Below are 57671 nucleotides of genomic sequence, written 5' to 3'. Positions count from 1 at the left end.
TGGCACGTGTACTTGCGCAGCAACCGGAATTTCTGATTCTGGACGAGCCGACCAATCATCTGGATATCAAGTACCAGCTTCAAATATTGAATATCGTTCGCGGACTGGACATCGGTATTCTGGCAGCGCTGCATGATCTTGAACTTGCGGCAGCCTACTGTGATTATCTCTATGTGGTGAAACGTGGACAAGTTGTTGTTCACGGAACTCCTGCCGATATTTTGACTCGTGAAATCATAGGCGAGGTATTTGAGGTGGAATGTGAGATTTATCGAAATCCGGTCACCGGAGGCTTGGGAATTGCCTATTTGAGCACACGATAATCTGGAGCTAAAGCGTCTATTTCATTTTGAATAGCCCATCGTTTACAATAGGATATTGATGCAGTAAACAAAGGAGCGGTTACGCATGGCAAAACAGAAATATTATGTAGTATGGGAAGGTAAGCAACCAGGCGTATATAACACTTGGGCGGCGTGCAAAGCTCAGACCGATCAATATGCCGGCGCCAAATATAAATCATATGAATCCAAAGAAGCTGCTGAAGAGGCATACCGTGCTGGATGGAAAGGAAACTGGGGAACAGGCGCAGGCAGTACTAGCGGTGCTTCCAAGTTCAAATCCAAGTCGGGCACCAGCGGTAGAAGTGCCGGGATGGAAACGTCGGAGGAAATTGACTATGACAGCATCTCCGTTGATGTTGGAACACGAGGCAATCCAGGGCCCGTCGAGTACAAAGGGGTGGATACCCGTACAGGCGAGGTGCTTTTTTCGGTCGGCCCGATCTCGAAAGGCACGAATAATCTAGGTGAATTTCTGGCTATTGTGCATGCACTGGCTTATCTCAAAAAAGAAGGCAGCAACAAAACGGTATACACGGATTCCGTTAATGCGATGAAATGGTTGAAACAAAAAAAAGTCGCCACAACGTTGCCGCGGGACAACTCGACTGAGGAGATTTGGCGGATGATTGATCGGGCAGAGCAGTGGCTTCGTACGAATACGTATACCAATAAAGTACTGAAATGGCAGACCAAACAGTGGGGTGAGATCAAGGCGGATTATGGGCGGAAGTAATTCTTTATCCTTAAAATAAAAAAGCTCTATGCCTGTCTAGTAGAATCGATATTTACAATATCCGATTTCCATTCTATAATCATCAGCATATGATAAGTTGCACATATGGAGGAGCCTGCTACAGGTCCTCCTTATCTTTTTTGGACCGGAAATATTCAGGTCTGAGTCACTGGAACAGGTGAGATGAGTATAACATTGCAGGAGGCAGACATGAGTTCCATTTATAGAAGTGAAGAAGGCAAGAGCAGTATTCTAGAAGAGTACGAGATATATCTGAATGCGTTGGGTGAAGGAGTTACAAGAGAATATGTCGAGACACGTTTTGGAGAAACACATGTATTGTTAACCGGGCCGCAAGATGGCAAGCCCTTGTTTATTCTTCAAGGCGGTAACTGTGTGAATCCGATGACATTATCCTGGTTCTCTTCGTTATTTCAATCCTATCGGATCATAGCGCCGGACACGATTGGTCATCCTGGGTATAGCGAGGAAACGAGCATTTCATCCCGTTTTGACAGCTTAGCCCTGTGGGTATCTGATCTTCTGGACCATTACAACATTGAGCAAAGTGCATTTATTGGTCCTTCATTTGGGGGCGGTATTATTCTCAGATTGGCTACGTATATTCCGGAGCGTATTGCGTGTTCAGTGCTGGTCGCACCTGCGGGTCTCGCGCTTAGTTCCAGAATGAAGACTGCTCAGGATATTACACTTCCACTCGTCAAGTATCGTATGACTTCTTCGCCAGCTTCTTTGCAAAAGATCACGGATAACCTGTCATGCCATTGTATGAAGGAAGCGGACAAAAATCTGATCGGTAAAATATTCAAGTATGTCAGTCTGGAACAAGATTTACCTAAGCTTGCAGAGCGGGAAGAGCTTAAGAACTATAACGCGCCTACGTTGCTACTGGTGGGTGAGAAGGACGTCTTTTTCCCGGCGGATAAATGTATTGACCGTGCACGTCAGATTATTTCGAATGTACGGGCCATTAAATATGACACGGGACATTTCCCTTCTCAGGATGCATTACATGAGATGAATGAAGAGATCCAACAGTTTTTAAGCGAGCATTATGGGAAGTAGTTTTGGAGGAGAAATGATCCAGACCATTGTGCAATCATAAAAAGGCTTGAAAACATGGGGCAATTCGTATTTTTTCGAATTAAATTAACGAATTTGCCCCTCCTGTCGATACTATTTATAGAAGAGTGCGTATATATCTTTGAAATAGGAAATGGAAGCATGAAATATCATCATGGTGCAAGAAAAATGTTTCAAACTGTGTAATTTGGTTTATATGGATGGTTGGCAATCGACCGGCATCTTAGAAGTACTCAAGAAGGATGCATATAATGAATCAAACACAGTCAAGCGCCAAGTCTTCCGATCGACAAGGTTGAAAAGAGGTTGGATATGAGAAAAGATAACTGGAACATGGCATTACAGCGCAATGTCATTCTAAATGATACATATCAGGTAAGACAGGTTCTGTCCAGCAGTGAACTGGCTATTGTGTATGTTGGACGGAATCGACACACGGGTTCGAAAGTAGCCATCAAGGAATTTTTCCCCCATCGCATTGCTGCGCGTCAGTCCAATAAGCGCAGTGTATACTGTGCTTCCCGGGGATATGGAGGGCAATTTCAGGAATTGTTGTCTGTCTTTCTTCAGGAAGGGGAGTTGTTGTCTTCACTTCATCATCCGCATATTATTTCATATGTGGACCACTTTGAAGCCAATGATACGGGATATCTGGTCACGGAATATTGCCCTGGTATAGTGCTGACAGAGTATTTGAAAGAGCGTAATCATGCGATGCAGGCCGATTTTATTACCGATACGCTGCTACCGCTGGTGGATACGGTGGAATATATACATAAACAAGGCATTCTTCATCGTGACATTAAGCCGTCGAACGTACTCGTGATGGAAGATGGGACACCTAAGTTGCTCGACTTTGGTTCAGCCGTTCGCTGGCCGATCCAGAACGGAGATAAGCAGTCCATTTTCACATCAAAAGGGTACTCGCCTCTTGAATTTTATTCTGAAAAATCGTTGCAGGGGCCAATGTCGGATATCTATAGTTTGTCCGCATTGCTTCATTATTGGACCTGTGGACAGCCACCAATGGATGTCAAACAACGTTTGTTTCAAGATGAACTGCCCTCGGTTCGCAAACATAACGAATATGTGAGTCCATGGCTTGCCCGAGTGATTCATTGGGGGCTGACGGTTCGTTCTGAGAAACGCTGTACTTCTCTGTCTTGGGTCAGAAGATCGCTGCGTGTCCAGGCTTTGGTGTGGAAGGTGCGCAAGCCAGGTACTGTAGAGTGGATGCTTGAAGAGAACGAGCATACCCAGGTCTACGAGCCGGAGCCGAAGAAGCAGCATGAGACGGCGTAACGCTGGACTTTTTTGTAAATGTGCAGAGGAACACAGTGTTCTTACATGTAAACCAAATCAACTCTTGACTGAGAAGATTTGGTTTTTCATTATTTTGGTATTAAATATAGAACGGAGAATGTGGAAATGGATGATTCTATGAATGAGAACATAAATATTAACAATCAAGATGACGTTATTCTGAGTGCGGCAGCAGATGAACTGGAGCACATGGTGGATCAGATCTGTGAACTGATCGACACACCACTTGCAGATACGACTGAATTACAGCGTCAGGTGCTGGCGGCGTTTGGTTTTGGCGCGATATACAGTATTACTCATCGGGACCGCTTGGCAGAACCCCAAGCACATGCACTAAGTATTCGAATGCTTATCAAGCCGTTCAATTATAGCGAACAGCAAGCGGTTGATTTTGCTGACGATCTGATTCGGGTTGCATCTAATGAAGAGGCGCATCCAGTGATGAATGCGATTATTCATCGTGGTATTAACGGACATATTCAGTTTGCGCAAGAGGATCACGAAGCACTGGCACGTAACATTCAAGAGATTCTGGCGGCAGTACAGCAGTAGGGGTAGATAAGGAGAGTGCGTTATGGACTACATGAAGTTAAGTAAAGAGCTTTCATATGCATTGCGGCATGCTCCATGGGAATACGAGCTTGAGCTGGATGAAGAGGGCTGGGTAGAGATTCCGCAATTACTCGTTGCTCTGAATGAAAGCCCAGGGTGGCGTAACGTTACGGAAAAAGATCTGGAGAAGATGATCGCAGGTTCAGAGAAAAAGAGGCACGAGATAAGTGCGGGGCGAATTCGTGCACTTTATGGTCATTCCACTCCGCAAAAAATAACTAAAATAGCTGCTGAGCCTCCCCGGTGGTTGTACCATGGAACACCAGGTCGGGCTGTGGCTTCGATTATGGAACATGGTCTGCAGCCCCGGCAACGGCAGTATGTGCATCTATCGGCTGATATAGACACAGCACGTCAGGTTGGGCAAAGGCGAGATAATCAGCCTGTTATTCTACGTGTTCAGGCTGAGCAGGCTGCACGTGAGGGAGTTCTTTTTTACCATGGCAACGATAATATTTGGCTAGCTGATGTTGTTCCTGCACGTTATATCGAGCAATGATAAGCTGGATGCGGGCTGTATGTTGACCATTTGCCGTATTTTGTTCAGAGTGTACAAATAAGCAAAAAAAGGGTTGTTCCGCATGTCATTCAATGACAGGAACAACCCTTTTTAAGTTGTGTACATTTATCAAAATTAGAGATGGCGGAGTGATTAACTCAAAATGGCCTTCAAGCCTTCACTTAACGGTTGAGCTGGACGTCCAAGCAATGTTTCCAACTCATCGCTCTCCACTGCTAGTGCGCCTTGGCGGATTGCTCCCTGCATTTCAACCAGCATGGACACTACAAAATCAGGCAAACCTGCACCTTTCATGATGTCCGCGTAAGCAGCATCGTCCACATTTTGTACGTTAATTTCCTGTCCAAGCACTTCACCAGCAATCGCAGCAAGCTCAGCTTGTGTGCGCAGTTTACCAGACAATTCGTAGACCTTGTTCTCATGTCCTTTACCTGCAAGTACTATAGCAGCAGCTTCAGCATAATCACGGCGGGTAGCCCAGCCCACTTGGCTGTCATTCGTTGCATGTACCCAAGGCGCGCCCTGAGTAACAGCTTGTACACTTCCAGCCTCATTTTCAAGGTACCAGTTATTCCGTAAGAAGGTATATTGGATACCAGACTCACGAATCGCTTGTTCTGTCTTGCGGTGCACCTCAGCAAGGGAGAGCGGGTTATGCTCGGCGTTGACAACACTTGTATATGCGATGTAACCGACACCTGCTTTTTTGGCAGCCTGAACAGCAGTTTGGTGCTGACGAATACGTGTTTCGTTATCACCGTCTGTGGAGATGAGCAGCAAGCGGTCTACTCCATCAAAAGCTTTTGCCAGTGTCTCGGGTTGATCGAAATCACCGTGACGAACATCTACACCTTGGGAGCGCAATGCTTCTGCTTTTTCCGGTGAACGCACACTAACAGCCAAGTCGGCAGTGGCATTCATTTTCAACAGTGCTTCTACGACCAGTGAACCAAGCTTACCTGTAGCACCTGTAACTAACAATTTCATTTTGTTTCCTCCTAAAATGTAGTCTGCAAACATTTGCATCTTAGCAACTTCTTGTCGAACAATCGTGTATGTACAGCTTGCCTGCGAAGTATAGGATTACACAACTTCCAAGGAGCAGCTGTAGATGTGTGAAGCTATATTTCCATCTATGTAACTATAATAGTTACATTATAAATTGTTGTCAATTTTTATTATCTACAAAGACGACTTAAGTAGTCTGAATAATTGATTGATGAAAATCAACCCAGTGGTTATTCAATTTTTTGAACATGAAATAAATGAGAGGTGGTTCTTTGGGAGTGTTAAAAAAGAAACATTTATTGGTTGAATATATGTAAAAAATAGCATTCGAGTCCCGTGAATTTCAAGTTAAATAGAACTAGTTATAATAGATTCATTGCGTATACGAGAAGAAATATGTAAAAAGCTTCGACAAAATAGAAAAATATGTACGCATTGACAAATGAGAGAGTGATTATATAATGTGGGTATCTATAAATTAATTCATTTAGTTACAAATGATTCCAAGTTGACAGATTGGCAGGAGTAAAACAGCAATGTGATTTTGGTTCTAAAAAAGTCAGCACAACGCTCTAGACATTCCTTACATATGTTTTGAATAGAAAATAAAAAATTAACGGTGGTGAAGATCGATGGCACAGACTTACCTCGAACGACTGCAAAAGGGACAGGGGAACAGGCAGCTGATCTGTTTTCCTTATCTGGGTGGATATGCTCAGAGTTTTAATCCTCTAGTGCCTTACCTTCCGGATACAGAAATATGGGCGTTCACACCTCCCGGTCATGGGATGAATGCTGAACAGCCTCTGGAACATATGCAGCAGCTTGTAGACCTTTACACCCAAGAACTGTTGCCAGTAATCCAACCTGGTGCAACGTTGTTTGGACACAGCTTGGGCGGAATTGCCGCTTATTATGTTGCCGAGCGTATCCAGAAGGAGCTCCCAGATGTAGCTCAAACATTAAGGCTTGTGTTATCAGCCTGCAACACACCTGCCGATTGTGCGGTCAACCGCTACGACCAGATGTCTGATGATCAGCTGATTCATCAACTCTTTTCTTATGACGGTCTGCCGAAAGATCTTATCCATGAAAAAGAACTTTTGCAGTACTTCATGCCTGTAATACGGGCGGATTTTCGAATGCTGGAATCCGCTGCAACACTTGAATATCAGCCTATTTCACTGCCAGTACTGTATCTGCGGGGAGAACGGGACAATGCTGTTCCCCTTCAATCCGTGCTGAAGTGGGAACCTTATTTCGATGTCCCGATGAAGCTTCAGACCATTAGAGAAGGTACGCATATGTTTATCATGCACCACCCTGCAACGGTGGCGTATTACCTGACAAGCTTCATGACCCCAGCGTTAGAAAGACTGAACATAGTAGAGTAGATGGGAGGAGCCATGTTAGTTTATGCTGCTGAGAATGCTGAGAAACGACTTGATGAGGAAAAAAGGAATTACGGCGGCCCTGTTTATTTTTGTTCTGCTCGCTGCCTTGCTGGTATCTTCTGGTTCTCGAATGATCATGGAGCTGACGAGTTCCATACAGTATCTGTTCTCTGAATCGAAGACACCTCATTTTGTGCAAATGCACGCTGGAGAGCTGGATCAGGTCCAAGTGAACACCTGGGCCGAAGGAAATACAATGGTTGAGCAGCATCAGATTGTCGAGATGGTCAATATTGATGGAGCTAACCTGTATCTCGGTGCTGAGTCCGAGAAAAATACCGTCATGGATATTGATCTGGTTACACAAAATCAGCAATTTGATTATTTGCTGAATCTGAACAGTGAAATTATTCAGGTTCGTGATGGTGAGATCGCTGTGCCCGTGTACTATTTGCAGCAAAATAAATTAAATATCGGAGATCAGGTTCGGATCAATAATGGGGCGTTTGAGCGTTTATACACCATTGTTGATTTTGTGCGTGATGCACAAATGAATCCATCTGTCGTGCACTCCAAACGTTTTATCGTAAGCCCGAATGATCTGAATCAATTGAAGCAGGGTGTCGGAGAGATGGAATATCTCATTGAGTTCCGTCTGCACGATCCCGCCAAAACGAGTGAGTTCATTCAAGCCTATCAAAATGCAGGGCTACCTAACGCTGGGCCGGTAGTGACCTATGGTTTGTTCCAACTGCTCAATGCGATGACAGACGGAATTATTGCAGCCGTTATTATTTTGGTCAGTCTCATACTGATTCTTATTGCGATGTTATGCATTCGTTTTACCATGCTCGCAACCATTGAAGAGGATTACCGCGAGATCAGCGTGATGAAAGCCATCGGTATTGCGGAGAAAGATATCAAGCGGCTCTATCTGATCAAATATGTGTTTATGGCCGGTTTGGCTTCCATTCTGGGATATGTGGCTTCCATTGGGGTGAATCAGCTTTTTGTATCCAACATTATGCTGTATATGGGGAAAGCACCGGCTACATTACTGCATTTCGCCGTACCTCTGCTTGCAGCCGGTTTGATATTCACCATGGTTGTCCTATTCTGCCGTGCCGTGCTTCGTCGTTTTCGTTCAATCTCCGCAGTGGAAGCCCTTCGTACCGGAAGTTTGGGTGATACCAAGATTGTTCGGAACCGTTTAAGTCTGTCTCGTAATCGCTGGTCTTCCGTGCCTATTTTCCTTGGGCTTAAGGATGTGGTGCAGCGTATGAAAATGTTCCGTTTGTTATTATTCGTGTTTATCGTCAGCTCATTTATTATGATTGTGCCACTTAACTTTTTGAATACATTGCAGGCGCCGAGCTTCATATCTTATATGGGGGTAGGGCAAAGTGATATTCGAATCGATCTTAGGCATACCGACGACGTAGAGCTACGTTATGCCCAATTGGTTAACGAGATTGAGAATGACGCAGATGTTCAGAAATATTCACCTCTCGTAACGAGCCAGTTCAAGATTCGTAATGCCGAAGGTAGCTATGATAATCTCAGCGTGGAGAGCGGAGATTTCAGCATTTTTCCTTTGTCTTATCTGAGCGGGAACGCACCAGCAACAGATCGGGAGATTGCTCTCTCGGATGCGAGTAGCAGCGAACGCAAACTCAAAACAGGGGATCAGTTGACCTTGCTGGTGGGAGGTAAGGATCAGGTGATGACCGTCAGTGGCATCTATCAGGATGTGACCAATGGTGGCAAAACAGCGAAGGCACTATTACCTTACAACAAGGAGAGTGTGCTGTGGTATGTCGTCAGCTTGGATCTAAAAGATCGTGGAGTCATGGCAAGCAAAATTGCAGCGTATGAGAAAGACTTCTCACCGGCACGTGTAACGGACCTTCAAGGTTACTTGAATCAAACACTTGGTGGCACGATTCAGCAATTGAAGCTGGTAACCACTCTAGCACTGACCATTGGAGTGTTCATTTCCATTTTGATTACCTCACTGTTCCTACAGATGATGGTCGCCAAAGATAACAATGACATTGCTGTATTGCGAAGCATCGGTTTTGCTTTATCCAAGATCAAATTGAAGTATGTCGTGATGTCATTAGTTATCCTGATTGTAGGTGTCGCGACAGGCACAGTCTTATCCAATACACTGGGGTCAATGCTGGTTAGTGGCATTATGTCCTCATTTGGTGCCTCAAAGATTGTATTTGTGATTGATCCGGTGCAGGCGTATGTGCTCTGTCCATTGCTACTGGCAGGAACGATTATCATTACAGCATGGATCAGCATTCAGTCAATACGGGAAACTAGCATTTCGAAAATGATTGTGGAATAGGGAGGCATAACCAATATGACTACCATACTAGAAGCTAGAGATGTGAATAAATCCGTAGCGATTGGCGAGAATGAAGAACATCGTATTCTGAAAGATATTAATCTGCAGCTCAAAAAAGGAGAGTTTGTCTCCATCATGGGACCATCCGGTTCGGGTAAATCGACCTTGCTCTATAACATCAGTGGTATGGATCAGATCAGCACAGGCAGTGTGTTTTTCAACGGCAAGCAGATATCAGCATTTCCCGAGAAAGAGCTGGCAAGTCTGCGCTTGACCAAAATGGGTTTTATTTTTCAAAACATTCATCTGCTCAAAAATTTAAATCTGCTCGACAACATCATCCTTTCTGCTTATCTGGCTAAAAAGAGCAACCGAGTCACGATTAACAACCGTGCGATGTCATTAATGAAAAAAATGGGAATCGACGAATTGGCTGAGCATAACATTACCCAAGCTTCAGGGGGACAACTGCAAAGGATTGCGATATGCCGGGCTTTGATCAACAATCCGGATATTCTGTTCGGAGATGAACCTACCGGAGCGCTGAATTCAAAATCAACACATGAAATTATGGACATTCTTGGTGATATTAACGCAGCAGTTGGTACAACGATTTTACTCGTGACTCACGATGTTAAAGTTGCTGCTCGCTCGGAACGAGTATTGTTTATGATGGATGGACAGCTGGTTGCAGACAAACGTATCGGTAAATATGTGAAAGAACGAGAAGATTTGAAAAGCAGAGAAAGTCAATTAGGGCAATGGTTAGTAAGTATGGGGTTCTAACCATGGATTATCATGATTAAAATAGACCGACAGTCGGTCAGTAGAGGGGAGGCCTCATCGATGAGAGTGACGAAAAATCCGGAACAACGCAGAAACGAAATTCTCGATGCTGCCGAAATGTTGTTTATGACCAAAGGCTATACGAAAGCAACCATCATGGATATTCTTGAGGCTTGTGACATCGCAAAAGGTACGTTTTATTATTACTTTCAGTCCAAAGAAGAGGTCATGCATGCGATCATCACGCGTTTTATTACCAGTGGTGTCGCCGCAGCAAGGCGTATAGTATCTGACCCGGAATTAAGCGCTCATGAAAAGATTTTTCAGATTATCACGGCCCAAAATCAGCCTGACGAGCGAAAGCTAGGTGTAATTGAGCAGCTGCACGATGTCCAGAATGTGGAGATGCACCAAAAGAGTCTTGTTGAGACGGTGCTGCAATTAAGTCCTATTTTGACTGAGGTAATTGAGCAAGGTATTCAGGAGGGAGTGTTTCAAACATCAACTCCTCGGGAGAGTATTGAATTTTTGTTTGTTTCCTCTCAATTTATTCTGGACCAAGGTATCTTCCAGTGGGAGGCAGAGCAGTACGAGAAAAAAATTGAAGCTTTTGCAGGGATCATGGAACGTGTTCTGGGGGCGGAACCAGGAAGCTTTACTTATGTGACTCAGTTATATTTTCCACATCAAGCTTAATGGGAAAGAGGGTAGAGGATGGAGCAACATTTTATAGAAAACAGGGTAAACAAGTCATTCCGTAAATTTCTTATCGTCTGGTTCGGGCAACTCATCTCGATGATTGGTATCGGACTGACCGCGTTCTCCCTGGGAGTATATGCCTTCGAAAAAACTAATACGGCAACCAGTGTGGCGCTGATTACGTTATTTACGTTTCTACCCAACATTTTGCTCCGCCCGATCGGAGGTGTGCTGGCTGACCGTTTTGACCGCCGTACGATGATGATTATTGGTGACCTTGGCTCGGCAGCTGGTTTGGTTTTTATCCTGTCTATTATGCTGACGGGGGATATTCAGTTGTGGCATATTTATGTAGGCGTGGCGTTCAGTTCGGTATTCTCAGCGTTGCAAAGCCCAGCATACAAAGCGTCAGCGACAGACCTGCTGGATAAGGATCAGTTCTCCAAAGGCAGCGGACTTGTGCAACTCGCAGAATCCTCCAAGTTTTTATTTTCGCCAATTATTGCAGGTATTCTGCTTAGTGTGACGACGATTGAAGTCATTATGATGATTAATATTGCAACGTTCCTGATTGCCATTCTGGCCGTGCTGGTCATTCGCAAAAGCATGAAGGTGGAGCGTGAAGACAAAGACGATCATAACTGGATGACCGACATTAAGGAAGGTTGGACAGAGGTAGTTACCAACAAGGGCGTGTTGCTGCTTGTCATTATTATCTCTCTGGTGACCTTCTATCTCGGTTTTCTGGAGACACTTATTGGTCCGATGCTGCTGTCGTTTACAGATGCGAAGACACTGGGTACGTTTCAATCCGTTAGTGCCATCGGCATGTTGATCAGCAGCTTGTGCATCGGTATTTTTACAATGACCAAGAAATATGCCAGTGTTCTGGTTGCAGGGCTAGTTATGTGTGGTCTGGCATTCTCGCTGCTGGGTGTTTCGACGAATATTTACTTTATCATCTTTGCAGGATTTCTGTTCCTCTCCTCACTTCCGTTTGTGAATATGAGCGCAGATGTATTGGTGCGCAACAATATAGCGAATGAAAAGCAGGGGAGAGTGTGGGGCATCATCGGTATTTTGTCTCAACTTGGCTTCATTATCGCTTACAGTTTAGCTGGATTTTTGGCAGACGATGTGTTTAATCCACTTCTGGTGGAGGGGGGAGCACTGGCATCTTCCGTAGGTCAGATTATCGGAATCGGACCAGGTAGAGGCATCGCTTTGTTGTTTATCATTGCAGGTCTGTTCGTCATTCTGATTGCACTTGTCACGTCACGTCTGAAAATGATCAAGTCACTGGAGCAGAGCAACGAAATCGCCTCACCTCCCGATGTAGGCGGACTCGCTCATGATTAATATGATTTTATCGTTCTCGTAATCAAGACAGCCCTCGTCTGATGCATGTTAATCCGTTCTGAATATCTAACGGTGCACATGTCGTTCAGTCGAGGGCTCTTTTTTCAAAAAAATGCAGGGATAGTATTATCTTGTGTTAAACGGCTTCAATCCAACCTAACCCTTCACTGCACCGGAGGTCAGACCTCCGACAATGTACTTCTGCCCGATGAGGAATACGATCAACACGGGCAGCGAGGTGAGCACGATATCGGCACTGACGAGATTCCATTTGGCACTGAATTGTCCGAAGAAGTTATAAACAGCCAGAGTCATAGGCCACATCTCCACCGTATTCAGCATATAGAGCGGCGCAGTGAACTCATTCCAGACACTCAGAAAATTCAAAACAAATACAGTCACTAGCACCGAGGTTAACAAAGGTACGATAATTCGAAGGAATAACTTGATTCCGCTGCATCCATCCATGATTGCCGCTTCGTCCAATTCTTTCGGAATGTTGCCGACAAATGCATAGGTGATGAACAGGGAGATTGGAATTCCCATCGCGGTATAGAGCAGAATCATACCTAAGTGGGAGTTGATCATACCTAATGATTTCATCACTTCCATGAGCGGAATGTAATTCAGCGGCAGCGTAATGCCCAGGATCAGAAAGAAGTATAGGAACTTGCTGAGCCTGGAATGATTGCGTGATAAGGTGAACGCAGAGAATGCCACGACAAATACCAGCAGTAGAGATGAGGCACCAGAGTGCAGCAGACTGTTGAAAAAGGAGCCACCCAAGTGTCCCTGCTCGTAGACGATTTTATAATTTTCAAACACAAATTTCTCGGGAAGGGTAAGCTTGAGTACCTTGGCTTCCGCGTCTGATTTGAATGAATTTAACAGGATGACGGCAAATGGAATCAGTACAACCAGACTTAATAGCCAGGCGAGTATATTTAATGACAGAGAGGCAAGTCTTTTTCGCCATTGCATTTCAGTATTCCACCTTTCGGTTCATCAAACGAATGATAAAAAATGAGATCATCGCCATGATGACAAAGAGAATGGTGGACAGGGCGCTCCCGAGTCCCCAGTACCCTTTGGCAAAAGAGGAATAAACGGCTGTGTTAATCACATCTGTTGCATTGCCTGGACCACCGTTGGTCAGTACATATACCGCATCAAAGACACGCAGACCATACGTAATATTGAGTACTGTGGCAATGGTGATGGTGGGCATCAGCATCGGGATGGTAATACGAAACAGCTTTTGCATAAAGCCCGCACCATCTATTGATGCAGCTTCATAATAATCCCTTGGAATAGCGAGCAGTCCCGCGATAAACAGCACCATAATATACCCCATACCTTTCCAGGTATCCACAGCCATGATGGATGGCATGGCCCAAGTGAGCGAGCCTAGCCAGTTCTGGGCAAGTACATCGAGGCCGATGGAACGCAGGGTAACATTAACGAACCCGTTGTTTGGATCAAGCAGGCTTTTGAACACCAGACCTACAATCAGAAAAGATAATACTTGAGGTGAAAAGATGATCATTCGATGCCAATTGGCGGCTTTGACACCGCTAACCAGCAGCAGGGCAAGGAACAAACCTAGAACGGTTTTGGCGATGGATGTAACCAGCGTAAACAGCACTGTATTTTTAATAAATAGCAGATAGGTTGGATCACCTGTGAGAATGGTGCGGAAATGCTCCAGACCGATAAAATTTTTCTCTGAACTATAGCTGTTCCAATCGGTAAAGGAATAATAAATGCCGAGCAGGGCAGGAGCGACGATGAACAGCAGATATAATAGAATCGCGCCGGATGAAAAATACCAGGGATAGATTTTGTTCGCATTCATAACCCGTAACACCAGTCCTTCCTGTGCAAATGAACAAGCGGGCAGCGCCCGCCTGATATAAAGTATCTGTTGCTTGTTACTGCCATTTTTCGTCCTTCAATACCTTGGCTTGCTCGGCACGTCGTTTATCAATATTTTGCAGGATTTGCTCCGGGGTCATCGCTCCGGCAAACATGCCTGACAAGTCTTTGCCAATGTCCATCCACTGTGGATCAATATATTTCACAGCAGCCTGCATGACTGTGCCTTTCTCATGTTTTTTCTCATAATCAATATAGTCCTGTGTCAGTTTCGGTTCGATCTCTGGCCAGCAAATCGTCAGATTTCCTTCTCCTCCGTCAAATACCTGCTGCAGATGATCATGCTCGGTAATCCAGCGGAAAAATTTCAACACTTCTTCAGGATGTTTACTGTTTTTATTACCAAACATGGCAGCTGAACCGCCAGGATTGACGCCGATCGTCTGATTGTCTCCCCATGGCATGACGAAAAATCCCATATTGTCCTTCATCGCCGGATAAGCTTCCGCTACTTCCTTTTCCGTGCCTGGCACCCGCAGCAGCATCGCTGCTTTCTCCTGACCAAAAGCTTCAATGCCTGCTTCTACCGTATTGGATAAAAAGTCTTTGCCGAAATACCCGAGATCTGCAAACTCCTTTAATTGTTCAATCACCGTCTTCAGTTGGGTCAGATCTGCGACCTTCATCTCATTATTATTGAGTTTCTCGTAGGTTCCTGCGGTCTGTTGCTCGTAATTCGGCCCCGTTTCGAACAATGGCAGCACCTGGTACCAGCCGCTCGCCGGAGCTTGATAGAATGGAATGATGTCTTTATCTTTGATTTTCTGGCTGATCGCTTTGAATTCGGCATAGGTGGTAGGCGGCTCAATACCCAGATCAGCAAAGATGCGTTTGTTATAGTACACATACCAGATTTTCGTAGGGGCAAAAGAAACCCCGTATACCTTGTCGTTATGGCTTACAGTAGGAAGAATCTCTTTCGACATCCGTCCTGTAAACTCCTCATTGGTCAGATCAATGGCATTTTCCTCTGGTCTGACATTGGCTGGCATGCTCAGCGGATCAACATCCACATTGAAAATATCCGGAGCTTCACCAGATGACAGCTTTACCTTGATCAGATCACGCCACTGCGCGTCAGGCACCACCTGAAAATCAATTTTGACGCCAGTTTCCTGCTCGTATTGCTTCGCCATCGTTTGCATAATACCCGTTCGAGGAATACCGGATTGGCTCGTGCCAAAAGTCAGTGTGACCTTGCCATTTCCTTCTGCACTTTTCTCTGAGCTGCAGCCGGAAATGAGCAGGGTGGAGAGAAGCAGCACACTTGTCAGCGAAAAAAGAAATCGTTTTCCCATGTTGAAACCTCCCTAAAATTCGATCATATTATGACTTGCGTAAACGCTTTATGTAAGCGTATTCTTATGTGGATAACTTTACTTGGAATACCATATGGGCTCAATAGACAAAAGCGTTCATATGGGTGGACATTTTCGAAGCCATTGTAGAAACGCAAATAATGATGAAGATGATGAGGGGGATGGAATGCGCTATCGGTTCAGAACACTGCAGCAGAGTTTGTTTGCTTATTATTCAGCTGTATTTATTATTTTTTCTCTTATTGTGGCAGGGCTGTTATATGTTTTTCTCGCGAGTGATACTCGCCAGCGGAGTGAAGAGCAGCAGAAACAACTGGGTCTATCTATCGTTGGACATCTGGATCAGGAAGTTGTGAAAATGAATAATTTCTCCATGAACATCGTTTATTCCAATCTGGTCAAGGAGCATTTCAGCCATTATCTAGCACCTGCGGAGGGGGCTGAACAGACGATGTTAAGTGACCCTGCGCTGTATAAGGATACAACTACACTGATTGACGTCATTTTGGCGATCATTAGCAGCTCGAATACAGCCAAGCAGGCTAACATCTACGATGTGAATGGAAAAATGCTGGGGGCCGGGGTGTTTAACGGACAGCTGCCGGTAGATTTGAAGCAGCGTCCCTGGTATAAAGAAACGTGGGAGCGGAGCGGCTGGCGTGTTATTCGCCTGCTGCAGGGCGAAGCGTTGCCGATGCCTACGGGAGAGGGCAAAAGGGATGAGCCGTACATCTCACTTACTCGAGTATACAAGGATGGCAATTATGTCAGCCAGGGTGTAGTTGAAATTTTGCAGCGTGCGGATGATTTATTCCAGCATTTGAATGAGCTGCAAGCGAGTAATAAGGAACTTCGAATCTATGTGCTGGATGAGCGGGATGCATTGTTATACCCGCTTCCCGCAGCATCACCTGCTGCTGATGCGGCTCCAGCTGGTTATGCAGAAGAGATGAAGCTGATTCAGCATCGTACCTCACCCCCTGAAACGATGCAGGAGGTTACATATTCTTCTACGGATTCAAAGCAGATGATGACGTATATGACATCGCAGGAAACCGGCTGGACTGTAGTTGTCATGCAGTCTAAACAGTCTCTTTTTGCTAATCTGAACCGGATGGCACTAATCTTTTCAGGCGCTGCGCTAGCTACCTTGATTGTTATTTTGATGCTTTCGTATCTGATTTCGAAAAGGGTCACCCTGCCGCTTCATCGACTCCAGCGCATTATCCAGAAGACAGGCGAAAATGACCTGATGTCAGGTCAGGAATCGGGTCAGCTGTTGTTCAAGCTGGAGCACCCTGGCTCGATCCGCGAGTTGGATGAGCTGAATAATACGTTCATCCGGCTGAATCAGCAGCTTGTGCAGTCTTTTCACGACCAAATGGCCGTTAAATCCCGGGAAACCGATGCGAGACTGCTGGCACTCCAATCACAGATGAATCCGCACTTTCTATACAACAACATTACAAATATAAGCATTATGGCGGAGGAGGGCATGAACAAGCAGATTGTTGCGTTCTGTGGTCATATTGCATCCATGCTTCGTTATATTTCTGCACCGAGCCAAAACGGTGTTTCATTATCTCAGGAACTTGAATATTGTGAACGCTATCTCAAATGTATGAAAATTCGCTTTGAGGACGATCTGCACTATGATTTCTCGATCCCTGATGAGATGACGGATATTCAAATTCCAATGCTGATCATTCAGCCATTACTTGAAAACGCAATGAAATACGGCCTCGGTGATACCCTCCCTTGGAAGCTGCATATCACGGGTGAACTGGATATCACACAGGAGACATGGCAGATTCATGTTGAAGATAACGGCCCGGGGATAGAGCCCCAAGCGCATGAACACATTGAACTCTATATCAGCAGACATCAGAATGTGGATCGCATGCCTGAACTGGAGATTAACGGGATGGGACTCAAAAATATATGGGCTCGCTTGAAGTTATGGTATGGTCCGGCAGCTAGGATGTGTATCGAAAACAAAGCAACCGGTGGTGTAAGCATTTGTATCGGAGGTTCCATTCGGAAGGAGCAGGGGGGAACATATGAAAATGCAGAGAAAATACAGAACACTTATCGTTGAAGATGAGGCGTTAATTCGTCGTAACATCTCCCGTAAGTTCACAGAGCTGAGTCCGCGGTTTGAAGTCATTGGGGAGGCGAAAAACGGTCAGGAAGCGCTGCAGCTAATCGAGCAAAAGGTGCCTGATCTGGTCATTACGGATATTCAGATGCCGGTGATGAACGGGCTTGAACTGGCTAAATATTTATATTTTGCCTACCCGCACGTTAAAATTGTCATTCTTAGCGGGTATCATGAGTTCGAATATGCACGTCAGGCCATTCACTATAAAGTGGAAGACTACCTGCTCAAACCGCTGGCGGAAGAACAGCTTCGTACCCTGCTGGATACGATGGAATTGAAGCTGGGAAGTGCGGCGGATTCCCTGTCTCATGTGAGTGCCGTGCTGGATGATCAGGTGAAAGCGGAAGATATTGCGGAAGCCGTCAAGCTGTATCTCAAACAAAATTATATGCATGAAATTACGCTGCAGGACATGGCGGCCCAGATGCATTTCAGTGTGGACTACTTGGGTAAATGTTTTAAAAAGGTAACAGGGGAGACTCCTTTGAAATACTTGACAGGTCTCCGCATCAATGAGGCCAAGCGCCTGCTTGTGGCATATGAGCACATAGATATCAAGACGATTGGCGGGGCTGTAGGGTACGCTGATTCTCATTATTTCAGCAGAATTTTCAAAAACAAAACCGGTCTGTATCCGAGCGAGTATCGTCAGCAGCAGAAATAAAAAAGCTCTGTCCATGGATCAAGACAATCCGAATGGGCTGAGCTCAGTTATTGCTGTAATGCTTCTTCAGTAATTTTGCGGATATCAAACGGGGATCGAATGCCTTCTTCGATAATGTCAGGCAAGATGTGGTTCAGGAAATAACGGACACAGTGGAGGTCGATGTTTTTGATCTTGATCAATGCGTAGCGGTACATGACGATGAATTCTTTTTCCGTATTGCCACGCTGCAGTTCTGCAAATGCTTCATACACTTGATCCATCTTGTCCGCAACTTCCAGTATGAGTCCTTCCACCGAGTTGTCTTTGCCTTCACGAAGTTGTCTGCGGAAAATGTCCTGAAATTCAGGAGGAATGTTCTCATTGATAAAATGAGATATCATGCCTTCCTCGACCTGCTGCAACATGGAGCGAAGTTCTAGTGAGTAATGTTTGACCGGGGTTTTAATGTCACCAATAAATATTTCGCCATAATCATGGCTACTGGTAATCTCGTACAATTTCTTCCAATCAATGCTCACGCCTTGTTGTTCCTCAATGTCGGCAAGTGTTTTGGCGTATTGCACGACTTTCCAGGAGTGGGCAGATACACAGTGTTCCTCGAACTTGAATTTGCCAGGGGTTCGAATGATACGTTCAAGATCGTTCAGCGATCGGAAGTACGTATGAATTCCCATAGATGAGATCATCCTTTGCATGTTTAGGTGGTCGATACTCCGACTATACTTCTGTTATGTTAACCAGAGATTAAAGAGATATGCACTGTATGTAAATTGGTAAAGGGAAAATCAAAAAGCCACGGAATTGCTGAATCAGGTTCAGCATTCCGTAGCTGTCAGAAAACAGATCGGATCTATAACTTTGTAAATTAGCAAAATGAATGCGGAAGCGGGAGTTAAGACATCACGCTTTTTTGCGTACTGGTGAAGTGAACCAGTAAGCCATACCGACAAATAGAGCACCGCCGATGATGTTACCAAGTGTGACCGGAATCATATTGTGGAACCAGCCAGCCATAGAGATGGTATCCGGGTGGTTAGGCAACAGCCATGCCAGAGACAGCAGAGTCATATTGGCTACACTGTGCTCATACCCACTAGCGATGAAGGCATACAGGCACCACCAGATGAGAACGAGCTTAGCGATATCCTCTTTGGAGCGGGAAGACATCCAGATTGCCAAACATACGAGCCAGTTACATAGAATGCCGCGGAAGAAGAGCTCGGTTACCGGCGCACTCATTTTTTTAGCAGAAACAACGAACAACAGATGATCCGGGGTGGCGGTTTTGAAGATGCCGCTGCCCACAATGAGGAGACTGAGCAGGATAGCACCGATCAGATTACCTAGAAACACGAGTCCCCAGTTCTTCAATGTATCATTCACCGTAGTTCGTCCAGCGAGTGTACTCATTGTAAAAAACATGTTATTTCCCGTGAACAGTTCTGCTCCGGCAAAGATGACCAGCGTCAGGGCGAGTCCGAAGGACATGCCCATCAGCATCATTTGCAGAGGTGAATTCGCGGCGAGTAACGGAGCTCCGATACTAAAGATCAAGATAATTCCCAGACCTATATACGCGCCTGCCATTAAGGCAGAAACCATATAGCGTGGTAAACTTGCGTTCATCTGGTCCCTTTTTTTAACGGCAGCTTCAATAATTCCTTCAACACTTGGTGTATACATCTCGATTTCCCCCATTAATCAACATCAATCTAAATCCCGAATGTTATATGATGCAAAAGTTAAATAGCAATCCAGACCTGGTCGTTCTCCACCTTGACCGGATACATCTTCACCTGACCGTTATCTGGTGCTTGCACCTGCCCAGTTGTCAGATCGATTTTCCAGTCGTATAGCGGATCATAGAGATAGTGTCCAGAGACAATGCCTTCAGCCAGCGGACCGCCCTTAGGGTGGGGATTGTGGTTGTCAGCAGCAAAGATGGTGCCGTCCGAAGCACGGAATACGGCGAGCTGAAGATCTTCAATTTCTACAACTCTGCCAATACGTGGCAGAAATTCATCTATAGCCCCAGCCGGGAAATACGTGCCTGTTTGTTTGGTCGTCATCGTAAACCACTCCTTTATATCCATTCTTTTTCTCTACTTTGATTTATTGTCGTGTTATTTTGCTTACGGGCGAGCTGTGACTTCAATACTATGGAACATTTTACTTTGACCTTCCTCATCACGAATCGCTTTTTGCCAAGGCTCTTCCACATGTTGAAGGGCAAACTCGATTCGTTCCATCAGCGCTTTACGTTCCTCAAGGTTATCGACAACAACCGAACGGATATGCTCTAGCCCCATGCGTTCCACCCATTCGGATGTACGTTCGAGATAATTACCTGTCTCACGGTAATATTGCATGATGGCTCCGCATAATTCAATCAATTCATCATCCGTTTTTACTTTGCAGAGCGAGTCAGCAAGTCTTGCTTTGATACCACCGTTACCACCTATAAAAATCTCCCAGCCGCCATCATTACCAACGATACCGATATCCTTTGTGCAAGCTTCTGCACAGTTCCGAGGGCAGCCATTCACGGCATATTTGAATTTAGCGGGCAGATCCAGTCGTTCAAATTTACGTTCGATTCTCGCTCCCATGGCCATCGAATCCTGTGTGCCGAAGCGGCAGAATTGGGAACCAACACATGTTTTGACGGTACGAAGCGATTTTGCGTAAGCGTAACCTGAAGGCATATCCAGTTCAGCCCACACTTTAGTTAAATCTTCTTTTTTGACACCGATGAGATCAAGACGTTGACCGCCTGTCACTTTCACGGCTTTGATATCGTATTTGACCGAAACATCAGCGATCCGCTTCAGATCGGCTGGTGTTGTGACCCCGCCGTACATCCGAGGTACAACGGTGTATGTTCCGTCTTTTTGAATGTTTGCGTTCATGCGTTCGTTGACGAAACGGGATTCTTTTTCATCCTCATGAGTATCTGGATAGATCATGCCCAGATAGTAGTTGATGGCCGGGCGACATTTCGAGCAACCCTCAGGCTGACTCCATCCCAGTACGTTCATCACTTCTTTGCTCGTTTGCAACCCTTTTTCCCGAATTTCAGCTACAATTTCATCCCGTCCAAGCGTAGTACAGCTACAGATTCCCTGTTTGCCGCCCTCCGTGAAGTTATCTCCGAGTACATACTGCAAAATTTGTTCCACGACGGGTTTACATCCTCCGCAAGAGCGGGTTGCACCCGTACAGGCTTTGATCTCATCGACCGTAGTCATCCCCTGATTCGTAATGACATCCACGATTGCACCTTTGGTCACACCATTACAGCCACAGACAATTTCATCTTCCGGCATGGTTTCAACAGACGTCGCTTTTTTATGACCACCGCAACCTGTGCCCATGAGAGAACTGTACAATTCTTCTGTCATTTCGGTCTGGTTCTTGATCAGTTTCTGCAATTCGGCAGAATCATTAATGTCACCGAAGAGTACAGCACCTACCATTTTATTGTCACGGAGCAGAATTTTTTTGTAGGTACGTTTCCAGTCGTCTTTTTGCGAAATGACGGTATGCTCTGGGCTGTCAATGAATTCTCCGGTAGAGAAGACGTCTACACCCGAAATTTTTAATTTGGTTGAAACAACAGAGCCTTCATATGGGGCAGTTTCGACGCCGCAGATATGTTTTGCAAGAACCATACCTTGCTCAAAGAGTGGAGCTACGAGTCCATAACAGACGCCACGATGTTCTGTACATTCACCTACAGAGTAAACGTCTTTCAGAGAAGTCTGCATATAGTCATCTACGATAATGCCTCGGTTAACTTCAATCCCACTCTCGCGGGCAACAGCTGTATTTGGCTTAATTCCAACGGCCATAACTACAAAATCTACATCCAGTACAGAATCGTCGGTGAAACGAATGCCTTCAACCCGTTCTCCGCCAAGCAACTCGGCAGTTTGTGCTCCCATTTTGAACTTAATTCCTTGACGTTCCAGTTCTGCTTTCAACATTGCAGAAGCCTGCGGATCGAGCTGGCGTTCCATCAGATCATCCATCAGATGTACAACCGTAACGTCCATGCCGAGTTGCACTAGTCCTTTGGCTGCTTCCAGACCCAGCAGTCCGCCCCCAATAACAGCTGCTTTTTTGTATGCTTTTGCTGCTTCCAGCATGATATTGCAATCCGCGATATCACGGAACCCGACGACGCCTTGCTTGTCATGACCAGGTACAGGCAGGATAAACGAACTTGAACCCGTTGCAATAATGATTTTGTCGTATGGAGCACGTTGTCCGTCCTCGGTTACAACCTCACGGTTCTCTGCGTCAATGCGGACAACGGTTGTTCCAGTGTGCAGTGTAATGCCATATTCCTCATACCAGTGAAGATCGTTCAAGACGATGTCATCGAGTGTTTTGCTGCCTTCCAGGACATAGGACAACATAATCCGATTGTAGTTAGGGTAAGGTTCTGTACCAAAAACCGTAATATCAAAACGTGAAGATAATTTTAAAATTTGCTCCACGGTGCTTATTCCAGCCATACCATTACCTATGATAACTAGTTTTTCTTTGTTTCCGTTCATGTGAGTGCCTCCTTGGGTAAACCTGTGCATTTACCAACATTTTTAATGGCTTATATTTGAATTATACAATGACTACCTCATATATAATGTGATTTAATTCACTAAATACGATAGATCATTCATATAAAAAGAAGTGTGATGGCTGTCACGAAACTAAAAAAAATTTTCGGAAATGAGAAATGCGAACTATTGTTCTTGTTTTTCGTTCGTTGTAAGATTGGAGTGGGGTCGGTTACTTCCCTATTTTTTCGAAAGGACGTTTATGCAACATGATGGGAAGATCCCACCTGATTATCGGTACAGGCGTTTCACTTTCAGCATTGCAACTCATGGGAATGCAGGTTACCGCTCCAGCTGTAACCGTGGCACTCATTGGCTCGTTGCTGCCTGATATTGATGAGCCTAATTCACTGCTCGTGTCCAAAGCTCTGCCAAGTAGTTTGATTCGACTGCTGCAGACAGTTCTTTTACCTGCGGCTGTATTTGTGTATTTCTATGTTCAGGCAAAACCGTGGAATCTGCTGCTCGCCATATTGATCGGGCTTGTATCGTTCCTGCCTTCGCGATCATTACGTAAAGTGCTGATGTTTGCGATTGGACTGGGTCTTGTTTTCTATGGACATGCTTTTGCCCCTTGGAATCTGATTGCTGGCAGCTTGCTTATGTTAAGCACTACACTAACTCACAGGGGATTAACGCATACCTTGTATGGCACAGCGGTCTGGACAGGTCTGTTGTACACTACAACACAGCAGCAGAGTCCAGAAATCTGGGTAGCAGGAGGTTCTGCCTATGCCATTCATCTGCTTGCTGATTCGTTGACGAATCGAGGCATTCGTCCGTTACCGCCACTGAAGCTTCGTATTCGGGCGAACCTGATGAGTACAGGAACCAAGCACGGAGCCATCGTGGAGAATGTCTGCGTGATGTTGACACTCATTTTGGCCTGGATTGCCTTCTCACCTTTGTTTCTGTAGCAAACAACCAAACGCCAGCCCATCATTTATGGACTGGCGTTATAGGTCAAAAGTTCTGATCAAGAGACGGGGCTAAGCGGTCACTGTCTCTCTTTGAAATAAAACTCCGATAAAAATCAAATCAGAATACAGATCATTCTAGACTTTGGTAGGTGTACCGCTAAGCGTTTCGATATCTGTAGAACCAAACACAAATAAAACAATAAGAATAAATAAAATCAACATATTGGCAAACCCGACTCCATCAAACTCAGACATCACAGCCACCTCTTTCTTACCTGGCATTTAGGAATTTATACGTTGCTGAAAAGCCTGAATCACATCGTTCAGGGTCATATCGCCGCCGGTTTCATCCAAAAACTGTACGAGTTTATCTGAATTGGAAGGCTGCACTTTTTGAAGTGTTTTGTACTGGCCCACTACTTCTATAACCAATGTAGCTTCTCTAAATAGTGTGACTGCATCCACCCTTAATTTTCCACTAACCAACAATGCTGCAACAATTAGCTCAAGTTGTTTTCCTTTTAAATTGCCGTTTAGAAGGGTGTTTGCGGCATTTGTTTTTCTAGAACCTTTATTGGATTTTCCATTCCTCCCCATAGCCATACAAAGTCCCCCGTTGGTTGATGTGTTTAATATCATATGTAACGGATATTCAACATGTTCTAACCATTAATCTATTTGCGAAAACAATAGAAAAAGAGATACTCCTACCGAAAAGAAATCCGATGAAGTATCCCTACATTTTGAAATGTAACCTCTGAAGTTAGATCGAGATTAGGCGTTATTAATAATCGTGTCCATCGTTGTGCGATCGAGGCCCTTCACAAGCTTCACGATCAACTCTTTGGCTGCATCATAATCATCTGTATGAATAATGGAAGATGAGGTGTGAATATAACGTCCGCAGATACCAATTACGGTAGAAGGTACACCAATACCACTTAAATGGACTTGACCTGCATCCGTTCCGCCTGGTGAGATGAAATATTGTGTCTTGATTTTGTGGGTGGAAGCAGTATCCTTCACATACTCCACCATACCACGATGCGTGAACATCCCCGGGTCATAGATGCGAAGCAATGCGCCTTCACCGAGATGACCGAAGGACTGCTGATCTCCCGTCATGTCATTCGCCGCACTACAGTCCAGCGCAAAGAAAATGTCTGGTTGGATAAGGTTGGCTGCTGTACGTGCTCCACGTAACCCCAATTCCTCTTGAACCGTCGCGCCCGAATAGAGCGTGTTAGGCAACTTCTCCTGATGCAATGCTTCCACCAGCTCAAGGGCTAGGCCCACACCGTATCGGTTATCCCATGCTTTTGCCATGATCTTCTTAGGGTTGGCCATCGGTGTGAATTCGCAAATTGGCACAATCTGCATCCCGGGATGAATCCCCCACGACTCTGCCTCTGCACGATCGTCAGCACCGATATCCAGATACATGGAATTCAGATCTACCGGTTTGCTGCGCTGGGATTCATCCAGCAAGTGAGTAGGGGTAGAGCCAACAACACCTGTAATACGCCGTTCGGGAGTAATGATCTGAAGGCGTTGGGACAGCACGGCCTGACTCCACCAGCCACCTAGCGGACGAAATTTAATCATGCCCGTTTCTGTAATCCCTGTTGTCATAAAACCGACTTCATCAAAATGACCGGCGACCATGACCTTCGGGCCAGATTCATCTCCGCGCAAAACACCAAAGAGACTGCCCAGACGATCCTGTACAAATTCATTGGTATACATGGACATCTGTTCTTTCATCCAGCCTCGCAATTCGCGTTCAAAGCCGGAAGCGGAAGGGAATTCCGTTAACGTTCGGAACATATCCAGCGTTTTTTCATTCATGTGTCAACAACTCCTCTGTTCATATGTATCAATCAGTTCACAGTAGAACGGCTACTGATCTGGTATCCTTTTTACGTTCAAAGGACTCATTATTAACCACTGGTCACATTATAGTATGAACCTTGTACAAGTGATTGTCCATGTTTATGTCACGTTTTTAAGGCATAATTTTTGATAAAAAGTTAGGATTTGGCATCTTTGCATCCGCTGTTGTCTCAATCACCAAGTCGTTTCCCTGAATAGATTATACAAGGGAGTCGTGTTCTTGAGATCCAGACTCTTCTTTAAATAACGTTCATACGCAGGGGAAGGAGTCGGGATATTCAATGAAACCTCCTGAAGAAGGTCGTGAGAAGATGCTATTTATTGTTCTTTTTATTTTGCTCGTTATCATTCTTCTTTATTTATAACCACAAAGAGTGTCTAAAATAGCGGCGTGAGCTCCTCTAATTTCGACTTACCTGATCTTTGGAAACATATGCTGTTCCTCGCCGGATACATAACCTTCCCGATAATGACAAACAATGTATAGAAGTGATTCACACAGGCACTTAGCCGCAACTGAAACATTTAATATATAAGGAGGTTATATACTTGGCTGGTCCATCTTCAACTGGAAAGAAGAAAACCTCGTCCCTATCTATGGATGAAAAAGAATATAAAAAGGTTGCTAAAAAGCACGAACCTTCACGTCCGATTCTCAAAAATTGCTTGAAGGCTTTCTTAGTAGGAGGAACCATCTGTTTAATTGGACAAGCCATTCAGGAAGCCTTTATGGCCGGAATGGACATGACTTCCAAAGAAGCAGCCAGTCCAACGGTAGCAGTTCTGATTTTGATCTCCGTAATTTTGACTTGCCTTGGTGTGTACGACAAGATTGCGCAGTGGGCAGGAGCGGGGACAGGTGTACCCGTGACTGGATTTGCGAATTCCATGTGCTCGGCTGCGCTGGAACATCGTGCTGAAGGTCTGGTGCTTGGTGTCGGAGCGAATATGTTTAAACTCGCGGGTTCTGTCATCGTATTCGGGGTTGTGGCAGCGTTTGTCATCGGGATTGTGTACGCCTTTCTTGGATTCGGAGGTGGTCATCTATGAAACGGTTAGGTCGGCAGACATGGGAGTATGATCATCGGCCGCGAATTATAGGCAGAGCTGCTGTTGTAGGGCCAGATGAGGGTAAGGGGCCGTTATCTTCTGATTTTGATTATATCTATGACAATCTGGAGATCGGTGAGAAAACGTGGGAAAAAGCAGAGCGTAAACTTCTTGAACAAGCCTCTCAGCTAGCATTGGTGAACGCGAATCTGACGAAGGAAGAACTGCATTACTTTGTTGGTGGAGATCTGATGAACCAGATTATTAGCAGTTCGTTTTCAGCCAGAAAGCTAGGGGCACCTTATTTGGGTGTATTTGGAGCTTGTTCTACCTCTATGGAAACGTTAGCCCTGGCTTCCATGATTGTGGATTCTGGTGCCGGTGACTATGTGCTTGCTGGTACGGTAAGTCATAACTGCACGGTAGAGAAGCAGTTTCGTTATCCGACGGAATATGGTTCTCAGAAGCCTCCATATGCACAATACACGGTCACCGGTTCCGGTTGTGGCATTATATCCCGCTCGGGTCAAGGTCCGATTGTAGCTAAAGCAACGATAGGTCGGATTATGGATCTTGGGATTAAAGATCCGTTCAATATGGGGGCAGCGATGGCACCGGCAGCGGCAGATACGATTATTTCCCATTTCAGAGATACGGGACTGGAGCCAGGATATTATGATCTCATTGTGACAGGGGATCTGGCATCTGTCGGTTTGCCTATTACGAAGGAACTCTTGCATAAAGAGGGGATTCCAATGGAGCAGACAGTGTTCAACGATTGCGGGCTGATGATCTATGATCGTGAGAAGCAACCACAGGTCGTTGCTGGAGGAAGTGGTTGCGGGTGTTCAGCTACTGTTACTTATGGTCACATCCTGAACCGGATGCAAAAAGGTGAGCTGAAGCGAGTACTTGTTGTTGCAACAGGTGCATTGCTGTCTCCGCTCTCATACCAGCAAGGTGAGAGCATTCCGTGTATTGCACATGCGGTAGCTATTGAACAGGAGGAATAGAAGAGATGCAATTTCTATGGGCTTTTATCGTTGGTGGTCTGATCTGTGTCATAGGACAGTTGTTGATGGATGGTGCGAAATTAACACCTGCACATACGATGAGTACACTTGTGGTTGCTGGAGCTGTCGCGGATGCATTTGGTCTATACGACCCACTGGTAAAGTTCGCTGGTGCAGGGGCATCGGTACCTATTACAAGCTTCGGTAATTCATTGGTACATGGCGCATTAACTGAACTGGAAAAAGAGGGATGGATCGGCGTAATCACCGGTATTTTTGACCTAACAGCAGCAGGGATATCGTCAGCGATTATTTTTTCGTTTCTTGCAGCACTTGTTGTCCGGCCAAAAGGTTAACTATTATAAAAATCAGCAATAGCCTCGGATCAATATGATCTGGGGCTTTTTTGTCGTTTTCATGCGATAAATGCGTGAGTCTGACGACTGGAAACAAATTGTGACTTTCTCCGAGTGTACTCATGACCTTGGATCATGTACAATAAAAGGAAATCTGTATGCTTTTTTAGGAGGTTAGACCACAAATGCCTGTGCGCAATGAGTCGATCCAAATCATATCTGCAGTTCGTTCTAATCTGGAATCCTGCATTATGGGGAAGTCCTTTGAAATTCAACTTTTACTCACAGCTTTGCTTGCAGGCGGACATGTTCTTATCGAAGATGTACCGGGAACGGGCAAAACACAGTTAATCAAAGCATTATCGAAATCCATGCGCGGTGAATACCGACGTATTCAATGTAATCCGGATATTTTACCGAGTGATATTACGGGTGTCTCTGTTTTTCATCCGAAGGACGAGCGTTTCTATTTCCGCCCGGGTCCGGTCATGACTAATATATTGCTCGCAGACGAGATCAATCGCGCAACGACTAAAACGCAATCTGCACTGCTGGAGGTTATGGAAGAACGCAGTGTAACCGTAGACGGTGACACCTATGATCTTCCCCATCCTTTCATGCTATGCGCAACACAGAACCCGATTGATTTTGAAGGAACATATACGCTGCCTGAAGCGCAGCTTGACCGTTTTATGTTGAAAATTAGTCTAGGATATCCTGATAAGGATATCGAAAAAACATTGCTCAAACAGCATCAATCCGGACAGCCAGTAGACCGATTGGAATCGGTAACCCATATGGATCAGATTTCAGCAATTCAGCAGGAGATTAAGGAAGTTTTTATTGGAGATCCTGTGATGGATTATCTGCTGGATGTTGTTCGCCAAACGCGCAACCACCCATCTGTACTGCTTGGCGCCAGCCCAAGAGCAGCGATATCCTTCATGATGGCTGTAAAAGCTTTTGCTTTCTTGCAGGAGAGAGACTATGTTCTGCCTGATGATGTGAAAACGATGGCTCCCTATGTATTATCACATCGTATCGTTCTTCGTCCTGAATCCAGACTGGACAGCATGAATTCAGAAGCAGTTCTGAACGCAGTATTACAGCAGGTTCGTGTACCTGTATCGATGGGGCAATAATTGATGAGGCTGCTTTTGACTACAGTCAATCGAGGCCTGCGCCACCCTCGCGTATGGGGCATCGCAGTGGTGTGGATGTGCTGTCTGGCGTACGTATTGTTTCAGGGAGGAAAGACCTCGCTTATGCTTCTGTCCATGGTAACACTGCTCTGCGTGTACCTAGCGATCGCTGGCTTCAGCGGAGTGAAACGGGCTCAGGGCGTACGCAGGCTCTCTTCCGGACAGGATCATGAAGAACTGCTTCATGCCGGTGATCAAGTTCAGGTGAAGCTTAGCTTGACCATTCCAGGATTTCTTCCGCTTCCTTATGTGGTTGTCCGTGAGATGCTGCATCGACATAATGGAGAATCGTGGTCTTTTAAGGAGAGTCTGATCCCGAGTATGCGGGGAACAGGTGAACTGTCCTTTCAGACCCCGCCGCTTGAGCGGGGAAAGTATGTTTTTTCGGAAACAGAATGTGCCAGTGAGGATATTTTTGGACTAATTGAACATCGAGGGACATTCCAGGCGAGCGGAGAGTTTCGTGTGTTACCTCGCACGGTGTTTATTCCATATTGGCAGCTGTATGATCGCAAGTCACGTTTGTCAGGACCGCAGACGGCTCTGACACGTTCGCGCCGGGAAACAACCCAGATTAATGGTGTGCGTGACTATGTTTATGGGGATCGTCTTTCTCGAATTCACTGGAACGCTACAGCCAAGACAGGCACTTGGAAATCGAAAGAGTTCGAGCATGAATCAGTACCCAAAACGGTTTTGGTTTTGGATGCCATGGCAGGAAGCTATCCGCACGGAGAAGCGTTTGAGCTGGCCGTGTCTACTACAGCCTCTCTCTTGGAGTATGGAACAAGAGAACGCATGGGGATGGGGCTGTTAACCTTGGGTAAAAAATCCTCTTTTATGCCGCCAAGTGAAAGTTTGATGGAACGCCAAAAGATGATGCATCATCTAGTCGACGTTCAACACAATGGAGAGGACGCTTCACTGCTTCCCAGCGTGGAGAAAATAGCCCGTCAGTTTCCGCAGGGAGCCTATTTTGTCGTCATTTCCCCACAGAAAGACGAAAAAATACTGGAACTGCTACGCTGGGCAGATACACGCGGCATGACTCCATGTCACATTTTGATTGCTTCATCGGAATCCCGCCAAAGTAAGGAATGGAACGCCATGCTGCGTGGCAGGGGCACGAGATCATTCACCGTTGCTCACCTGCAAGAGCTTCCAACGGTCATGGGGGGAGGTTCGGTATGAACGCCAGAAGAAATGAAGGCTTCGGATTAAAAAGATCATGGTACCATGCGGCATCCTTGCTCTGGATATTTCTCATTGCTCTGCAATGGTTATCGTTTACTCAGGAGTCTTGGTATACGGAGACCACTTCGCTGGTGCTGTGGACGCTGGCCGCTATATGTATTTTGGAGGTTATCCTTCCCTTTAAAGTGCTGTATCGAACGATCGTCAAAGCCATCGTGGTTTTGTATCTTTTGCATAAAACGTTAATTGAGTACAATGTGTACATTCCCTATGGCACGTTAACAGAGCGCACGGAGCAATTTATTCTGCATATGCCTCCGTATATTTGGTTTTCTCTGTGTGCATGGGTGATGTTAGAGGCGGCGCTTCGCCTTGTGAACTCAACCCGCCGCATTCTTGTGTTTCTCGGAATAAATATTATATCTATGGGTATTCTGGATTCTTTTACAGAGATTCCCCTCTGGGTTGAGATCGCCTGGGTGATGTTTGCGGGCATGGGCTGGCTTGTATGTCAGCACTTCCGAAATTATCAACTGCAGTACCCGCAGGGCTGGAAACGAATGATTCGGTATCCTTATAAAATACTGGCGAATATTGCTATCATTTTCTCATTAATTATTGTTGCCAGTGTGAACATGCCAGAAATTCCACCAACCTTGACGGACCCGTACACCGCTTGGCGGAATTACACGGGAACATCTGCAAGTCAGTCAGGGAATGGAGTATTGGATATTCCTACGGCAACGGAGTCGGGATACAGCCGAGAGGACAATCAGCTTGGCGGAGGATTTAACTTTGATTACACCCCTGTGATGTCGGTTACGACCAGTGATCGAAGCTACTGGCGCGGTGAAACGCGTTCTGAATATACGGGCACAGGTTGGGATGAACCTGGACGTTCATCTATGGATAATGTAGGAGCCGGTGAGACACTGGAGAATGAACAGACTGGTACGGTTAATACGAAAAAGATCACGCAGAAAGTGACGATGCTGAATGACACCGTGTATCCAATCTTGTTCGGAGCATATTCCATCTCTCAGATAAGTTCGGTAGACGGTGAAGAACGAGCGGATCGTATGCTTTGGAACGCCGAGCGTGCTGAGTTACATGTGGTCACGTCGCGTCAGCAACCGCAGTATCCCAAGAGCTACACTGTTGTATCAGAAGTGCCAATTATCGTAGAAGATGAGCTTCGTACCAAATCAGCTGAAGCTCTGTATTCAAATAATCCCGCAGATGACCAATACTTGCAGTTGCCGTCCCGCTTTCCTAAGCGGGTAGAGGATCTTGCTGCCGAAATTACAGCTTCCGCAGATACACCGTATGAAAAAGTAGCATTACTGCAAGACTATTTACAACAAAACTTCAATTACACGAACAATCCGGATTTATCCCGGAAAGTGAGTAACGATTTTGTCGAGGGTTTCTTATTTGATATTCGTGAAGGGTACTGTGATTACTTTTCCACTGCGCTTGTAATGATGGCAAGATCGGAAGGTATTCCAGCCAGATGGGTTAAGGGGTACGCCCCTGGACAGATGTCTCTGAATTCGGAAATGCAGGCTCCACGTCAGCCCGGTGCACCAATTGAGACAACCTATACCGTGACAAATGCAGATGCGCATTCATGGGCAGAAGTGTACTTTGGTGAGTATGGATGGATTCCGGTTGAGGCAACACCGGGTTTTGATATGCCCCTACTGACCGAAACGCCGGATGTCCAGCCTGCTGATCAGCCGGAGGATGAGCCAGAAGAAGAGCCAGTTCAAGAAGAACAAACACCGGCTCCTGAGCAGACTACAGCTGCGATTCCAGGCTTTGTGATTTGGATTGCAGGCGCTGTTATCCTACTGTGGATTGCTTACATGTTCTGGCGTAACCGTCTCTCCATGCGATTCTTGCTGCTTCGTCTGCGAACAGGCAGACCGCTGACACCTGAACAGAAGGTGCTGGCTGAGACAGAGCGCTGGATTCGTTATGCGAGAAGGCAAGGATTGACTCGTAGTGGAGATGAAACACTTCGTGAGTCTGTGACCCGATGGAGTGAGCTCAGACCATCAGCTCGGAAGACATTAGAAGAGCTACTTACGAAGTTTGAACAGACCCGCTACAGTCCAGCGACCGTAACCGCTGATGACTGGAAGGTTGTCTATCAGGCAGCTTTGAAGCTGCGGAAGGAATTGAAAGCGGAACGGGCATAAAGTGCAGCCCGTCCCGTTTTTCCTTTTTTATAATGATAAAAGGTGTTTTCATTTTCAGGAAAGACGGATTTGTGATATAGTGTGTCGTATGAAACTGAGGTGACTTCTTTGTTTAAAATGTTACTGCCCAAACTGCGCGTAGACACCGTTTTTGATATTGATTTAGAAGAACTATACGCTCAAGGCTATCGTGGAATTATAACTGACCTGGATAATACACTTGTTGGAGCTAAAGCACCTGATGCCACACCCGAATTGATAGAATGGTTCGCGCGTGTAAAAGAGGTCGGATTCAAGCTGATGATTGTGTCCAATAACAATCTGAATCGCGTATCCCTGTTTGCAACTCCGCTGGATATCCAGTTTGTGCATAGTGCACGTAAACCATCCAATGTACCGTTTCGTAAAGCAATGAACATGATGGAGCTTACGCCCGAGAAAACCATTGTTGTAGGGGATCAGATGCTCACTGACGTTTATGGAGGGAACAGGCTAGGTCTGTATACAGTTCTGGTGCTGCCAATTGCCATAGGGGATGAGGGCTTTATGACGCGTTTCAATCGGAGAGTAGAACGAATTGCGCTGTCAAGTTTGCGTAAGAAAGGCTTATGGCTTGAGGAGGAAAAGAAGAAATGACAGAACCGCATAACGGCAGCATTGCCGTAAGATGCAGTGGATGCGGCGTGAATCTACAAACGGAAAATCCGGACTTGCCCGGATTTGTTCCAGAGAAGGCACTTGACCGTGAACCGGTCATCTGCCAGCGTTGTTTCCGTATCAAAAATTATAATGAATCATCATCTGTCACGGTAGATCAGGACGAGTTTCTGGCACTGCTCAGCAAAATCGGGGATAAGGATGCACTTGTCATTCATATCGTTGATTTGTTTGATTTTGATGGAAGTATTATCTCCGGTTTGCAACGCTTTGTTGGTAACAACCCGGTGTTGCTTGCTGTGAACAAAACGGACTTGCTCCCTAAAGTAACTAACTGGAATAAGATTCGGAATTGGGTACAAAAACAAGCCAAAGAACAGGGACTTCGTACAGTCGATGTGGTTCTATGCAGTGCGAAGCAAAATCAAGGTTTTGACCGTCTGCTTGAGCTTGTGGGCACGTATCGTGGAGATCGGGATGTGTACGTTGTCGGTGGAACCAATGTTGGTAAATCGACACTGATTAATCGCTTGATTCGAGACTACAGCGATCTGGAACAGGAACTGACAACCTCTCGCTATCCGGGAACAACGCTGGATATGGTGAACATTCCGCTAGATGATGGTAAATATATTATCGATACACCAGGAATTGTGTATCCATGGCGGTTTAGCGAGATCGTTTCACGTAAGGATCTGGCTGCTATTATGCCGGAGAAACCGCTTAAACCTGCGGTGTATCAATTGAATTCTGGTCAAACGCTGTTCTTCGGCGGCATGGCCCGGTTTGATTTTATTGAAGGGGAGCGTCAATCGTTCACTTGCTTTATCAGCACGGCGTTAAACATTCACCGGACGAAGCTGGAGCGAGCGGACGACTTATACCGTGAACATCTGGGAGAATTGCTGTCACCGCCAACACGAGAAGACGCAGCGGAGATGCCGGAATGGACCAGACATGAATTCCGGATCAAACGGGGCAGCCAGTCTGATGTCTTTATCTCTGGTCTGGGCTGGATCAAGGTTAACGGTGATAACGGTGCTTTGATTGCAGTTCATGTTCCAAAAGGGATACGGGTACAGATTCGTCCTTCCTTGATCTAGTTGGGTATAGGTTTGACATTCGAACAACGGATCTGATTGGAGGGTAATCCATGTCGGCAGAGAATAAGTTCAATTCTTTACTTCCTGTGCTGCTTGGTGTCATGGGTGATCCGATTGCCCATTCCAAGTCGCCGGTAATGCATAATGCTGCTTTGCAGGCTGCGGGTATTAATGGAATGTACATGCCGCTTCATGTGAAGCCGGATCAACTGCAAGCTGCTGTTCGGGGAATCGTTGCACTAGGTTACCGTGGTGTGAATGTCACGATCCCGCACAAGGAGCAGGTAATGCAATATATTGACGTTATTGATGAAAGTGCCCGATTAATCGGGGCAGTAAACACGATTGTGAACGATAATGGTACGCTGACAGGGTATAATACAGATGGAATGGGTTATGTCCGTTCCCTGAAAGAAGAGGCTGTTCCTCATATTGAGGGGAAGCGAATTGCCGTGCTTGGCGCAGGCGGTGCTGCAAGAGGGGTAATCTACGCGCTGGCGCAGGAGAAGCCCGAGCGGATCAATATTCTGAACCGTACAGCCGACCGGGCGACCGCTCTTGCTGCGGATTTACGCGGTCATGGTCTGGGAGAGATCGGTGGCAGTGGAATGGAAAACGCACAAGCTGTACTTGCTGAGGCAGATATTGTTATTAATACGACCGCAGCGGGGATGCATCCACATGTGGGTGAGGTGCCGGTTGATCCTACCTGGATTCGCGAAGGAGCAGCAGTCAGCGATCTCATCTATAACCCTCTGGAAACCCGTCTGTTGCAAGAATCCCGTATGCGCGGCTGCGTCGTTCATGGAGGACTGGGAATGTTTATTTATCAAGGTGCTATTGCCTTTGAGCATTGGCTTGGCATTCCGGCTCCGGTGGACACGATGAGACGTGCAGTATTGGACAGTTTTTCAAATTATAATTGAACGGCCAGGTCACCCAACAGCTTTGGGTTGTGATAGGGGACCTGCTCAACATAAGGAGTATGGAGTATTCATGTTAACTGGTAAACAAAAGCGCTTTTTGCGGTCACAAGCACATCATTTGACCCCTGTATTTCAGATTGGTAAAGGGGGCACGAATGAGCATCTGTTCCGCCACATTGAAGAAGCTATCGAGAAGCGTGAGTTGATGAAAGTGCAAGTGTTGAATAACAACCTGGATGATAAAAATGAAATTGCTGAAGAGGTTGCTCGTGAAACAGGCAGCGAGCTAGTACAAGTGATTGGCAGCACAATCATTCTGTATAAAGAATCTCGTGACAATAAACAAATTGAACTTCCAAGATAAGGAGCGTGGCGCGGTGAAGATCGGCATCATGGGTGGTACGTTTGATCCGATCCATATGGGGCATCTGCTTGCAGCTGAAGCGGCAAGGGATTCGCATGCACTGGATGAAATATGGTTTATGCCGTCCCATGTCCCGCCTCACAAACCTGAAGCAGGTGCAACGGGACAGCAGCGACTGGAGATGACAGAAGCGGCTGTAAAGGATGCTCCGCAATATGAAGTGTTGGGCATCGAGATGGAACTTGGCGGTGTATCGTATACCATTGACACCATGCGTGAACTATGGCGCCGTCACCCCGAGCATGAGTTTTTTTTCATTATCGGGGCGGACATGGTGAATTATCTTCCAAAATGGGAAGAGATTGAAGAGCTTGTGTCTAAACTGACCTTTATCGGTGTTGGACGTCCAGGCTTTCAACTACATCTGGACGATCTTCCAGAAACATTGCAAGATCGGGTGCTAATGGCTGAAATGCCACTGGTTGATATTTCATCCACGGCAATTCGCAGGCGTCTTGCGAAAGGGCATTCCGTGCGTTTTATGATTCCGGATGCAGTTCATGACTACATTGTAAGGGGCGGTTTATATGGCACTAAGCCGTGAGGAGTTAATACAGGCTGTATCTGCTCAGATGCCAGCCAAACGCTGGAAGCATACACAGGGTGTCATGGAATCAGCGGTTGCTCTGGCTGAAAAGTATGGTGCAGACCCGGTAAAGGCGGATGTAGCGGCGATTCTACATGACGTGGCCAAATATTGGCCGGTAGCTGAGATGGAAGCAGTGATTCGTGACAACAGTTTAAATGTGGAACTCTTACAACACGATAAGCAGCTCTGGCACTCGGAAGTGGGGGCTTTTGTAGCCGAACGTGATTATGGTGTGTCCGATTCCGAAATTATTGAAGCCATTCGGTGGCATACTTCTGGTAGGGTAGGTATGAGTCTGCTGGACAAAGTAGTCTGCCTTGCCGATTATATTGAACCGGGACGAGATTTCCCGGGTGTAGAGTATATTCGTGAGCAGGCACAGCGTAGTCTGGAGGAAGGTTTAATTGCGGGTTTTGATTCGACAATCAGCCTGCTGCTCTCCCAGCGCCGTGTCATCTATCCGCTTACTGTGCTCTCACGTAATGATTTGATTGCACAATTATAGATTATGGAGGTTCGTTCATGACAGTCTCACCTAAAGAACTTATGAACATGGTGGTTACCGCCGCTGATGATAAAAAGGCGTCTAACATCGTAGCGCTTGACCTGAACAATATCTCGCTCGTTGCTGATTATTTTGTGATCTGCCACGGGAATTCCGATACTCAGGTGCAGGCAATTGCAACAGAGATTCGCAAACAGGCTCACGAAGCTGGTGTGACAATTAAAGGCATTGAAGGTATGGACTCCGCACGTTGGGTACTGATGGATCTTGGTGATGTGGTCGTTCACGTATTCCATCGTGATGAGCGTGAGTATTACAACATTGAGCGTCTCTGGTCTGACGCCAAAGTGGTGGAACCGGTATGAGTTTGATTGCAGGAACAGTCGTCTCTCTGCCGGTTTCACGTGAAGTATCTCCATTCGGCTACTTTTTGACGACAGGATCGGAAGACGTGTTGCTTCACTATACCGAGCTGACTCGGGATATCAAAATTGGTGAAACGCTGGAGGTTTTTGTATTCTTCGATACAGAAGATCGTCTGGCGGTTACGATGAAAAAGCCTTACCTTACCCTTGGCGAAATGGCGAAACTGGTAGTAGCGGATGTGCATCCACGACTGGGTTGCTTCCTGGAAATGGGCCTCGGACGCCAATTGCTGCTTCCAATTCGCGAGTTACCTGAACTCGAAGAACTGCGTCCACAAGTTGGGGATGAAGTGTTCGTCATTATGGAGCATGACAAGCAAGGACGTTTACGTGCCAAATTGGCTGGAGAACGCGAACTTGCACCGCTTGCCTTCCACGCACCAACAACGTGGGTGAATGAGTGGGTTGAGGCTCTTGTGTACAAGCCACTTCAGATGGGGACTTTTGTTCTCGTTGATGGTGGTGTGCTTGGATTTGGCGCGATTGGTATGATCCATTCCTCGGAGCGTAGCCATATGCTGCGTTTGGGTGAAAAGGTGAAATGCCGGGTTACGCTGGTGCGTGAAGATGGGCGTGTTAATCTCGCCATGACACAACGCAAAGAAGTTGGACGTAACGAAGATGCGGACAAGCTGCTTGCTTTTATGAAAGAGCGTCCTATGGGTGGTATGCCTTATTCGGATGCGACACCGCCGGATATTATCAAGCAACGCTTTGGCATCAGTAAATCCGCATTCAAACGTGCTCTCGGTAAGCTGATGAAAGATGGACTGGTGGTTCAAAAAGAAAACTGGACGTATCTGTCCGAATCTGCTCCTACATCACAGCAAGAAGAGAAGTAAATGAATTGAAAGTGCGGTGCCGACATGTCTTACCGTAAATTTGCCTACGTTTACGATGAATTAATGGAAGATATGCCTTATCCAGATTGGATCAGGTTTGCAAGAACGGCTTGGGAGCAGCATGGCATGCCCAAAAGTGTTGCCGAGCTTGGCTGTGGAACGGGGTCAATCACCATCCCACTAGTGAATTCCGGGTTTGAAGTAACAGGCATTGATCTCTCGGCAGATATGCTGTCTGTTGCGCGTAGTAAAATGGAAGCGACGCCTCAGGGACACCGTTTGTACCGGGAAGGCAGTGTGCGCTGGGTGCAGCAGGATATGCGCGATTGGAGAGTGCCGGAACCTGTCGATTCGGTCATTTCGTTCTGTGATTGTGTGAATTATTTGCTAGAATCAAAAGATGTCATTCGTACATTTGAACGGACATATGAAATGTTGAAGCCGGGAGGCTCGTTTCTGTTTGATGTGCATCATCCAAATACATTGATACGGTATGATGAGGAACAACCTTTTGTATTAGATGAGAGATCGGTTTCGTATATCTGGACGTGTGATCTTGACCAGGAACGGTGTGAGATCGAGCACCATCTGAGCATCTTTTCTCGGTTGGATGATGGCAACAAGGACACATATCAACGATTTGAGGAAGTTCATGTGCAGCGCGCCTATGACCCGGACTGGATGAAGCTGGAATTAAGTAAAGCGGGCTTTCGAGATGTGAAAGTCTATGCAGACTTTGAGTGGAAAGAGGCTGGAGATAGCGCACAGCGCTTGTTCTACGTGGCGATAAAATAAGGAATCAATCGGATTAATGATGTCTAAATAGCTTGAACCCAAAATGAACTGTCCTTCTGTAGCGAGTGCGAATGCTGCTAGGGCAGTTTTTTTGATCCGATATGATAAAAGGTATTGCTGCTTGAAGGAAAGGACGACATAATAAATAGAAAGCGTTTTCTAAGGAAAGACCATATTCCAGTAGCGGAGGGTTATCCAGATGGAAAGTACATATAAAACGAGGTTGTCCAAAGAACAGTTGGACCAGATTATCACGCATCACCTTCATGCGAACATTCAGGAATATGAGGAAATGGTAGACGGTTGGGCGAATCATGCTTATAAGTTGAAGCTTCTTGACGGTAGGGAAGTTGTGTTGAAAATTGCACCCTCGGCTGCGACCCGGTTGATGCGCTGTGAACAGAATCTGATGACGGCAGAAGTGGAAGCGCTCCGGCTTGTTGCCAAACTCCAGAATGTCCCTGTCCCTCAAGTACTTGCTTATGATGATTCACTTCATCTGGCTCCCGCGCAATTCTTCATTATGGAATACATGTCAGGCAGTCCGTATAACCAGGTTAAAACGCAGTTCACTGTAAAAGAACAGGAAGAGATTGAGCAGCAGCTGGGCTGTTACAATCAGCGAATTAACGAGATTAAGGGGAAGCGTTTCGGTTATTTTTCGGGGGAAGATAGACAACGTAAGACGTGGAAAGAAGCTTTCTTGATGTTAATGGACGATATGCTCGTCGATGGGCAGGAGGCGGAGGTTGATATCGGGATAGAGTACAACGAACTGAGAGATTTGATAGAGCAGAAATCGGATGCACTGGATGACGTGACGGAGTCCGTTCTGATTAGCTGGGATCTGTGGGATGGCAATGTGTTGGTGCAGGATAAGAAAATTACAGCTATTATTGATTTTGAACGTTCGTTATGGGGAGATCCGTTGATGGAGCATTATTTCAGTCATTTTAACTATACTCCAGGATTCCTGAAAGGGTATGGCCGCGAGGTCGTGACAGAGAATGAGCAAAAGCGCAGAAGTTTGTACGATTTGTATTTTGACCTAGCCCTGCGCATCGAATGTGACTACCGTCAGTATGATAATCAGGAGCATATCAACTGGACCATTCATAATTTGAAGGATGGGATTGAACGTTTTCGGAAAATGAAGTAACTAGTGCTGTATAACTAGTTGCTGTATAAGTAATGCTGGATGAAGGTTAATTAACGTCTACAAGTTTGTAAAACGCGATATTGACTTTGGGCTTGCATTTTTATATAATGCTTCCTATATTGTATACATCTTTCGATGATAAGGATTAGTAGTAAATGCTGTACATGACAGAGAGTCGGCGGTTGGTGCAAGCCGATTGACAGTGTTCTGCGAACTCACCTTGGAGAAATGCGGTGATTACACCGTTCTGTGCTTACTGTACGGAACCGGAAATCCGCATCGGTTAACCGCCGTTACAGGTCTAAAGGGAGTGGATGACGAAGCACGTTCATCCGCTAACTAGGGTGGTACCACGGGAATTCAACCTCTCGTCCCTAGCGCTGCAAACGCTACGGGATGCTGAGGTTTTTTTGTTGTTATTGAAGCGCGTTCAACCTGAAGGAGGAATATAGATGAGTGAGAATCATCAGCCGAAGCACGGCTATCAGCCGCAAGTGATGGAGAAAAATTGGCAACAATACTGGGATGAAAATAAAACGTTTAAAACAGGTGAGGACCCTTCCAAACCGAAGTTTTACGCACTGGATATGTTCCCATACCCATCGGGTTCGGGACTGCACGTAGGTCACCCGGAAGGATATACGGCGACAGATATTATCTCTCGTTACAAACGTATGCGCGGATACAATGTTCTGCATCCAATGGGCTGGGACGCTTTCGGTCTGCCTGCAGAGCAGCATGCGTTGGATACGGGCGAGCACCCGCGCCACATTACATTCCGTAACATTGACAACTTCCGTCGTCAGATTAAATCGCTTGGATTCTCGTATGACTGGGATCGCGAGATCAGCACGACAGATCCTGAGTATTATAAGTGGACACAGTGGATCTTCATCCAACTGTACAAAAAAGGTCTGGCTTATGTCGATGAAGTACCGGTGAACTGGTGTGAAGCATTGGGAACGGTGCTGGCGAACGAAGAGGTTATTGACGGTAAAAGTGAACGCGGCGGACATCCGGTCGTGCGCAAACCGATGCGTCAATGGGTGTTGAAAATTACAGAATACGCAGAGCGTCTCCTGGAAGATCTGGAGGATCTGGATTGGTCGGAAAGCATCAAGGACATGCAACGTAACTGGATCGGTAAGTCAACCGGTGCTGAGGTCGTATTTGCCATCGAAGGACGTGAAGAAGTCATTAAAGTGTTCACCACACGTGCAGATACATTGTTCGGTGCAAGCTTTGCTGTGCTGGCTCCAGAGCATGAACTGGTGGAAGTGATCACGTCTGAAACGGAGCGCGAGGCAGTCAAAGCATATCAGGAGCAGGCTGCGCGCAAGAGTGACTTGGAACGTACGGACTTGGCAAAAGAGAAAACAGGCGTGTTTACAGGTGCGTATGCCATCAATCCGGTCAATGGAGCGAAACTGCCGATCTGGATTGCGGACTATGTACTGGCTGGTTACGGTACAGGTGCTGTTATGGCTGTTCCGGGACACGATTCTCGCGACTGGGAATTTGCGAAGCAGTTTGATTTAAATATCATCGAAGTTATCGAAGGCGGAGATGTTTCAAAAGAGGCTTACACAGGAGACGGTGCACACGTAAACTCCGAATTCCTGAACGGTTTGAATAATGAGGAAGCTTCAGCGAAGATGATTGCTTGGCTGGAGGAGAATGGCAAAGGACAAGGGAAAACAACGTACCGTCTGCGCGATTGGCTGTTTAGCCGTCAACGTTATTGGGGAGAGCCGATTCCTATCCTGCACTTGGAAGATGGAACGATGAAGACAGTGCCGGAAGATCAATTGCCTCTGCTGCTGCCTGATATCGACCAGATCAAACCTTCAGGCACAGGTGAATCCCCACTGGCCAACGTTACGGACTGGGTGAATACAGTAGATCCGGAAACGGGTATGAAGGCTCGCCGTGAAACGAACACCATGCCGCAATGGGCAGGAAGTTGCTGGTATTACCTGCGGTTTATCGATCCACACAATGATAAGGAACTGATCTCCAAAGAGAAAGAGCAGCAATGGCTGCCGGTTGACCTGTATATCGGTGGAGCAGAACACGCAGTACTTCACTTGCTGTATGCTCGTTTCTGGCACAAAGTACTGTATGATCTGGGTGTGGTCCACACCAAAGAGCCGTTCCAGAAACTGGTCAACCAGGGGATGATTCTGGGTACCAACAATGAAAAAATGAGTAAATCTCGCGGTAACGTCATTAACCCGGATGAGATTGTTAACGAATTCGGTGCCGATACACTGCGTCTCTATGAAATGTTTATGGGGCCTCTGGAAGCAACCAAACCTTGGAATGCCAATGGGGTAGAGGGGATGTATCGTTTCCTTTCCCGTGTATGGCGTTTGTTCATCAACGAAGATACTGGTGAGATCAATGAGAAAATTACAGTTGATGGTGGAACGGATGAGTTCAAACGGACGACTCACAAAACGATCAAAAAAGTTACTGAAGATCTGGAGCATCTGCGTTTCAACACAGCGATTAGTCAGCTGATGATTTTCGTCAACGATGCATACAAAGCGGATACTCTTCCTCGCGAATCGATGGAAAGCTTTGTACAACTGCTGTCCCCTCTGGCACCGCATATGGCAGAGGAGCTGTGGAGTCGTCTTGGACATGAGGGCGGCATTACGTACGTAGCTTGGCCGGAGTATGATGAGTCGATGACGGTGGATGCAGAAGTAGAAATCGTGGTTCAAGTCAATGGGAAGATTGTAACCCGCACCACAGTTGCGAAAGATCTGGATGCACAGGGAATGCAGGACTACACCATGGAGCTGGAACCTGTGAAGCAGGTGCTGGAAGGCAAGACTATTCGTAAAGTCATTGCCGTTCCAGGGAAACTGGTTAATATTGTTGCCGGTTGATTTCGCTGGCACGGAACACCTCATCCAGCTTGACTAAATCTTCATCGTATTTTGCATGTGTTGTGTGAATCAGGCTGTCAAATACACCATCCAAGTTATTTCTGAGTAGTGCAAGTGCCTGAGCGGTTATTCCGCCAGGTACCGCGACACGAGCCTGAAGCTCTTGCGGGGTATAACCTCCTTCGGTGAGCAGCTTACCTGTACCAACCAGCATCTCACTGGCAAGAGCACAGGCATCTGCTCGCTTGATACCTGTTAATCGTACAGCACTGTCGATCCATTGCTCCAGGAAAAATGATATGAAAGCGGGGCCGCAGCTGGAGAAGTCAGATGTGATTCGAGTACAGGCTTCATCCACATGATAGGGTTTACCAATATGACTCATCAATCCTTCGAGTATAGAGCGGTCTTCTACAGTCATACGTTCGCCATGGATAAACAAGGTTGCTCCGCTGCCAACCTGGTGTGTCACACTGGGGATAACCTTGGAGACTTTGCAAGGGAGTGAAGTTTCCAGATGGCGCAACTGTACAGGGCTGGTGATCGAGACAATTATGTGATTGGAATTCACAACAGGCAAGATGTCATCAATGACATGTTTGAATTCCAGCGGCTTCACGCACAGGAAGATGATGTTGCTGCGAATCACCGTTTCCCGATTACTCTGTGATTCGTGTAGCCCAGGATAACGGAGGGAAAGCTGACGTACTTTGGATGGAGTTCGATTGCTTGCTGCAATCTGACGGGGTTCAAGTGCACCGGATTGGATCAGGGCATAGATCAACAGGCTGCCCATGCTGCCGGTTCCGATAAATCCAACCTTCATTGGTTCAGGCCTCCTTTCATGCTTTACGGTAATGGCGCAATATCTTCCTTCTATTGTATGCATGAGACTCTAGTCCACATGACATGAAAATATGTAACTTATAGAAGAGAAAGCATATACGGTTCGGAAGCACCGCCCGTATTCGAAATGATTTCTATTTTGAATGAGGGAGTGTGCGGAAGATGAGATGGAACAAGGCGATGTCCATTGCTGCGGCAGTGGTTGGATGTATACTGATATTATGGTCGGGCATAAGTGAACAGCCACCTAGTGGATGGGAACCCATGCAGCTCGGCGCTGATCAGCCGACAAGGGAGCAGAACTCATCTGCTGTACAGTCGGCTGCTTTGGTTCGGGATAAGACAACTGGTGCACCAAGTGATAACGGAACCGAGCGGCAACTCAGTACTCCAAATGCAACGGAAGGCTTGAAGGATAAGGAGTCTGAAGCTGATGATGCTAAGCAAGATGATCCACTTGCTCAGCCACAGGTTCAGATCGATGAGAATCGCTCATCTGTTTCGGACAAGGCACCTAAATTGGTTGGTGAAACTAACGGGGAAACGGACGATCTTGGCAAGATCGATGTGAATACGGCACCGATCTCCAAACTCATAGAGCTTCCCGGGATTGGGGAGAAAAAAGCTCAGGCGATTGTAGATTATCGCAATGCGCATGGTCCTTTTGCCAAAGTTAGTGATCTGACCAAGGTGAAGGGGATTGGCATGAAGATGCTGGAGAAGATGGCTCCATATGTACAGATTCGGTGAGCACAACAGGATAGAAATGGTTCATAGCGGGAGGGGAAGACTGCATGAGTACAGTAGAGCTTCGCAAGGATTGGGATACGTATTTTATGGATATTGCCTATATGGTTTCCACACGTTCCCGCTGTCCACGCCGACATGTGGGGGCTGTGCTGGTTCAAGGGAAAAAACTGTTGGGTACCGCCTATAACGGTGCTCCGATGGGGGTGCCGGATTGCTCCGAGGCAGGTTGCATGATATCGGAAGAATATGAGCTTGTGGCCACGGATGGTCAGGAGGAAATGGTGAAAAAACAGCGCTGTATTCGTACGATTCATGCGGAGCAAAATCTGCTTTTATTCACAGATCGGATTGACCGTGAAGGTTCCTCTGTATATGTAACCGATGAGCCTTGCTGGACATGTGCGAACATGCTGGCGAATAGCGGGGTTACGGAGATTGTATTTCATCGCTCGTACCCTAAAGATACGAACAAAGTGAAAAATATGATGCAGCAGAAAGGTATTTCGTTCCGCAGACTGGAGAATTACCAGCCTCCACGAGAAACTATGATGACTGTAAGCAACTAACTAGAGCAATCGGTAAAGAGATATGGTGGGGGAAACGCCAGCGATAGAAAGCGATATTTTATAGAGTGTCATGTATGTTAAAGAATATCGTAAGTTACGGGGAAGAACCTCCGGCAAGCCTGACTAGGCTTCCGGGGGTTTTTTGTGATTTTCCGAACAATTAGAGCAGGTAGAAGGAGGAGAGACGGGATGAAAGGCAGACCGCTGGTTCGTTTTATGACCTTGTGGATGTGCGGTAGCAGTATGGCATGTGCTTTGACAGGCTGGACTCTATTTTGGGGAATGATGGGGGCGGCTGCATGCCTTCCGCTGTTACTGCGTTTCCTCCATATACGCGGGTGGTCTACTCTTTTGTTAATCATTGCTTTTGTAGGTGGAGCGTTGCACTGGGAATGGAATGATTCCCGTAATTATAGCCAGCTGCCAGAGCACTTACATCTATCGACTAACCTAATTGATGGGGTAAATGCCCGAATGGAAGGGGAGCTTGTCTCGGATGTACGGGTAGATGGAGATCGGGCTAGTTTTGAGTTACAGATTTCATCTTTGATGGTACATGGAGCGACAGAGGAGACCAGCGAGAATAATGCCACCAACACCAACAGCGATACCAGTAACAACACAGGCACTTCACCTTCGCTAGCGTTGGCGTCTAAAGAACCCCCATCCAGAATGAATGAGCGAATCATGGTGCAAGTTCGACTGATGGAAGAGCAAGAGCAGCAGACAGCCGTATCCTGGAAAAGGGGAGACCAGCTGACACTGTCAGGTTCCTTGGTTCTTCCTGGGGAAGCCAGGAATTTTGGAGGATTCGACTACCGCAGTTATTTGAAAACACAGTATATTCACTGGATGTTTAAGGTAAAGGGTGCCAGTTCCGTTACTGCTGTGCCCCCAGAAGGATGGGAACGAATTAATCTGATGCGCTGGACAGATTCTGCCAGACAGCTGCTGGGTTCTGCCGTAGATCGATTGTTTCCCGAGCCTCATGCCGGCTACATGAAAGGACTTATCATTGGTATGGCGAAGGATATTGATCCAGGTACGTACGGTCAATTTTCTCAACTTGGACTAACACATATCCTTGCGATCTCTGGAACACATGTTGCGGTGTATGTGGCATCATTGTTATTGATCATGTCGTGGCTGAGACTCACGAGAGAGACAGCCTTAACTGTTGTACTGGTTCTGGTTCCGGCTTATGTGTTACTGTCGGGTGGTTCCCCTTCGGTGATTCGAGCAGGGCTGATGTCCATGATTGGTTTGTATATGGCCAAGCGAGGACTAGCCAGAGATGGTTTGCAGATCATCAGCGCAGCAGCCTTACTGATGATGTGGTGGAATCCTTATTTTTTACTAAATGTCAGTTTTCAGCTGTCTTTTCTGGTGACAGCAGGACTGATGATTTACATGCCGTTAATCAACAGGTTATTTCAGAAGTGGCCCAAGTCGCTAGCTGCGACAGCTTCGGTGACGGTGACGGCACAGCTGATTTCTTTTCCGGTGACGATTCTGTACTTTAATCAGTTCTCGCTGCTCTCTTTTGCTGCCAACTTTCTACTGGTGTCTTTAATTAGTGTGGTTGTACTTCCTATAGGAACGGTTGCGATGGCGTTATCATTCGTGTGGTTCCCAGCTGCGAAGCCACTTGCATGGATTGCAATTCAGCTGAATAAGCTAACTTTCTTCAGTGTGGAATGGATGAACAGTTTGCCTGGTTTTGTGATGATATGGCCTACACCTTCCTTGCTGTGGATTGTAGCCTATTATGTGGTTTTGTATGTACTGCTATATTTGCTTCATCAACGAAGCGGTGTGAATACAACGCTGTATAAAAATGCAGGAGAAGAAGAGACGGCGCCACTTGTTATGCATGATCGAGCGACTGCCTTATCACACCAAACTCTGCATACACGAAAAGTAGAAGCGAATCAAGGCTCACTCACTGTCTTGGGTGCCAGCATTGCCTGGCCGGAGTATGCAAGTGCATTTACAGCCAGAGGTGCAGGATTTTACAGCGAAGTGCGTATGAGCAGAATGCAGCGATGGTTATGTGGGATGCTTGCGATTAGTTTTGTGACCGGATTATGGTGGGCGTATCAAACGCCACGAGCTGCGGGGCAAGGTCTTGTGCAATTTCTGGACATTGGTCAAGGTGACAGCACGTTAATTACTACACCCGAGGGCAAACATATTCTTGTAGACGGCGGAGGTACAGTTAACTTTGGGGGCAGCGAACACTCGTGGAAAACGAGACGTGATCCCTATGAGGTGGGAGCGAAGCTGGTTGTTCCTTTATTGAAAAAGAGAGGCATTCATCAGCTCGATGCTGTCATCGTTACTCATGCCGATCAGGATCATGCCGGCGGGCTGCAGGCTGTAATTGAGCAGATTCCAGTGAAACACTTCATTTTTAATGGAACGACGAGTGGAAAAGAGAAATTTGACCAGCTCTTGGCTACAGTGGCGCAGCGTCAAATATCACCATTCGCAATCCAGCAGGGCATGATCTACAGGCCTGATCAAGAGACAGCATTATATTTTATCTCACCAGAGCGAAATGAAGGGATTGATTCATCAGAAGGCGTGCGTGTTCTAGAAAATCAGAATGGGGAGTCTGTTGTTTTTGTCCTAGAGATGTCAGGTGTGTCTATGTTGTTTACCGGAGATATGGAAGCCGCAACAGAGCAAGATGTGCTGTATGACATTCAAGACGGCTCGTTAACCTCTTCATTTCAACTTGAAAATCAAGATGCTGAGATGAAGGTTCGGAAAAAAGGGACGGGTACAAGTGTGTTGCTTGAATGGATGGGGAGATCGGCTGAAATAGATCAAAATAATGTTTCGTCAACATCGGGACCCGTATCGCCTATACAAACACCACGTATATCTATCGATGTGCTTAAGGTCGCTCATCATGGTAGTAAAACTTCTTCCACAGAAGCATGGCTTCAGTACTGGAATCCTAAAGCCGCATTGATCTCTGCTGGTGTTAATAATACCTACGGTCATCCCAATCCAGGAGTGATGAGTCGTTTGGAAGCGACGGGCTCCCAGATTTATCGAACAGATCAGATGGGAGAGGTGCAGATCAGGGTGAGAGATGGGAAGCTGGAGACTCGGTACAAATTAATGCAGAAAGATGAGGATAGGGAAGGGATATAGAAATTAATGAAGTAGATAATAATGATCAGCAGAAGATCTCGTTTCATTTGAATAAGATAGCAAAAGTTTTTCTGCTGTATGTTCAAAAGGAAAAGGAAGAAATACTTGATTCAACAATTTTGCCCGTTAGATTAATAAATAGATCAATCCAGCAATTGCAAACGAACAAATACCTGCTAAAGTAGACCATTTAGCAACTTTCTTCTTTATTTCACGGTCTTCCTTAGATTCTGAATGAAAATTACCTCTTTGTTGGTAACCCGTTGTCCATGCTCCAATGCAAAGTCCAGAAACAAAAAATGAGAATGATCCCTAGATAAATAAAAAAATTCATATTTCTTCTCCTTCCCAAATACTCTAATTCATATTAAAGCGCTTATTACAGGGAAATGTTTCAAGCGAAAGCAACATTCTATTCACGTTAGTTTAATATTTGGTATCCCTCTTAAGGTAAACTCTTAACAAAAATTGACAGTGCAACTAAACGGAAATGTTTACCTAACTTTGCAATTTCGGTTCAAAACACTGGGAGCCAAAATCGATGTTCAGAAAGGCAAGGTACAAACCATCAATGGACAAACTGTATTTCCTGCAGTTGGGTATATGGAAGCTTTCCAGAAATCAGGGCTTTAGGTTTCCTTGGTGGCAAGGTGATCGCGATGTATTAATCTCCCTGGATCTAGCGCATACTCCTTTGTAAAACGTTGATAAACAAAACAAAAAGCCCTTTTCCGTTACACTCTTAAAATTGTAACGGGAAGTGCTTTAATATATCTGTTCTGTTTAATGAATATCTTGAGAAGATCGGATTACTCCACGCCGTCCTTATAGTGTTTGTTCCAATGTTTGTCGCCTTTATGCAAAATGTCTTCGACTGTTTTTTCGAGTGTTGCCAGCAGTTGTGCTCGAACATCTAGTACCGTTTCTCTATACAAGCGTTCTTCTGATCCAACAATTTTCTCGCCATATAATGCTTGTGCAGCTACATATTTTCGATGTTCCTCAACCAGTGTATCAATGGAGTCCAGTGCGTGTTCCACAAAGTGGGAGATGCTTTGATATTCCTTTGGCATTTGTTCTTTTAGTTGCTGAATTCTCGCTAGAGCTGGCATGCTCATCACCTCGTGTTATAATGTAAATTTACAATACATTATTTTCATGAAAATTACATTAAAAAAACTTGAATCTTTGATAAATTTCAGCTTTTCCAGATTCTTTCATAAGGACTTAATCATAATGTATGCCAATGTAATTATTTTGAGTCGTGCAACTACTGGAATGACGTGGTGTCAGACGTTTGGTGACTCCGTTTGTATTTTCTGTTATTCTTAGATAAGATTCAGCGGCCAATATACATAAGCCGTTATTTTGTGATGAAAAATTAAAATATACTTAACTTTGCAACAATTTTATCGATGTTAACGTCATTAAGGTTGCAGGGAGAGGGGGATCCTTTGTGGTAGAGCCGGAACTCATCAGAGCCGCTCAATCGGGCGATCGCGACGCTCTAATTACCCTATTGCGGGAGATTGAACAGCATGTCTATCGTACCGCATATTACATTCTAAATAATGAACAGGACGCTTTGGATGCTGCACAGGAAGCGTTGATCCGAATCTACACCAAGATTAACTCTTATGAAGAAAAAGCCCAGTTCAAAACCTGGGTGCAGCGCATCGTAACCAATATCTGCATTGACAAATTCAGAAGAACTAAGCCATCCGTATCGATTGATGAGCATGAAATGGTTTTTCAGGATAAACAGGATGTTGAATACGAAGTGATGTCTACTTATGTAGCGAAAGACATTCAAGAAGCGATCAACAAGCTGCCAGAGCATCATCGGACCGTCATTGTTCTAAGATATTTGCAGGATTTATCTTATAACGAAATTGCGGATTGTCTCGATCTTCCGCTAAATACAGTGAAGTCTTACTTATTTAGAGCCAGACAACAGTTACAAAATCTACTACAGGAGTATCAGAAAGGTGGTGTGACAGGATGAAATGTGAAGAGGTGGTGGAATGGATGCACCGGTATCTGGATCATGATCTGGGCGAAGCTGAAACGACGCAGTTGCTGCAACATATGGACGAGTGTCCAGAGTGCGCTGAAAATTTTAGTATGCTCAGAGCTCTGTCCAGGGAACTGGAGGATTTACCGCAAGTAAGCCCTGGATTCAGTCTGGTTGATGCGATTATGCCTCAACTGGAAGCGATCGATAAAGCACGTAAAGAACAAAGTAGCACGATACAAGAAATGAGTCCTGTCCCTGCGGCATTTGAGCATCTTCAGCATTCAAGTTCGAGTGAGCAGAAGGCGAAGGCGAAATGGTTCAATTCAATGGTGGGACGTATGTCCATGGGTGCAGCAGCTGCGGCAGTTGTTCTAGGTTTCGCAATCTGGGGATATCAGCCACAACAAATAGAGAATGCTGATTCTATGATGATCAGATCCGCCGCACCTCAAGAGAATAATGATGTGGAACAGCCGGGGCAGAGTATGGAAGTAAATAACGATCAGCCAGATTCATCACCTCAAAAAGACGAAAATGTAAGTACACCTGATCCATCAAACGATCCGGTTATGGAACCTTCAACTCAATCCAAGGGTGATCAACCCGAGGAGAGTAACAGTGCAGAAACACAACAACCGGACAAACCAGACAATCAAGCACCTGCTGAGCCGTCCACTACAGGTCAATCGTCTCCTGAAAAGGGGAAACAAGGGGGAGACACTCCTTCTGACTCCAACAATGTCCAGAAGAGCACGGATTCCAACCCAGGAACTGAACAGAAAAATCAAGCAAATGAAGGAAATGGTGTTAGTTCCAATGAGCCAAAAGAGGATAAAGCACCTGATCCAAATGAGCGTATAGATGAGACATTTACACCCCAAATGATAATTCCTGATCAGACTGACCCGTTTCAAGAGAATGAGAGTAACGACTTAGGAACAGGACAGGATGCGGATGCTACGGGCAATCATCAGGGATTTGCGGCTCCTGAACAGGGGGTCACATCACAAGCAAGTGCAAAAGAGTGGAAGTCGCCAAACGGAGCGTATATTGTTATGCTCACGGGTGATCAATTAAGTATTTATGGAAAGTCTGCGAGCGATCCAGACGCTCTTACTCTCATTGAGCAACGCAATGTAGAAGGAACGGTAAAGTCGGCGAGCTGGTCCAAAGACAGCATGCAGTTTAGCTATGAAACGGACAAAGATGGTACGACTACAAAGAACTCCTTCAAAGTAGATGCTGGAACGAATGGAGCTTCAGCAAAATAAACCTGTAATTGGGTTTGTTCTTTAAGAATCCGCAAGAACCTTTCGTCGTGACAAGCATATATTGAAAGTAACTACTGAACGTCCTATCGCGGTTTCAACAACTGACGTCGTATGACCGCACGCTAACTATTTCTAGAATGGCTGGTGCTGCGTTTATATAGATGCAGAACGGGGGGCTTTATCCATATACGGATAAAGGCCCCTTTGTTGTCTTATGTTTTTTCTGGTAGGATAAGAGGGATAAGGGGGCACGGTGAATGGATGTAAAAAGCGCAACGAAGGCGATACGTAGCGGAGACACTGCGCCAATCTATGTGTTGTACGGAACGGAGAAGTACCAGATACAACAATTCACAGAGATGTTAAAAGCACAAGTTATTGAAGAGGAGCATCGGGATTTTGCTATTATCCCCTATGATCTCTCTGAAACGCCAATTGAAGCTGTCGTTGAAGAAGCAGAAACGGTTCCTTTCCTCGTTCCACGCAAATTGATTGTTGTAAGGGATACGAGCTTATTTACTGCGGGAAAAGAATCCAAAATTGAGCATCAAGTTGATCGCTTGATCACATATATGGATAATCCGGCTGATTACAGCACGATCGTTTTTTTAGCACAAGGGGACAAGCTGGACGAGAGGAAGAAGCTCGTGAAGATAGCCAAAAAGCAGGCTGTCGTTCTGGCGTTCGCACCACTAAGTGGAGAAGAACTCATTCAATGGATCCTCAAGCTTGCTAAACAACAAGAAGTTTCCTTTGAAGCAGGAGCCGCAGAAACGCTAATCAGTTATGCAGGGACGGGACTTCAGGCGTTGTCCGCAGAAGTGGACAAACTATGTTTGTTTGCAGGGAAAGGCGGAACAATTCGTCGTGCGGATATTGAGTCACTTGTGGCTCGCAGTACCGAGCAGAATGTATTTGCCCTGGTAGAGGAACTGGCCAATCTCAGGCTTGAAAAAGCGCTAGCTCTGTTCTATGAACTTCTGAAGCAGCGGGAAGAGCCCATCAAGATTGCAGCGCTGATCGCACGTCAGTTCCGCATTATGATTCAGGTGAAAGAACTTGGGCTGCAGAGCTACTCTCAGCAGCAGATTGCCAGTCAGCTGGGTTTGCATCCATACGCGGTTAAAATTGCGGGGGAGCAAGCTAGAAAATTCGATGCTGTTCGTCTTCGAAAGATACTCAGTCACTTAAGTGAGCTCGATTATCAGATGAAAACGGGAGCTGTGGACAAAGTGCTAGGCTTGGAATTATTTTTATTAAGACTGGGTGCGTAGCAGCAAAAAAGCAACCTCATGTTCTTCGTATGTTCAGTAACATGAACGCTGGAAGAGATGAGGTTGCTTTTTACTTGGTTTTTCTTTTACTTAGCGGAACAAATGCTAAAAAATCCTGAAAGCCTATGCTGTTCAGGATTTTTCCGTTGGTTCGTATAAGTAACGCTTCTTACGCCTGTGCGGAAAGAGCGTTCAGTTTTTTCGCCAAGCGAGACTTTTTGCGTGCAGCTGCATTTTTGTGAACCAGACCTTTAGTTACAGCCTTGTCCAGCTTTTTGGAAGCAGCTTGAATCGCAGCTTTAGCAGTTTCAACTTCGTTACTTACCAGAGCAGCATCAGCAGCTTTAACAGCTGTGCGAAGTGCAGACTTCTGAGAAGCGTTGAGTGCGCGGCGCTTGTCGTTCGTTTTTACACGTTTAACAGCGGATTTGATGTTTGGCATTACATTCACCTCCTGTAAGGCATTTGCATGAATACAAACGTTTCACAACTTAAAATATTCTATCACGCTAGCATGCAAAATGCAACAGATTTTACATCGGTGTTTCAGTATGCTGCATAAAGCAGACCTGTTTCCCACACAATATGCTTAAATGGAATAAGGGAGGCAGGGGCAAATGACGCTGGATTTACAAAAATATACGGTACGTACCGATTTGGCTATCGATTCCAAAGAAATGGCTCAAGGTAATCAGAGACAGACCATTCCTGGATTACGTGAGGACGTGGACACCAAAGATGGTATTACCATCACCCGGATTGATGTGTTGAATGACGAAGCAGCAAATGCAATCGGACGCGTAAAAGGTCATTATGTCACATTGGAAGTTCCTTCCCTTCGCAACGGCGATACCCAGTTACGAGAGCGGGTAGCTGCTGAGTTTACTCGGGAAATGGAGCATTTCATGACCAAAGCTGGAATAAGTAAAGATTCGAAGGTGCTCATTGTTGGCCTTGGTAACCTTCATGTAACTCCTGATTCTCTGGGGCCATTGGTTGTACAAAATCTGATGGTTACCCGCCATTACTTCGAATTGGTTCCGGATCAGGTTGCACCTGGGTATCGCCAGGTCAGCGCCATAGCTCCGGGTGTGCTCGGAACAACGGGGATCGAGTCAAGTGATATCGTGCAGGGCATTGTTGAGCGAACTCGGCCCGATGCCATCATTGCCATTGATGCACTGGCTTCCCGCTCTCTGGAGCGTGTCAATACAACCATTCAGGTTGCGGATATCGGTATTCACCCAGGCTCTGGCATCGGTAACAAGCGGCGTGGATTAACGAAGGAGATTCTGGGTGTTCCCTGTATTGCTATTGGGGTTCCGACGGTATGTTATGCCTCTACGATTGTGAACAACGTCATTGAGATGATGCGTTCTCATTTTCGACAAGAAACAGATCAGACGAATCAAATCATGGGGATGCTGGATGATATCGGTGAACAGGACCGCCTGAGTCTTGTAAAAGAAGTGCTAGAACCGCTAGGTCACGACCTGATCGTTACACCTAAGGAAATTGATGAGTTTATTGAAGGCATTGCCAATGTCATCGCAACGGGACTTAATGCGGCACTTCATGAGGCAGTTCATCCAGGAAATGTCGCAGCTTATACACATTAAGGCAATGCTGAATTTTCTACAATAAAATGAAAATATAACGAAGAGGAAAGTTCGAATCTATCGGACTTTCTTTTTTTGTTCCATTTATCTTTCTACTTCCTGTTCTATCAAATCGCACACGCTCATAGAGTTGAAGTATAAGCGTTGTTCTGCTAGGGAAGGAGACAGAGGAAATGAACAAGATATTAGCATGGAACATTGGCAAGTGGAGAAAAAGATGTCTGCACGTGCTGGCTATGGGCCGTACGCTGTTGTTGCTTATGATTATATCCGCCCTCTTCTTTGTTGCACTGGGGCTCGGAGGTATGGCTGAGAAAAAACTTAACAATTCTCCTGTTTCTTCAATGAAAGGATTTGCAGGCTCGGTCTCTAGTCGCTTCTTTGTAGACATGTTAGGCATGGAGATGCCTCATCTCACCCAGAAGGAACAGAACACGGCTATTTCTGGTGAAAATCTGACTTCTTTTGTTTTCCAACTGCTCACGAATGTTAATCCTCAAGACCCCAAAAGTCTAATCGCACGTGAAATGCCAGGTATGGGAGCCAATCAACCTGTTCTTCTCCGGCCTGGGTCAGGTAACTCTAAGGCAGAAGCTCCTGAAGATTACCAGCCAGGACCAGGTCTTACGGAGACAGCCTCTTCAGGCGATGGTGAGCCGGGCAACGGGCTACATGTTCCTCCTGGTCAAGATGATACTGACATTTCCGGAGAAGATGATCCAGAGAAAGGGACAGGAGATGAAGATCCACCAGCCAAGGGAAGTGGACAAGATCAGGGGCGTCCGGCCGCGACCAAGAAGTCCGTATTCATCTATCACTCCCATCCGCGTGAAGGTTATAACCCGTTACTTGGCATTAATAGCGACAATCCTTCTTCGGGGAAGTCCACAGGCAATGTTTTTCAAGTAGGCAGCTATTTATCTGAAAGTTTGGAGAAACTCGGCGTTGGTGTGGAGCATGCGAAGGAGGACTATCCAACCAAGGTGAAAGATTATAACTGGAACTATTCATATAAGTACTCAAGACAGACGGTCAAAGCGGCGCTTGCACAAAATGATGAGCTTACCTATTTAATTGATATTCATCGCGACTCTCAGCGACATAAAAAAACGACAACAACCATTGGAGACCAGAGTTATGCCAAGGTATATTTTATCATCGGACACGAAAATCCTAATTGGCGCAAAAATGAAGCCTTTGCAGCAAAAATTCATAAGAAACTGGAAGCGAAATACCCAGGAGTGTCTCGGGGTGTATGGGGGAAGGATGGCGGTGGAGCAAATAATGGAGAATACAACCAGACCCTGTCGCCGAACAGCATTTTGATTGAGATTGGTGGAATCGATAATACGGGATCTGAGCTAAAGAGAACATCCAAAATTCTTGCCGAAATGATCGCGGAAGTGTACTGGGAAGAACAGAACGTAGATAAGGCAAGTGCCAAGCCTGTTTCCAAAGGCGGATAGTATATAAAAGAGCTTAAAAGCTAGATTTGGATTGTGAGCATGCAAAAAAAGAGAAAGTAACAGGTGCTTCATTAATGAAAAGGGAGGCGGCGAGATGTCCAGATTCGGTAAAAAGATGCTTTCCGTGTGTGTGCTCATGTTACTAGGCGTTCTGCTCGGCATGCAGCTGGCGGGCAGTGGTTCTCAATATCATCAACCCGTGAGAAGTATTCCGGCAGTTGCGACAACGGAAACGAATCCGGTAGGAAACGAGCCTACATCTCCTGAACCTGCTCAACCAAAGGATAAAAAACAATCGGTCGTACCTGTTCAAACCCCAAGTCAGGTACTTGGGGCAGATCAGCACAAAGCACCCGTGGATGTTCTAGCAGAAAAGACAGCTGGATTGCTGCAGAACTTATCAAACAACAGCATCAAATGGGTGGTCTCTCTTTTTGGTGGAGTGGATGAATAGAAGCAAGTGAGTTAAAGGCAAACTAAACCTCTGGATGCAGAAATTGTGCTTTTATTTGTAAGTTGAGTCATCATGGGATTGATGCACCTTGCAGCAACTGTTATAATGAAGCGATTGACACTAGGCTGTTTCTGGGGGTAAGAAATGACTGACATTCGAGCAAGACAACGTAAAATTCGTAACTTCTCTATTATTGCACATATAGATCACGGCAAATCAACACTTGCGGACCGGATCTTGGAGTACACAGGTGCGCTTACATCACGGGAAATGCAGCAGCAAGTACTGGATCATATGGATCTTGAACGCGAACGTGGAATCACGATCAAGCTACAGGCGGTTGCGCTGAATTACAAAGCAGATGACGGTGAAGAGTATCTTCTGAACCTGATTGATACGCCTGGGCACGTCGACTTCACGTATGAAGTATCACGCAGTCTTGCTGCATGTGAAGGTGCTCTGTTGGTAGTGGATGCGGCTCAGGGAATTGAAGCGCAGACACTGGCTAACGTATATCTGGCATTGGATAATAATCTCGAAATTTTACCGGTGATCAACAAAATAGACCTTCCGAGTGCTGATCCTGATCGGGTTAAACAGGAAGTGGAAGATGTCATTGGCTTGGATACAAGCCATGCAGTTTTGGCCTCGGCCAAAGCGGGTATTGGAATCAAAGAGATTCTGGAGCAGGTGGTACAAAGTGTGCCAGCACCTAATGGTGATCCTGATCAACCACTGAAAGCGCTGATTTTCGACTCACATTATGACCCTTACAAAGGGGTAATTGTATATGTGCGTGTAGTTGACGGGAAGATCAAGTCCGGCTCCAAAATTAAAATGATGGCAACAGGCAAGTCATTTGAAGTTATTGAAGTTGGCGCGTTCAAGCCCCGCATGACAATTGTGGACGAGCTAAACGTGGGTGATGTAGGATTTATCGTTGCCGGTATCCGTCATGTAGGCGATACACAAGTCGGGGATACGGTAACAGACGCCAAAAATCCAACACCGGAACCTTTGCCAGGTTACCGAAAAATTAATCCAATGGTTTTCTGTGGTCTTTATCCGATCGAAACATCGGATTATGTTGATTTGCGTGAAGCGTTGGAGAAATTGCAATTGAACGACGCATCACTTAGCTTTGAGC

Annotated in this window: 55 protein-coding genes, 1 pseudogene and 1 other annotated feature (2 of these 57 only partly in view); of the genes and pseudogenes, 41 read left to right on the top strand and 15 right to left on the bottom strand. The window is 45.9% G+C overall.

The window, feature by feature from the left end:
- The 6 genes from PQG66_RS11295 to PQG66_RS11270 all read left to right on the top strand — a co-directional run.
- Positions 1-323 carry the 3' portion of an ABC transporter ATP-binding protein gene (locus PQG66_RS11295; protein ID WP_272037763.1) on the top strand. Its footprint begins 445 nt before the window's first position, so the window shows 323 of its 768 coding nt (coding positions 446-768); the start codon falls outside the window, past its left edge; the stop codon is at positions 321-323.
- A gap of 85 nt (positions 324-408) precedes the next feature.
- A complete protein-coding gene (gene rnhA / locus PQG66_RS11290) occupies positions 409-1077 on the top strand; it encodes a ribonuclease H (RefSeq protein ID WP_272037762.1) in 669 nt (222 codons plus the stop codon).
- A gap of 210 nt (positions 1078-1287) precedes the next feature.
- Positions 1288-2163, top strand: a complete 876-nt coding sequence (locus PQG66_RS11285; RefSeq protein WP_272037761.1) for an alpha/beta fold hydrolase — start codon at positions 1288-1290, stop codon at positions 2161-2163.
- Between the two features lie 330 nt (positions 2164-2493).
- A complete protein-coding gene (locus PQG66_RS11280; protein ID WP_272037760.1) occupies positions 2494-3483 on the top strand; it encodes a serine/threonine protein kinase in 990 nt (329 codons plus the stop codon).
- Between the two features lie 126 nt (positions 3484-3609).
- Complete coding sequence (imm48, locus tag PQG66_RS11275; protein WP_272037759.1) at positions 3610-4056, top strand: Imm48 family immunity protein; 447 nt, start codon at positions 3610-3612, stop codon at positions 4054-4056.
- 22 nt (positions 4057-4078) lie between these two features.
- Positions 4079-4615 (top strand): RNA 2'-phosphotransferase, encoded by a 537-nt coding sequence (locus PQG66_RS11270; protein ID WP_272037758.1) that lies wholly within the window; start codon positions 4079-4081, stop codon positions 4613-4615.
- 153 nt (positions 4616-4768) lie between these two features.
- Here the strand turns inward: PQG66_RS11270 and PQG66_RS11265 are convergent, their stop codons facing one another.
- Positions 4769-5623, bottom strand: coding sequence for an SDR family oxidoreductase (locus PQG66_RS11265; protein WP_272037757.1), 855 nt, complete (start codon positions 5621-5623; stop codon positions 4769-4771).
- Positions 5624-6276: 653 nt separating this feature from the next.
- Here PQG66_RS11265 and PQG66_RS11260 point away from each other — a divergent pair.
- Genes PQG66_RS11260 through PQG66_RS11240 form a run of 5 tightly spaced genes read left to right on the top strand, consistent with a single transcriptional unit; the run spans position 6277 to position 12238 of the window.
- Positions 6277-7038 (top strand): thioesterase II family protein, encoded by a 762-nt coding sequence (locus tag PQG66_RS11260; protein WP_272037756.1) that lies wholly within the window; start codon positions 6277-6279, stop codon positions 7036-7038.
- 22 nt (positions 7039-7060) lie between these two features.
- Positions 7061-9394: an ABC transporter permease gene (locus tag PQG66_RS11255; RefSeq protein ID WP_272037755.1), complete on the top strand. Its 2334-nt coding sequence runs from the start codon at positions 7061-7063 to the stop codon at positions 9392-9394.
- A 15-nt stretch (positions 9395-9409) separates the two neighbouring features.
- Positions 9410-10180, top strand: a complete 771-nt coding sequence (locus PQG66_RS11250) for an ABC transporter ATP-binding protein (protein ID WP_272037754.1) — start codon at positions 9410-9412, stop codon at positions 10178-10180.
- A gap of 60 nt (positions 10181-10240) precedes the next feature.
- The gene (locus PQG66_RS11245; RefSeq protein WP_272037753.1) at positions 10241-10876 is read left to right on the top strand and encodes a TetR/AcrR family transcriptional regulator; all 636 of its coding nucleotides are present in this window, start codon (positions 10241-10243) and stop codon (positions 10874-10876) included.
- 18 nt (positions 10877-10894) lie between these two features.
- Positions 10895-12238, top strand: coding sequence for an MFS transporter (locus PQG66_RS11240; RefSeq protein WP_272037752.1), 1344 nt, complete (start codon positions 10895-10897; stop codon positions 12236-12238).
- Positions 12239-12394: 156 nt separating this feature from the next.
- On the opposite strand, the gene PQG66_RS11235 is transcribed toward PQG66_RS11240, so the two are convergent.
- The 3 genes from PQG66_RS11235 to PQG66_RS11225 form a co-directional block, all read right to left on the bottom strand.
- The gene (locus tag PQG66_RS11235; protein ID WP_272037751.1) at positions 12395-13219 is read right to left on the bottom strand and encodes a carbohydrate ABC transporter permease; all 825 of its coding nucleotides are present in this window, start codon (positions 13217-13219) and stop codon (positions 12395-12397) included.
- Position 13220: 1 nt separating this feature from the next.
- Positions 13221-14093 (bottom strand): carbohydrate ABC transporter permease, encoded by an 873-nt coding sequence (locus tag PQG66_RS11230; protein ID WP_184182189.1) that lies wholly within the window; start codon positions 14091-14093, stop codon positions 13221-13223.
- Positions 14094-14169: 76 nt separating this feature from the next.
- On the bottom strand, positions 14170-15471 hold the full coding sequence (locus PQG66_RS11225) for an ABC transporter substrate-binding protein (RefSeq protein ID WP_272037750.1): 1302 nt from the start codon (positions 15469-15471) through the stop codon (positions 14170-14172).
- Positions 15472-15658: 187 nt separating this feature from the next.
- Here PQG66_RS11225 and PQG66_RS11220 point away from each other — a divergent pair, with 187 nt between their 5' ends.
- Positions 15659-17590, top strand: a complete 1932-nt coding sequence (locus tag PQG66_RS11220; protein WP_272037749.1) for a cache domain-containing sensor histidine kinase — start codon at positions 15659-15661, stop codon at positions 17588-17590.
- The gene (locus tag PQG66_RS11215) at positions 17553-18317 is read left to right on the top strand and encodes a response regulator transcription factor (RefSeq protein ID WP_272037748.1); all 765 of its coding nucleotides are present in this window, start codon (positions 17553-17555) and stop codon (positions 18315-18317) included. Before PQG66_RS11220 ends, PQG66_RS11215 begins: the two co-directional genes overlap by 38 nt.
- Positions 18318-18364: 47 nt before the next feature.
- On the opposite strand, the gene PQG66_RS11210 is transcribed toward PQG66_RS11215, so the two are convergent.
- The 4 genes from PQG66_RS11210 to nirB form a co-directional block, all read right to left on the bottom strand.
- Positions 18365-18994 carry a YfbR-like 5'-deoxynucleotidase gene (locus PQG66_RS11210; RefSeq protein WP_272037747.1) on the bottom strand — a complete coding sequence of 210 codons (630 nt, stop codon included), beginning with the start codon at positions 18992-18994 and terminating at the stop codon, positions 18365-18367.
- A gap of 226 nt (positions 18995-19220) precedes the next feature.
- The gene (locus tag PQG66_RS11205; protein WP_272037746.1) at positions 19221-20003 is read right to left on the bottom strand and encodes a formate/nitrite transporter family protein; all 783 of its coding nucleotides are present in this window, start codon (positions 20001-20003) and stop codon (positions 19221-19223) included.
- Positions 20004-20062: 59 nt separating this feature from the next.
- Positions 20063-20389, bottom strand: coding sequence for a nitrite reductase small subunit NirD (nirD, locus tag PQG66_RS11200; RefSeq protein ID WP_272037745.1), 327 nt, complete (start codon positions 20387-20389; stop codon positions 20063-20065).
- Positions 20390-20452: 63 nt separating this feature from the next.
- Positions 20453-22882, bottom strand: coding sequence for a nitrite reductase large subunit NirB (nirB, locus tag PQG66_RS11195; RefSeq protein ID WP_272037744.1), 2430 nt, complete (start codon positions 22880-22882; stop codon positions 20453-20455).
- A 269-nt stretch (positions 22883-23151) separates the two neighbouring features.
- On the opposite strand from nirB, the gene PQG66_RS11190 reads away from it, so the two are divergent.
- Positions 23152-23859: a metal-dependent hydrolase gene (locus PQG66_RS11190; RefSeq protein WP_272037743.1), complete on the top strand. Its 708-nt coding sequence runs from the start codon at positions 23152-23154 to the stop codon at positions 23857-23859.
- Positions 23860-23997: 138 nt separating this feature from the next.
- On the opposite strand, the gene PQG66_RS11185 is transcribed toward PQG66_RS11190, so the two are convergent.
- The 3 genes from PQG66_RS11185 to PQG66_RS11175 all read right to left on the bottom strand — a co-directional run bounded on the left by PQG66_RS11185 (position 23998) and on the right by PQG66_RS11175 (position 25710).
- Complete coding sequence (locus PQG66_RS11185) at positions 23998-24144, bottom strand: hypothetical protein (protein WP_272037742.1); 147 nt, start codon at positions 24142-24144, stop codon at positions 23998-24000.
- Positions 24145-24465: a hypothetical protein gene (locus PQG66_RS11180; protein WP_272037741.1), complete on the bottom strand. Its 321-nt coding sequence runs from the start codon at positions 24463-24465 to the stop codon at positions 24145-24147.
- A 171-nt stretch (positions 24466-24636) separates the two neighbouring features.
- Positions 24637-25710 (bottom strand): M42 family metallopeptidase, encoded by a 1074-nt coding sequence (locus PQG66_RS11175; protein ID WP_272037740.1) that lies wholly within the window; start codon positions 25708-25710, stop codon positions 24637-24639.
- Between the two features lie 642 nt (positions 25711-26352).
- Between PQG66_RS11175 and spoVAC the strand changes: the two genes are divergently transcribed.
- From spoVAC to leuS, 17 genes are all read left to right on the top strand, one after another.
- Positions 26353-26805 (top strand): stage V sporulation protein AC, encoded by a 453-nt coding sequence (gene spoVAC, locus PQG66_RS11170; RefSeq protein WP_272038146.1) that lies wholly within the window; start codon positions 26353-26355, stop codon positions 26803-26805.
- Entirely contained in the window at positions 26802-27818 is a 1017-nt protein-coding gene (gene spoVAD / locus PQG66_RS11165) for a stage V sporulation protein AD (protein ID WP_272037739.1), read from the top strand. Before spoVAC ends, spoVAD begins: the two co-directional genes overlap by 4 nt.
- Before the next feature lie 5 nt (positions 27819-27823).
- A complete protein-coding gene (spoVAE, locus tag PQG66_RS11160; RefSeq protein WP_090914950.1) occupies positions 27824-28174 on the top strand; it encodes a stage V sporulation protein AE in 351 nt (116 codons plus the stop codon).
- Positions 28175-28359: 185 nt separating this feature from the next.
- Entirely contained in the window at positions 28360-29316 is a 957-nt protein-coding gene (locus tag PQG66_RS11155) for an AAA family ATPase (protein WP_272037738.1), read from the top strand.
- Positions 29317-29331: 15 nt separating this feature from the next.
- Positions 29332-30567 carry a DUF58 domain-containing protein gene (locus PQG66_RS11150; RefSeq protein ID WP_442955076.1) on the top strand — a complete coding sequence of 412 codons (1236 nt, stop codon included), beginning with the start codon at positions 29332-29334 and terminating at the stop codon, positions 30565-30567.
- Entirely contained in the window at positions 30564-32774 is a 2211-nt protein-coding gene (locus PQG66_RS11145; protein ID WP_272037737.1) for a transglutaminase TgpA family protein, read from the top strand. The genes PQG66_RS11150 and PQG66_RS11145 overlap by 4 nt, the downstream gene beginning before the upstream one ends.
- Positions 32775-32882: 108 nt before the next feature.
- Entirely contained in the window at positions 32883-33410 is a 528-nt protein-coding gene (locus tag PQG66_RS11140; protein WP_272038144.1) for a YqeG family HAD IIIA-type phosphatase, read from the top strand.
- Positions 33407-34534 carry a ribosome biogenesis GTPase YqeH gene (gene yqeH / locus PQG66_RS11135; protein ID WP_272037736.1) on the top strand — a complete coding sequence of 376 codons (1128 nt, stop codon included), beginning with the start codon at positions 33407-33409 and terminating at the stop codon, positions 34532-34534. Before PQG66_RS11140 ends, yqeH begins: the two co-directional genes overlap by 4 nt.
- 50 nt (positions 34535-34584) lie before the next feature.
- A complete protein-coding gene (gene aroE / locus PQG66_RS11130; RefSeq protein ID WP_272037735.1) occupies positions 34585-35460 on the top strand; it encodes a shikimate dehydrogenase in 876 nt (291 codons plus the stop codon).
- A gap of 70 nt (positions 35461-35530) precedes the next feature.
- Complete coding sequence (gene yhbY / locus PQG66_RS11125; protein ID WP_272037734.1) at positions 35531-35824, top strand: ribosome assembly RNA-binding protein YhbY; 294 nt, start codon at positions 35531-35533, stop codon at positions 35822-35824.
- A 13-nt stretch (positions 35825-35837) separates the two neighbouring features.
- Positions 35838-36428, top strand: a complete 591-nt coding sequence (locus tag PQG66_RS11120) for a nicotinate-nucleotide adenylyltransferase (protein WP_272037733.1) — start codon at positions 35838-35840, stop codon at positions 36426-36428.
- On the top strand, positions 36412-36978 hold the full coding sequence (gene yqeK / locus PQG66_RS11115; RefSeq protein ID WP_272037732.1) for a bis(5'-nucleosyl)-tetraphosphatase (symmetrical) YqeK: 567 nt from the start codon (positions 36412-36414) through the stop codon (positions 36976-36978). Before PQG66_RS11120 ends, yqeK begins: the two co-directional genes overlap by 17 nt.
- 17 nt (positions 36979-36995) lie before the next feature.
- Positions 36996-37343, top strand: coding sequence for a ribosome silencing factor (rsfS, locus tag PQG66_RS11110; RefSeq protein WP_272037731.1), 348 nt, complete (start codon positions 36996-36998; stop codon positions 37341-37343).
- Positions 37340-38245 carry a CvfB family protein gene (locus tag PQG66_RS11105; RefSeq protein WP_272037730.1) on the top strand — a complete coding sequence of 302 codons (906 nt, stop codon included), beginning with the start codon at positions 37340-37342 and terminating at the stop codon, positions 38243-38245. Before rsfS ends, PQG66_RS11105 begins: the two co-directional genes overlap by 4 nt.
- Before the next feature lie 24 nt (positions 38246-38269).
- Positions 38270-39040, top strand: coding sequence for a class I SAM-dependent DNA methyltransferase (locus PQG66_RS11100; RefSeq protein WP_272037729.1), 771 nt, complete (start codon positions 38270-38272; stop codon positions 39038-39040).
- 199 nt (positions 39041-39239) lie between these two features.
- A complete protein-coding gene (locus PQG66_RS11095; RefSeq protein ID WP_272037728.1) occupies positions 39240-40199 on the top strand; it encodes a phosphotransferase family protein in 960 nt (319 codons plus the stop codon).
- A 126-nt stretch (positions 40200-40325) separates the two neighbouring features.
- Positions 40326-40578 (top strand) — a binding site (T-box leader).
- Positions 40579-40651: 73 nt separating this feature from the next.
- Positions 40652-43096 carry a leucine--tRNA ligase gene (gene leuS / locus PQG66_RS11090; RefSeq protein WP_272037727.1) on the top strand — a complete coding sequence of 815 codons (2445 nt, stop codon included), beginning with the start codon at positions 40652-40654 and terminating at the stop codon, positions 43094-43096.
- Here the strand turns inward: leuS and comER are convergent.
- The gene (gene comER / locus PQG66_RS11085; protein ID WP_272037726.1) at positions 43077-43922 is read right to left on the bottom strand and encodes a late competence protein ComER; all 846 of its coding nucleotides are present in this window, start codon (positions 43920-43922) and stop codon (positions 43077-43079) included. The genes leuS and comER overlap by 20 nt on opposite strands.
- Positions 43923-44104: 182 nt before the next feature.
- On the opposite strand from comER, the gene PQG66_RS11080 reads away from it, so the two are divergent.
- From PQG66_RS11080 to PQG66_RS11070, 3 genes are all read left to right on the top strand, one after another.
- Positions 44105-44692, top strand: a complete 588-nt coding sequence (locus PQG66_RS11080) for a ComEA family DNA-binding protein (RefSeq protein ID WP_272037725.1) — start codon at positions 44105-44107, stop codon at positions 44690-44692.
- 44 nt (positions 44693-44736) lie between these two features.
- Positions 44737-45258 carry a deoxycytidylate deaminase gene (locus PQG66_RS11075; protein WP_272037724.1) on the top strand — a complete coding sequence of 174 codons (522 nt, stop codon included), beginning with the start codon at positions 44737-44739 and terminating at the stop codon, positions 45256-45258.
- A gap of 189 nt (positions 45259-45447) precedes the next feature.
- Positions 45448-48423, top strand: coding sequence for a ComEC/Rec2 family competence protein (locus PQG66_RS11070; protein ID WP_272037723.1), 2976 nt, complete (start codon positions 45448-45450; stop codon positions 48421-48423).
- Positions 48424-48549: 126 nt separating this feature from the next.
- Here the strand turns inward: PQG66_RS11070 and PQG66_RS11065 are convergent.
- Together PQG66_RS11065 and PQG66_RS11060 are read right to left on the bottom strand one after the other, a co-directional pair.
- Positions 48550-48717, bottom strand: a pseudogene (locus PQG66_RS11065) (DUF5316 family protein); the annotation flags it as partial.
- Positions 48718-49232: 515 nt separating this feature from the next.
- Complete coding sequence (locus tag PQG66_RS11060) at positions 49233-49535, bottom strand: hypothetical protein (protein ID WP_272037722.1); 303 nt, start codon at positions 49533-49535, stop codon at positions 49233-49235.
- Positions 49536-49879: 344 nt separating this feature from the next.
- Here PQG66_RS11060 and PQG66_RS11055 point away from each other — a divergent pair, with 344 nt between their 5' ends.
- From PQG66_RS11055 to holA, 3 genes are all read left to right on the top strand, one after another.
- Entirely contained in the window at positions 49880-50428 is a 549-nt protein-coding gene (locus PQG66_RS11055) for an RNA polymerase sigma factor (protein WP_272037721.1), read from the top strand.
- Positions 50425-51711 carry a zf-HC2 domain-containing protein gene (locus PQG66_RS11050; protein ID WP_272037720.1) on the top strand — a complete coding sequence of 429 codons (1287 nt, stop codon included), beginning with the start codon at positions 50425-50427 and terminating at the stop codon, positions 51709-51711. Before PQG66_RS11055 ends, PQG66_RS11050 begins: the two co-directional genes overlap by 4 nt.
- Positions 51712-51968: 257 nt before the next feature.
- Positions 51969-52985, top strand: a complete 1017-nt coding sequence (gene holA, locus PQG66_RS11045; RefSeq protein WP_272037719.1) for a DNA polymerase III subunit delta — start codon at positions 51969-51971, stop codon at positions 52983-52985.
- Positions 52986-53154: 169 nt separating this feature from the next.
- On the opposite strand, the gene rpsT is transcribed toward holA, so the two are convergent.
- Positions 53155-53427, bottom strand: coding sequence for a 30S ribosomal protein S20 (rpsT, locus tag PQG66_RS11040; RefSeq protein WP_272037718.1), 273 nt, complete (start codon positions 53425-53427; stop codon positions 53155-53157).
- Positions 53428-53602: 175 nt separating this feature from the next.
- Between rpsT and gpr the strand changes: the two genes are divergently transcribed.
- The 4 genes from gpr to lepA all read left to right on the top strand — a co-directional run.
- On the top strand, positions 53603-54604 hold the full coding sequence (gene gpr, locus PQG66_RS11035; RefSeq protein WP_272037717.1) for a GPR endopeptidase: 1002 nt from the start codon (positions 53603-53605) through the stop codon (positions 54602-54604).
- Positions 54605-54777: 173 nt separating this feature from the next.
- Entirely contained in the window at positions 54778-56070 is a 1293-nt protein-coding gene (locus tag PQG66_RS11030) for a stage II sporulation protein P (RefSeq protein ID WP_272037716.1), read from the top strand.
- A gap of 94 nt (positions 56071-56164) precedes the next feature.
- A complete protein-coding gene (locus tag PQG66_RS11025; RefSeq protein ID WP_272037715.1) occupies positions 56165-56524 on the top strand; it encodes a DUF3679 domain-containing protein in 360 nt (119 codons plus the stop codon).
- A 144-nt stretch (positions 56525-56668) separates the two neighbouring features.
- Positions 56669-57671, top strand: partial view of a translation elongation factor 4 gene (gene lepA / locus PQG66_RS11020; protein ID WP_272037714.1) — the 5' portion only. The gene runs 812 nt beyond the window's last position; 1003 of the gene's 1815 nt are visible here — the first part of the coding sequence; the start codon lies at positions 56669-56671; its stop codon lies off the right edge, out of view.

It is taken from the genome of Paenibacillus sp. JJ-100 (assembly GCF_948329825.1).
Taxonomy (GTDB): domain Bacteria; phylum Bacillota; class Bacilli; order Paenibacillales; family Paenibacillaceae; genus Paenibacillus.
Note: the sequence above shows the minus strand (reverse complement) of the source record. Positions and strands in the feature narration are given on the sequence as shown.

Excerpts from the sequence above, each read along its gene's own strand:
- rnhA (WP_272037762.1), top strand. The coding sequence starts at position 409 with ATGGCAAAACAGAAATATTATGTAGTATGGGAAGGTAAGCAACCAGGC.
- PQG66_RS11285 (WP_272037761.1), top strand. The coding sequence starts at position 1,288 with ATGAGTTCCATTTATAGAAGTGAAGAAGGCAAGAGCAGTATTCTAGAA.
- PQG66_RS11280 (WP_272037760.1), top strand. The coding sequence starts at position 2,494 with ATGAGAAAAGATAACTGGAACATGGCATTACAGCGCAATGTCATTCTA.
- imm48 (WP_272037759.1), top strand. The coding sequence starts at position 3,610 with ATGGATGATTCTATGAATGAGAACATAAATATTAACAATCAAGATGAC.
- PQG66_RS11270 (WP_272037758.1), top strand. The coding sequence starts at position 4,079 with ATGGACTACATGAAGTTAAGTAAAGAGCTTTCATATGCATTGCGGCAT.
- PQG66_RS11265 (WP_272037757.1), bottom strand. The coding sequence starts at position 5,623 with ATGAAATTGTTAGTTACAGGTGCTACAGGTAAGCTTGGTTCACTGGTC.
- PQG66_RS11260 (WP_272037756.1), top strand. The coding sequence starts at position 6,277 with ATGGCACAGACTTACCTCGAACGACTGCAAAAGGGACAGGGGAACAGG.
- PQG66_RS11255 (WP_272037755.1), top strand. The coding sequence starts at position 7,061 with ATGCTGCTGAGAATGCTGAGAAACGACTTGATGAGGAAAAAAGGAATT.
- PQG66_RS11250 (WP_272037754.1), top strand. The coding sequence starts at position 9,410 with ATGACTACCATACTAGAAGCTAGAGATGTGAATAAATCCGTAGCGATT.
- PQG66_RS11245 (WP_272037753.1), top strand. The coding sequence starts at position 10,241 with ATGAGAGTGACGAAAAATCCGGAACAACGCAGAAACGAAATTCTCGAT.
- PQG66_RS11240 (WP_272037752.1), top strand. The coding sequence starts at position 10,895 with ATGGAGCAACATTTTATAGAAAACAGGGTAAACAAGTCATTCCGTAAA.
- PQG66_RS11235 (WP_272037751.1), bottom strand. The coding sequence starts at position 13,219 with ATGCAATGGCGAAAAAGACTTGCCTCTCTGTCATTAAATATACTCGCC.
- PQG66_RS11230 (WP_184182189.1), bottom strand. The coding sequence starts at position 14,093 with ATGAATGCGAACAAAATCTATCCCTGGTATTTTTCATCCGGCGCGATT.
- PQG66_RS11225 (WP_272037750.1), bottom strand. The coding sequence starts at position 15,471 with ATGGGAAAACGATTTCTTTTTTCGCTGACAAGTGTGCTGCTTCTCTCC.
- PQG66_RS11220 (WP_272037749.1), top strand. The coding sequence starts at position 15,659 with ATGCGCTATCGGTTCAGAACACTGCAGCAGAGTTTGTTTGCTTATTAT.
- PQG66_RS11215 (WP_272037748.1), top strand. The coding sequence starts at position 17,553 with ATGAAAATGCAGAGAAAATACAGAACACTTATCGTTGAAGATGAGGCG.
- PQG66_RS11210 (WP_272037747.1), bottom strand. The coding sequence starts at position 18,994 with ATGGGAATTCATACGTACTTCCGATCGCTGAACGATCTTGAACGTATC.
- PQG66_RS11205 (WP_272037746.1), bottom strand. The coding sequence starts at position 20,003 with ATGTATACACCAAGTGTTGAAGGAATTATTGAAGCTGCCGTTAAAAAA.
- nirD (WP_272037745.1), bottom strand. The coding sequence starts at position 20,389 with ATGACGACCAAACAAACAGGCACGTATTTCCCGGCTGGGGCTATAGAT.
- nirB (WP_272037744.1), bottom strand. The coding sequence starts at position 22,882 with ATGAACGGAAACAAAGAAAAACTAGTTATCATAGGTAATGGTATGGCT.
- PQG66_RS11190 (WP_272037743.1), top strand. The coding sequence starts at position 23,152 with ATGATGGGAAGATCCCACCTGATTATCGGTACAGGCGTTTCACTTTCA.
- PQG66_RS11185 (WP_272037742.1), bottom strand. The coding sequence starts at position 24,144 with ATGCCAGGTAAGAAAGAGGTGGCTGTGATGTCTGAGTTTGATGGAGTC.
- PQG66_RS11180 (WP_272037741.1), bottom strand. The coding sequence starts at position 24,465 with ATGGCTATGGGGAGGAATGGAAAATCCAATAAAGGTTCTAGAAAAACA.
- PQG66_RS11175 (WP_272037740.1), bottom strand. The coding sequence starts at position 25,710 with ATGAATGAAAAAACGCTGGATATGTTCCGAACGTTAACGGAATTCCCT.
- spoVAC (WP_272038146.1), top strand. The coding sequence starts at position 26,353 with ATGGATGAAAAAGAATATAAAAAGGTTGCTAAAAAGCACGAACCTTCA.
- spoVAD (WP_272037739.1), top strand. The coding sequence starts at position 26,802 with ATGAAACGGTTAGGTCGGCAGACATGGGAGTATGATCATCGGCCGCGA.
- spoVAE (WP_090914950.1), top strand. The coding sequence starts at position 27,824 with ATGCAATTTCTATGGGCTTTTATCGTTGGTGGTCTGATCTGTGTCATA.
- PQG66_RS11155 (WP_272037738.1), top strand. The coding sequence starts at position 28,360 with ATGCCTGTGCGCAATGAGTCGATCCAAATCATATCTGCAGTTCGTTCT.
- PQG66_RS11145 (WP_272037737.1), top strand. The coding sequence starts at position 30,564 with ATGAACGCCAGAAGAAATGAAGGCTTCGGATTAAAAAGATCATGGTAC.
- yqeH (WP_272037736.1), top strand. The coding sequence starts at position 33,407 with ATGACAGAACCGCATAACGGCAGCATTGCCGTAAGATGCAGTGGATGC.
- aroE (WP_272037735.1), top strand. The coding sequence starts at position 34,585 with ATGTCGGCAGAGAATAAGTTCAATTCTTTACTTCCTGTGCTGCTTGGT.
- yhbY (WP_272037734.1), top strand. The coding sequence starts at position 35,531 with ATGTTAACTGGTAAACAAAAGCGCTTTTTGCGGTCACAAGCACATCAT.
- yqeK (WP_272037732.1), top strand. The coding sequence starts at position 36,412 with ATGGCACTAAGCCGTGAGGAGTTAATACAGGCTGTATCTGCTCAGATG.
- rsfS (WP_272037731.1), top strand. The coding sequence starts at position 36,996 with ATGACAGTCTCACCTAAAGAACTTATGAACATGGTGGTTACCGCCGCT.
- PQG66_RS11105 (WP_272037730.1), top strand. The coding sequence starts at position 37,340 with ATGAGTTTGATTGCAGGAACAGTCGTCTCTCTGCCGGTTTCACGTGAA.
- PQG66_RS11100 (WP_272037729.1), top strand. The coding sequence starts at position 38,270 with ATGTCTTACCGTAAATTTGCCTACGTTTACGATGAATTAATGGAAGAT.
- PQG66_RS11095 (WP_272037728.1), top strand. The coding sequence starts at position 39,240 with ATGGAAAGTACATATAAAACGAGGTTGTCCAAAGAACAGTTGGACCAG.
- leuS (WP_272037727.1), top strand. The coding sequence starts at position 40,652 with ATGAGTGAGAATCATCAGCCGAAGCACGGCTATCAGCCGCAAGTGATG.
- comER (WP_272037726.1), bottom strand. The coding sequence starts at position 43,922 with ATGAAGGTTGGATTTATCGGAACCGGCAGCATGGGCAGCCTGTTGATC.
- PQG66_RS11080 (WP_272037725.1), top strand. The coding sequence starts at position 44,105 with ATGAGATGGAACAAGGCGATGTCCATTGCTGCGGCAGTGGTTGGATGT.
- PQG66_RS11075 (WP_272037724.1), top strand. The coding sequence starts at position 44,737 with ATGAGTACAGTAGAGCTTCGCAAGGATTGGGATACGTATTTTATGGAT.
- PQG66_RS11070 (WP_272037723.1), top strand. The coding sequence starts at position 45,448 with ATGAAAGGCAGACCGCTGGTTCGTTTTATGACCTTGTGGATGTGCGGT.
- PQG66_RS11060 (WP_272037722.1), bottom strand. The coding sequence starts at position 49,535 with ATGCCAGCTCTAGCGAGAATTCAGCAACTAAAAGAACAAATGCCAAAG.
- PQG66_RS11050 (WP_272037720.1), top strand. The coding sequence starts at position 50,425 with ATGAAATGTGAAGAGGTGGTGGAATGGATGCACCGGTATCTGGATCAT.
- holA (WP_272037719.1), top strand. The coding sequence starts at position 51,969 with ATGGATGTAAAAAGCGCAACGAAGGCGATACGTAGCGGAGACACTGCG.
- rpsT (WP_272037718.1), bottom strand. The coding sequence starts at position 53,427 with ATGCCAAACATCAAATCCGCTGTTAAACGTGTAAAAACGAACGACAAG.
- gpr (WP_272037717.1), top strand. The coding sequence starts at position 53,603 with ATGACGCTGGATTTACAAAAATATACGGTACGTACCGATTTGGCTATC.
- PQG66_RS11030 (WP_272037716.1), top strand. The coding sequence starts at position 54,778 with ATGAACAAGATATTAGCATGGAACATTGGCAAGTGGAGAAAAAGATGT.
- PQG66_RS11025 (WP_272037715.1), top strand. The coding sequence starts at position 56,165 with ATGTCCAGATTCGGTAAAAAGATGCTTTCCGTGTGTGTGCTCATGTTA.